Source organism: Marinobacterium profundum (assembly GCF_001528745.1).
Lineage (GTDB): Bacteria > Pseudomonadota > Gammaproteobacteria > Pseudomonadales > Balneatricaceae > Marinobacterium_A > Marinobacterium_A profundum.
The window spans coordinates 1-56831 of sequence record NZ_BCNS01000090.1 but is presented as its reverse complement, the minus strand read 5'-3'; the positions used below and the strand labels follow the sequence as shown (position 1 = coordinate 56831).

Annotated in this window: 43 protein-coding genes; 19 read left to right on the top strand and 24 right to left on the bottom strand. The window is 58.6% G+C overall.

The window, feature by feature from the left end; translation table 11 throughout:
• Window positions 1-101: 101 nt before the first annotated feature.
• The 5 genes from hrpA to ppnN all read right to left on the bottom strand — a co-directional run bounded on the left by hrpA (window position 102) and on the right by ppnN (window position 7994).
• Entirely contained in the window at window positions 102-4019 is a 3918-nt protein-coding gene (gene hrpA / locus MPRO_RS05985; protein WP_067288777.1) for an ATP-dependent RNA helicase HrpA, read from the bottom strand.
• Window positions 4020-4128: 109 nt separating this feature from the next.
• Window positions 4129-4944 carry a class II glutamine amidotransferase gene (locus MPRO_RS05980; RefSeq protein ID WP_067288776.1) on the bottom strand — a complete coding sequence of 272 codons (816 nt, stop codon included), beginning with the start codon at window positions 4942-4944 and terminating at the stop codon, window positions 4129-4131.
• 87 nt (window positions 4945-5031) lie between these two features.
• Window positions 5032-5418, bottom strand: a complete 387-nt coding sequence (locus MPRO_RS05975; protein WP_067288774.1) for a bactofilin family protein — start codon at window positions 5416-5418, stop codon at window positions 5032-5034.
• Window positions 5415-6374: a M23 family metallopeptidase gene (locus tag MPRO_RS05970; protein ID WP_067288771.1), complete on the bottom strand. Its 960-nt coding sequence runs from the start codon at window positions 6372-6374 to the stop codon at window positions 5415-5417. Before MPRO_RS05970 ends, MPRO_RS05975 begins: the two co-directional genes overlap by 4 nt.
• Window positions 6375-6605: 231 nt before the next feature.
• On the bottom strand, window positions 6606-7994 hold the full coding sequence (gene ppnN / locus MPRO_RS05965) for a nucleotide 5'-monophosphate nucleosidase PpnN (protein WP_067288767.1): 1389 nt from the start codon (window positions 7992-7994) through the stop codon (window positions 6606-6608).
• Between the two features lie 421 nt (window positions 7995-8415).
• On the opposite strand from ppnN, the gene MPRO_RS05960 reads away from it, so the two are divergent.
• The 4 genes from MPRO_RS05960 (at window position 8416) to MPRO_RS05945 (ending at window position 14616) form a co-directional block, all read left to right on the top strand.
• Window positions 8416-9804: a PhoH family protein gene (locus MPRO_RS05960; protein ID WP_067288764.1), complete on the top strand. Its 1389-nt coding sequence runs from the start codon at window positions 8416-8418 to the stop codon at window positions 9802-9804.
• A 470-nt stretch (window positions 9805-10274) separates the two neighbouring features.
• The gene (gene mqo, locus MPRO_RS05955) at window positions 10275-11825 is read left to right on the top strand and encodes a malate dehydrogenase (quinone) (protein WP_067288761.1); all 1551 of its coding nucleotides are present in this window, start codon (window positions 10275-10277) and stop codon (window positions 11823-11825) included.
• A gap of 153 nt (window positions 11826-11978) precedes the next feature.
• Window positions 11979-12257, top strand: a complete 279-nt coding sequence (gene yidD / locus MPRO_RS05950) for a membrane protein insertion efficiency factor YidD (protein ID WP_067288758.1) — start codon at window positions 11979-11981, stop codon at window positions 12255-12257.
• Between the two features lie 151 nt (window positions 12258-12408).
• Entirely contained in the window at window positions 12409-14616 is a 2208-nt protein-coding gene (locus tag MPRO_RS05945) for a solute carrier 5/6 family protein (protein WP_067288753.1), read from the top strand.
• 113 nt (window positions 14617-14729) lie between these two features.
• On the opposite strand, the gene MPRO_RS05940 is transcribed toward MPRO_RS05945, so the two are convergent.
• Window positions 14730-15545 carry a mechanosensitive ion channel family protein gene (locus MPRO_RS05940; protein ID WP_067288750.1) on the bottom strand — a complete coding sequence of 272 codons (816 nt, stop codon included), beginning with the start codon at window positions 15543-15545 and terminating at the stop codon, window positions 14730-14732.
• 335 nt (window positions 15546-15880) lie between these two features.
• On the opposite strand from MPRO_RS05940, the gene MPRO_RS05935 reads away from it, so the two are divergent.
• The 4 genes from MPRO_RS05935 (at window position 15881) to MPRO_RS26470 (ending at window position 17685) form a co-directional block, all read left to right on the top strand.
• On the top strand, window positions 15881-16486 hold the full coding sequence (locus tag MPRO_RS05935; protein ID WP_245635039.1) for a TIGR04211 family SH3 domain-containing protein: 606 nt from the start codon (window positions 15881-15883) through the stop codon (window positions 16484-16486).
• A gap of 159 nt (window positions 16487-16645) precedes the next feature.
• Entirely contained in the window at window positions 16646-17092 is a 447-nt protein-coding gene (locus MPRO_RS05930; protein ID WP_067288745.1) for an RrF2 family transcriptional regulator, read from the top strand.
• An 82-nt stretch (window positions 17093-17174) separates the two neighbouring features.
• Window positions 17175-17417 carry a GrxA family glutaredoxin gene (locus MPRO_RS05925; RefSeq protein ID WP_067288741.1) on the top strand — a complete coding sequence of 81 codons (243 nt, stop codon included), beginning with the start codon at window positions 17175-17177 and terminating at the stop codon, window positions 17415-17417.
• A 145-nt stretch (window positions 17418-17562) separates the two neighbouring features.
• Window positions 17563-17685 (top strand): hypothetical protein, encoded by a 123-nt coding sequence (locus tag MPRO_RS26470; protein WP_281177148.1) that lies wholly within the window; start codon window positions 17563-17565, stop codon window positions 17683-17685.
• Between the two features lie 13 nt (window positions 17686-17698).
• Here MPRO_RS26470 and recD read toward each other — a convergent pair whose 3' ends face one another.
• The 3 genes from recD to recC are packed head-to-tail and all read right to left on the bottom strand — an operon-like array spanning window position 17699 to window position 26379.
• A complete protein-coding gene (recD, locus tag MPRO_RS05920) occupies window positions 17699-19528 on the bottom strand; it encodes an exodeoxyribonuclease V subunit alpha (RefSeq protein WP_216821251.1) in 1830 nt (609 codons plus the stop codon).
• A 3-nt stretch (window positions 19529-19531) separates the two neighbouring features.
• Complete coding sequence (gene recB / locus MPRO_RS05915; protein ID WP_067288737.1) at window positions 19532-23059, bottom strand: exodeoxyribonuclease V subunit beta; 3528 nt, start codon at window positions 23057-23059, stop codon at window positions 19532-19534.
• 2 nt (window positions 23060-23061) lie between these two features.
• Entirely contained in the window at window positions 23062-26379 is a 3318-nt protein-coding gene (gene recC, locus MPRO_RS05910) for an exodeoxyribonuclease V subunit gamma (RefSeq protein WP_067288735.1), read from the bottom strand.
• Between the two features lie 156 nt (window positions 26380-26535).
• Here recC and MPRO_RS05905 point away from each other — a divergent pair, with 156 nt between their 5' ends.
• Entirely contained in the window at window positions 26536-26718 is a 183-nt protein-coding gene (locus MPRO_RS05905; protein WP_067288732.1) for a hypothetical protein, read from the top strand.
• A 33-nt stretch (window positions 26719-26751) separates the two neighbouring features.
• Here MPRO_RS05905 and MPRO_RS05900 read toward each other — a convergent pair whose 3' ends face one another.
• Window positions 26752-26979 (bottom strand): hypothetical protein, encoded by a 228-nt coding sequence (locus MPRO_RS05900; protein ID WP_067288727.1) that lies wholly within the window; start codon window positions 26977-26979, stop codon window positions 26752-26754.
• A 286-nt stretch (window positions 26980-27265) separates the two neighbouring features.
• On the opposite strand from MPRO_RS05900, the gene MPRO_RS05895 reads away from it, so the two are divergent.
• The 3 genes from MPRO_RS05895 to MPRO_RS05885 all read left to right on the top strand — a co-directional run bounded on the left by MPRO_RS05895 (window position 27266) and on the right by MPRO_RS05885 (window position 33205).
• Complete coding sequence (locus MPRO_RS05895; RefSeq protein WP_067288724.1) at window positions 27266-28552, top strand: NAD(P)/FAD-dependent oxidoreductase; 1287 nt, start codon at window positions 27266-27268, stop codon at window positions 28550-28552.
• A 261-nt stretch (window positions 28553-28813) separates the two neighbouring features.
• On the top strand, window positions 28814-31099 hold the full coding sequence (gene ptsP / locus MPRO_RS05890; RefSeq protein WP_067288721.1) for a phosphoenolpyruvate--protein phosphotransferase: 2286 nt from the start codon (window positions 28814-28816) through the stop codon (window positions 31097-31099).
• A 117-nt stretch (window positions 31100-31216) separates the two neighbouring features.
• The gene (locus MPRO_RS05885; RefSeq protein ID WP_067288718.1) at window positions 31217-33205 is read left to right on the top strand and encodes a flavohemoglobin expression-modulating QEGLA motif protein; all 1989 of its coding nucleotides are present in this window, start codon (window positions 31217-31219) and stop codon (window positions 33203-33205) included.
• Window positions 33206-33612: 407 nt separating this feature from the next.
• Here the strand turns inward: MPRO_RS05885 and MPRO_RS25735 are convergent, their stop codons facing one another.
• From MPRO_RS25735 to MPRO_RS05875, 3 genes are all read right to left on the bottom strand, one after another.
• The gene (locus tag MPRO_RS25735) at window positions 33613-33783 is read right to left on the bottom strand and encodes a hypothetical protein (protein WP_158651765.1); all 171 of its coding nucleotides are present in this window, start codon (window positions 33781-33783) and stop codon (window positions 33613-33615) included.
• Between the two features lie 21 nt (window positions 33784-33804).
• Window positions 33805-34503 carry a class II glutamine amidotransferase gene (locus MPRO_RS05880; protein WP_158651764.1) on the bottom strand — a complete coding sequence of 233 codons (699 nt, stop codon included), beginning with the start codon at window positions 34501-34503 and terminating at the stop codon, window positions 33805-33807.
• Window positions 34504-34637: 134 nt separating this feature from the next.
• Entirely contained in the window at window positions 34638-36002 is a 1365-nt protein-coding gene (locus MPRO_RS05875; RefSeq protein ID WP_067288713.1) for an aldehyde dehydrogenase family protein, read from the bottom strand.
• Between the two features lie 177 nt (window positions 36003-36179).
• Here MPRO_RS05875 and MPRO_RS05870 point away from each other — a divergent pair, with 177 nt between their 5' ends.
• Genes MPRO_RS05870 through MPRO_RS05855 form a run of 4 tightly spaced genes read left to right on the top strand, consistent with a single transcriptional unit; the run spans window position 36180 to window position 39557 of the window.
• Window positions 36180-36782, top strand: a complete 603-nt coding sequence (locus tag MPRO_RS05870; RefSeq protein ID WP_067288710.1) for an undecaprenyl-diphosphatase — start codon at window positions 36180-36182, stop codon at window positions 36780-36782.
• Complete coding sequence (locus MPRO_RS05865; protein WP_082708475.1) at window positions 36779-37636, top strand: phosphatase PAP2 family protein; 858 nt, start codon at window positions 36779-36781, stop codon at window positions 37634-37636. Before MPRO_RS05870 ends, MPRO_RS05865 begins: the two co-directional genes overlap by 4 nt.
• 33 nt (window positions 37637-37669) lie before the next feature.
• Window positions 37670-38368, top strand: coding sequence for a response regulator transcription factor (locus MPRO_RS05860; RefSeq protein ID WP_067288708.1), 699 nt, complete (start codon window positions 37670-37672; stop codon window positions 38366-38368).
• Entirely contained in the window at window positions 38352-39557 is a 1206-nt protein-coding gene (locus MPRO_RS05855) for a histidine kinase dimerization/phospho-acceptor domain-containing protein (RefSeq protein ID WP_067288704.1), read from the top strand. Before MPRO_RS05860 ends, MPRO_RS05855 begins: the two co-directional genes overlap by 17 nt.
• 183 nt (window positions 39558-39740) lie before the next feature.
• Here MPRO_RS05855 and MPRO_RS05850 read toward each other — a convergent pair whose 3' ends face one another.
• Both MPRO_RS05850 and MPRO_RS05845 read right to left on the bottom strand, forming a co-directional pair.
• A complete protein-coding gene (locus MPRO_RS05850) occupies window positions 39741-41474 on the bottom strand; it encodes a phosphoethanolamine transferase (RefSeq protein ID WP_067288701.1) in 1734 nt (577 codons plus the stop codon).
• Between the two features lie 226 nt (window positions 41475-41700).
• A complete protein-coding gene (locus MPRO_RS05845; protein ID WP_067288698.1) occupies window positions 41701-42912 on the bottom strand; it encodes an MFS transporter in 1212 nt (403 codons plus the stop codon).
• A 201-nt stretch (window positions 42913-43113) separates the two neighbouring features.
• Here MPRO_RS05845 and MPRO_RS05840 point away from each other — a divergent pair, with 201 nt between their 5' ends.
• The gene (locus MPRO_RS05840) at window positions 43114-43917 is read left to right on the top strand and encodes an endonuclease/exonuclease/phosphatase family protein (protein ID WP_067288694.1); all 804 of its coding nucleotides are present in this window, start codon (window positions 43114-43116) and stop codon (window positions 43915-43917) included.
• A gap of 109 nt (window positions 43918-44026) precedes the next feature.
• Here the strand turns inward: MPRO_RS05840 and MPRO_RS05835 are convergent, their stop codons facing one another.
• The 8 genes from MPRO_RS05835 to MPRO_RS05805 all read right to left on the bottom strand — a co-directional run bounded on the left by MPRO_RS05835 (window position 44027) and on the right by MPRO_RS05805 (window position 51720).
• On the bottom strand, window positions 44027-45250 hold the full coding sequence (locus MPRO_RS05835; RefSeq protein ID WP_082708473.1) for an iron-containing alcohol dehydrogenase: 1224 nt from the start codon (window positions 45248-45250) through the stop codon (window positions 44027-44029).
• 124 nt (window positions 45251-45374) lie between these two features.
• Window positions 45375-47123 (bottom strand): ABC transporter substrate-binding protein, encoded by a 1749-nt coding sequence (locus MPRO_RS05830; RefSeq protein WP_067288691.1) that lies wholly within the window; start codon window positions 47121-47123, stop codon window positions 45375-45377.
• 155 nt (window positions 47124-47278) lie between these two features.
• Window positions 47279-47551 (bottom strand): DUF2160 domain-containing protein, encoded by a 273-nt coding sequence (locus MPRO_RS05825; protein WP_067288779.1) that lies wholly within the window; start codon window positions 47549-47551, stop codon window positions 47279-47281.
• Between the two features lie 14 nt (window positions 47552-47565).
• The gene (locus tag MPRO_RS05820) at window positions 47566-48372 is read right to left on the bottom strand and encodes a carbohydrate ABC transporter permease (protein ID WP_067288688.1); all 807 of its coding nucleotides are present in this window, start codon (window positions 48370-48372) and stop codon (window positions 47566-47568) included.
• 10 nt (window positions 48373-48382) lie between these two features.
• Complete coding sequence (locus tag MPRO_RS05815) at window positions 48383-49249, bottom strand: carbohydrate ABC transporter permease (RefSeq protein ID WP_216821250.1); 867 nt, start codon at window positions 49247-49249, stop codon at window positions 48383-48385.
• Window positions 49249-50349 carry an ABC transporter ATP-binding protein gene (locus MPRO_RS05810; RefSeq protein ID WP_067288681.1) on the bottom strand — a complete coding sequence of 367 codons (1101 nt, stop codon included), beginning with the start codon at window positions 50347-50349 and terminating at the stop codon, window positions 49249-49251. The genes MPRO_RS05815 and MPRO_RS05810 overlap by 1 nt, the downstream gene beginning before the upstream one ends.
• Window positions 50342-50512, bottom strand: a complete 171-nt coding sequence (locus MPRO_RS25730; RefSeq protein WP_158651763.1) for a hypothetical protein — start codon at window positions 50510-50512, stop codon at window positions 50342-50344. The genes MPRO_RS05810 and MPRO_RS25730 overlap by 8 nt, the downstream gene beginning before the upstream one ends.
• A gap of 104 nt (window positions 50513-50616) precedes the next feature.
• Window positions 50617-51720 (bottom strand): ABC transporter ATP-binding protein, encoded by a 1104-nt coding sequence (locus tag MPRO_RS05805; RefSeq protein WP_067288678.1) that lies wholly within the window; start codon window positions 51718-51720, stop codon window positions 50617-50619.
• 383 nt (window positions 51721-52103) lie between these two features.
• Here MPRO_RS05805 and MPRO_RS05800 point away from each other — a divergent pair, with 383 nt between their 5' ends.
• Entirely contained in the window at window positions 52104-54128 is a 2025-nt protein-coding gene (locus MPRO_RS05800; protein WP_067288675.1) for a sigma-54-dependent Fis family transcriptional regulator, read from the top strand.
• Between the two features lie 88 nt (window positions 54129-54216).
• On the opposite strand, the gene glpK is transcribed toward MPRO_RS05800, so the two are convergent.
• Window positions 54217-55698, bottom strand: coding sequence for a glycerol kinase GlpK (gene glpK, locus MPRO_RS05795; RefSeq protein WP_067288672.1), 1482 nt, complete (start codon window positions 55696-55698; stop codon window positions 54217-54219).
• Window positions 55699-55961: 263 nt separating this feature from the next.
• On the opposite strand from glpK, the gene MPRO_RS05790 reads away from it, so the two are divergent.
• Window positions 55962-56720, top strand: a complete 759-nt coding sequence (locus tag MPRO_RS05790) for a DeoR/GlpR family transcriptional regulator (RefSeq protein WP_067288669.1) — start codon at window positions 55962-55964, stop codon at window positions 56718-56720.
• Window positions 56721-56831 lie beyond the last annotated feature (111 nt).

Below are 56831 nucleotides of genomic sequence, written 5' to 3'. Positions count from 1 at the left end.
ATCCTGCCGATTTATCGCCTCAAAAGAGCTCAAAACGGACTTCCCCTCGCTACGATCGGTCAAGTCCGACAGGCTGCTAGCGTCTCACCAGCAAGACAGCATCATGCCTGCAGCTGGCGCCATTGCTGCTGTATCCGTTTGTCCGATACTGCGATCTGGGTGCCCAGCGTCTGGGCAAACAGCGAGACGCGGTACTCCTCCAGCATCCAGCGAAACTCTTCCAGTGCCGGATCAAACAACCCCTGAGTCTTGTTTTTGTCGCGTAAACCTTTATAACGCTGCCAATATTGTTGCAGTTGGTCAGATAATAATCGTTCCCGATTAAGGTCCCGCTGATATTTTTCCAGCCGTTTCACTATCGCCTGCAGGTAACGCGGATAATGCTGCAACTGCGGCCAGGGGGTTGTCAGCAGATATTCTGCCTGGATCAGTTCGGCCAGCTGACTTTTAATATCATTTAGTACCGTTACAGCCTGCAGCGGTATGTTTCCGCCCAACTGTTTGCGCACCTGGTGATATTCCCGGTGGCAATCACGCACAAAGCCCGCCAACTGAACAACCTTTTCCCACAGGGCTGCCCGAGCCTGCTCTAGCCTGGCCCGGTAATCCGCCTCCGAACGCGGTAGCGACTCATCCAGTTGCATTAACTGCATCAGCGCCTGCATCAGGATGGCATCCGCCAGCCGTGCCTTGTCGAACTGGGCACCACCGTATAACAGGGCTTCATTCAGATGCGGCATCTCGCGGCGCGCATAGCGTACCGGCGCAGCCAGCTCCAGCATGGCCAGCCTGGCAACACCCAGGCGTGACTCCGCCTGCGCCTGGCCTGCTGAAGCGCAGACATGCAGCTCGACACTGGCGCCACAGTCCCGCAGCCCAGGATAGGCCGCCACGCGGATGCCGCCGGCCTGGCGCAATTCCACTGACTCCGGCAGCTCGCCGAAGTCCCAGCGTGTCAAGCCAGTACGACCCCAGCCATCCCCCGGCCCTTCACGCAGCGCAGCTTCGGCCTGCTTGCCGAACTGGCTTGAGAGTGCCTCCAGATCCCGCCCGGCACCCAACTGCTGACCCGCCGCATCCAGCAAACGGATGTTCATGCGGTAATGCTTGTCCAGCTCAACCGCACGCAGCTCGGCCGGGTCCACCCGCGCACCGGTTTTGCGGCGCAAAAACAGGCTGAGCGCCTCGTACAGGTCGCCGTCGGCGAACACCACCTGATCGGTAAAGGCCCGCACATGATCGGGAATCGGCACGAAATGCTTGCGCAGCGGCTTGGGCAACCCTTTAAGGATGGCGATACACTTGTCTTGCAGCATACCCGGCACCAGCCAGTCGGGGCGCCGCGGTGTCACGTTATTCAAAAGCGCCAGCGGCAGATCGAGCGTAACGCCGTCGCTGACGGTGCCCGGCTCAAACTGATAGTTCAGTGGCAGTTCAACGCCATCCAGGCGCATGCGCTGTGGATAGTCCCGCGCGGTAACATGGGCCGCCGAGCGCTGCAGCACATCTTCCTCGGTAAAAAACAACAGCTGAGGGTTCTGCTGCTCGGCGCTCTTGCGCCAGTGCTCGAAGCCGGCACCGTTAACGATATCCGCGCCACCGTGTTCCGCCAGGCGCCCGGCATAAAAGTCATACAGACTGTCTTCATCCACCAGCAGGTCACGGCGCCGGCTTTTGGCTTCCAGCGCCTCGACCCCGTCCAGCAGCTTGCGGTTATGGCTGAAATACTTCGCCTGGGTCTGATACTCCCCTTCCACCAGCGCACTGCGAATAAAGATCTCGTGGCAGACGACAGGATCTATGCTGCCGTAATGGAGCTTGCGGCGCGGCACTATAATCAACCCAAAGAGCGTAACTTGTTCACTGGCCACGACCTGGGCGCGTTTCTTCTCCCAGTGAGGTTCAAGGTAGCTACGCTTGACCAGATGCCCGGCCAGCGGCTCGACCCACTCAGGCTTGATCGCGGCGTTCATGCGGGCAAACAGACGTGAGGTCTCGACCATTTCCGCCGACATCACCCATTTGGGTGCTTTCTTGAATATTGTTGAAGCCGGAAACAAATGAAAACGGCGATTGCGCGCACCCAGATATTCCCGATTCTCCTGTCGCATGCCAATCTGGCTCAACAGCCCGGCCAGCAGCGACTTGTGAAACGGCTCGTATTCCGCCGCTATCGAGTTTTCCTGCAGCTTCAATTGTCGGCAAATCAAGTGCAACTGGCGATGCACATCACGCCACTCGCGCATGCGCAAAAATGACAGAAAGTGCTTCTGGCAGTATTTGCGCAGCTGATTCTGGCTCAGGGCCTGGCGCTGCTCTTCATAGAGGTTCCACAGTTTGAGCAGGGTGACAAAATCCGATTCATCATCAGCATATTCCCGGTGCTTTTCGTCCGCCGCCTGTTGCTTGTCGAGCGGGCGCTCACGCGGATCCTGGCTGCTCAGCGCACTGGCGACCACCAGCACTTCGCGCAGCGCATTCTGCTTGGCCCCTTCCAGCACCATGCGCCCGATGCGCGGATCCACCGGCAACTGCGCCAGCTGGCGCCCAAGGGCAGTCATGCCGCGGGCCGTATCGACGGCACCAAGTTCTTCAAGCAGTTTGAAGCCGTCATTAATAAAGCGGCTGTCCGGCGGATCTATAAAGGGGAAATCAGCAATATCACCCAGGCGCAGGCTGAGCATCTGCAGGATGACCGCCGCCAGATTGGTCCGCCGGATCTCGGCATCGGTAAAGCGCGGTCGCGCCTCGAAGTCTTCTTGCGAATAAAGCCGAATGCAGACACCTGCGGATATACGACCGCAGCGCCCCATGCGCTGATTGGCGCTGGCCTGGGATACTGCCTCAATCGGCAGACGCTGTACCTTGGCTCTGTAGCTGTAGCGTGAAATGCGGGCCTCACCAGGGTCGATTACATAGCCGATACCCGGCACCGTAACCGAGGTCTCCGCCACATTGGTTGCCAGCACTATGCGCCGACCCGCACCACGATCCGCCTGAAACACCCGGTTCTGTTCCGCCACACTCAGGCGCGCATAGAGCGGCATGACTTCGGTATCACGCAGCTGTGCCCGGCGCAGCACCTCAGCCGTTTCGCGGATTTCCCGCTCGCCACTGAGAAATATCAGAATATCCCGCGCGCTGTTGCTGCGCTGACTGCGACCCAGATCGGTGATTTCCTCCACCGCCTCCAGAATCGCCTGCTGCTGGTCTACATCAGGCTGGTCTTCACCGCGATCATTCAGCGGGCGATAGAGCACCTCAACCGGGTAGGTACGCCCCGAAACCTCAATGATGGGTGCGTCATCAAAGTGGCGCGAGAAGCGCTCCAGATCAATAGTCGCAGAGGTAATGATGACCTTAAGGTCCGGGCGCTGCGGCAGAATCCGTTTCAGGTAACCCAGCAGAAAGTCGATATTGAGGCTGCGCTCATGGGCTTCATCAATAATGATGACATCGTAGCGCTCCAGCAGCCGGTCGTGCTGGGTTTCCGCCAGCAGGATACCGTCGGTCATCAGCTTGATCAGGGTATGATCAGACACCTGCTCGGTGAAGCGCACCTGATAGCCCACCTGGTCACCCAGAGTGCAATTCATTTCTTGCGCTATGCGCGTCGCCACGGTTCGCGCAGCCAGACGCCGCGGCTGGGTGTGACCAATAAGGCCCCGCACCCCCAGACCAAGCTCCAGGCAGATTTTGGGTATCTGAGTGGTCTTGCCGGAGCCGGTTTCACCGGCGATTACGACCACCTGATGAGCGGCGATGACCTTGGCGATTTCCTCACGCCGTGCTGACACCGGCAAATCAGGGTAATTAATGTTCTGAACTCGCGCGGCGCGAGCCTTTACCTGAGCACTAGATTGCTCCAGTGCTTGCTCCAGCTGGATCGCGATGCGATCCGCTGGCAAGCCCTTTTCCAAACGCTGTTCGAGCTGCTGAAGCTTCCTGAGAAGACCAAGGCGGTCCTTGCACTGGCAGAACGCAAGCTGCTGACGGAGATGTTCAATATCGATAGTCACAAATGGGCTACAGTCATTCAGGCTGAAAGAGGAAGCACATTATAAAGGAGACACTCGGCGGATACACGGGCACTGCAATACAGAGGCGCGCGCCTCTGTAAATGTACTTTTAGATGGCGCCGGCGGGCGCTTCAGACACGGGTTCGGCGGTGCGTTGCGCGACCACCAGACCGCTTTCAAACACGCACAGCTCGCCGGTTTGCAATGCCTGCCAGCGCTCGTTATCGGTTAGCGGATCCGTCGCTATCACTGTGACCACATCCAGCGGCGTGGTTTCCTCGCAGAAATCGACCGTCAGTTCGTAGTCCTTGAGCCTGGCTTCACCAAAGGGTGCACGGCGCGTAATCCAGGACAGCTTGGTGGTGCAATAGCAGAACAGGTAGCGGGATTCCGTCAGCAGCATATTGAAGACGCCAAAACCGCGCAGGCGGTCGCAGAGCCCGGCAATAAAATCACTCAGCTCTGCAATATTATCGGGCTGTTCGGGATAACGGCTGCGTATCTGCCCCAGCAGCCAGCAAAAGGCATACTCGCTGTCGGTGGTGCCTATGGGACGATAAAACTCCAGCGGCAGCTCGTACAGCTGGGCATCCAGCTGCCCATTATGGGCGTAGGTCCAGCTGCGCCCCCAGAGCTCACGGGAAAACGGGTGGGTATTTTCCAGACATATCTGACCGACGTTCGCCTGACGGATATGACTGATAACGATATGACTCTTGATTGGATGACTGCGCACCAGACGTGCAATGGCCGATTCCACACTGGGGGCCGGATCATGGAAAAAGCGCACGCCCCGCCCCTCGTAAAAGGCAATGCCCCAGCCGTCGCGATGCGGCCCGGTTGCCCCGCCTCGCTGCATCAGCCCAGAGAAGCTGAAACAGATATCGGTAGGTACATTGGCACTCATGCCCAAGAGTTCACACATCGGTACGGCTCCGTCTCTGATCGGTTAGCGTGCAGCGCCCCCTGGCTCTGCTACGCACTAAAAATGCTCCAGCTTGCTCCCTTGATCTTACTTGTTTGCGAACTTGCCTCGGCCGCTGCCCAGAACTATACGATCAGGCAGGCTGTCGATGGCCTCGACGCCAAACTCGAACGGTTTTTCCGCCGCATCCTGCAATGCCAGTACCTGCTGAATCTGCTCGCGCCGCTCACCCTGAAAGCAGCCCTTGGGATCAACCGACATTTGCCGGCTCAACACCCGGGCCCGCACCTTACCCCCGGCTTCGACATAGAGAATATCGCAGATCACCTCACCTTCGAGGCGCCCGCTGACATGCACATGCTTGGCTTTTACCAGCCCTTTTACCTCGCCGGTCTTGCCAATGGAAATATCATCATTGGCGTCGATCTTGCCTTCGATAACACCGTCAACGTGCACCTTGCCCTGCACCGTCATGTCTCCGGTGAATCGGTTTCCTTCTGCGATGATGGTAACTGCACCGCGGCCTGATTTAACGGATACATTTCTTTTAAGGATGCCCATTTTACGCTCGTTACGTCTGTAAAGATGGTGTCAAAATTCGCAATATTCCACTTCAGAAAAGGTGCCGGATCAATCGCCGTAAACAGGCGCCTTACCTCATAGTGCAAATGCGGCCCGGTCGAACGACCACTGTTCCCGCTGAGTGCAATCAACTGACCCTTGGCCACCAGATCACCTGCTTCGACATTCAGTTTATCCAGATGTGCGAAGTAAGTCTTGAAACCAAAACTGTGCTGCATGATCACCAGCTTGCCAAAACCACTTTGGCGGCCGCTGAATTCCACTACGCCATCCGCGGTAGCATAGACTTCAGTGCCACGGGACGCTTTGAAATCGACGCCATTGTGCATACTGCGCTTGCGTGTCACCGGGTGTGTCCGCATGCCGAAACGATCCGTCATGCGGGTACTCTGCAGTGGCACACCATTGGGAATATTATGCAGCAGAAACAGCCGCTGCGCGGCCGTCGACTTTAAAACCTCTGCCTGCTCCGGCGTATAGGAGTCACTGGCCGGCAGACCCAGCATCGATTCCAGCCCGCCAAGACTTTCGTCCAGTGAAGCATTCAATTCACCGATACGGTAATTTTCCTGCTGCAGCACTTCAAGTGTACCGCTGAGCTCATTCAGCTCAGACACATAGAGCTGCTGAGTCCCGAGCACTGTTTCGTACTGATCAGACAGCAACTGATGATCTTCCGCCAGAATGGCCAGATCATCGCTGGTCTTCACCAGCAAGGCATTGGACACGAAGAAACTGAGTACCGCCATTAGCAAAAAGGCCGGCACCAGCACACGGGCCACCTGGTTCAGCGTGTACTGCCGCGAGCCCTTCACCGTCGTGAGGGTAACGATCAGTTTGTTTTTCAAGACAGATCCCCGCATGGATCGACAAGGAGGTTGAAGACAACAGTCCGCTTACAAAAGTTCAGCAGACACGCGCAGTGCAACAGCGACATCCAGGCGCCGCTACAGCAAACGCTGGACGCTGTGATCGCAAAAGCCCCGCAGGCCTGGCGAGCGCGGGACATCATACAGCAGGACGCAAAAAGCGCGACAACCCTAACGGATTATCGCGCTCTGTTTTCAGACAGAAGAAGCTCAGGCGACGGTGCTCGCCACCCCGGTAAGGCGATAGCAGGGCGTGTATTCCTGATAGTTCAGTTTCATGCGCCGCTGCTGCACAAAGGAATTGAGCAGCTGGTCCAGCGGATCCATAAGATCAGGCTCGCCGCAGAGCTCGAAAGGCCCAAACTCCTCGATCGCCCGCACTCCCGGCTCCTTGACGTTGCCGGCCACAATGCCCGAGAGCGCACGCCGCAGATTGGACGCCAGATCGCAGGGCGACTGATCCTGGAACAGATTCAGCGTCGCCATATTTTCATGGGTTGGCTCAAACGGCTGCTGGAAGGTCAGAGGAATACTGATCTGCCAGTTGAAGTGGAAGGACTCGCTGGTCGCCTTGCGATAGGCCGTGACCTCACGCAGCCCCGCCTCCATGCGCAGCGCAACCTTGACCGGGTCGCCAACAATGATTTCATAGCGCTTCGCCGCCGCATCACCCAAAGTCTTGCGCAGGAAGCGATCGATGGTTTCAAAGTAGGCCTCACTGCCCTCGGGCCCGGTAAAGATCAGCGGGAACGGCAGTTCATTGTTCTTTTCGTGCAGCAGCACGCCCAGGATGTAGAGAATCTCCTCCGCCGTGCCGGCGCCGCCCGGAAAGACCACAATACCGTGCCCCAGGCGTATAAAGGCCTCAAGCCGCTTTTCGATATCCGGCATGATCAGCAGCTCATTGACGATAGGGTTCGGGGACTCGGCAGCAATAATGCCGGGTTCCGAAATACCCACATAGCGCGCATCGCGGATTCGCTGCTTGGCATGGGCGATGGCCGCACCTTTCATGGGGCCCTTCATCGCACCCGGGCCGCAGCCAGTGCAGATATTCATCCGCCGCAGGCCCAGCTCGTAACCCACCTTCTTGGTGTATTCGTACTCTTCATGGCCAATGGAGTGGCCGCCCCAGCACACCACCAGATTGGGCTTCACGTGCGGACGGAAGACATCGGCGTGGCGCAGAATCTGAAAGACGCTATGCGTGATAGTGCCGCCCTCATCCAGCCCATGGCAGTAATCATCCAGTTCCTCACCGATATAGAGCAGATCACGCAGCACCGAAAACAGGTGTTCGCGTATCCCCTGAATGATTTCGCCATCCACAAAGGCACTGGCCGGCGCATTGATCAGATCCAGCTGCAGGCCACGGTGTTTTTGGCTGATTTTGATATCAAATTGCTTGTAACGCTCGAGCACCATCTTGGTGCTATCCAGCTCACTGCCGCAGTTCAGTACCGCCAGGCAGCACTGCCGGAACAGCCGGTACAAACCACCCTGACTTGCATCCTGCAGCCTGGCAACTTCAACGGGAGAAAGTGTCGCCAGGCTATCGCTGGGCGTCACACTGGTGGTCACAAAGTCTTCGGTGATCATGAATATCACCTCCCTTGAGCTTCGAATTCCTGAAATGCCGAGCCCGATCGCACTTTATGCGTCACAGGCCCAACCAGTAAAACCCTGCACCGACGTTAACTGGCAGCTGCCGGTACTCTTACGCTGGCTTTCGTGAAACCGGGCCAGCACGCCAGAGGTTCACTCTCTTCAATATAGGGAATTTCCGTGGATCCCACCATAACCCTTTTAAAAACAATGTGATCCAGGTCGTTTTTTGATCACCAGTTGCATCAGGACCCAAGCTGCGCACTTTTTTATGACCATTTAAACGCAGTTGTCACCTGAACGATTACACGTAACATAGGGGCTGCTATGGTGTAAGTGCGGCAGCTGTATTGTGCTTATGGATCCGCAGAGTACAGTTGCATGTGTATCAAGCAAGCAGCTGAAGGAAAAGCCGATGACCGCATCGAAACTTTATATTCTCGATACCAACGTGTTGCTGCATGATCCCAAGTGTCTGTTCGAATTCAAGGAACAGGACATCACCATTCCCATGACCGTGCTTGAGGAACTTGATGACATCAAGGACCGCAAGAAAACAGTGGCCCAGGAAGCCCGCTATGCCATCCGGGCAATCGACAACATTCTCAGCTCCGCCAACAGCCCCACCCAGATCACCAAGGGTGTGCGCATCATGCTGCCGGGGATCGACCGGGAAACGCCACTGGGCAAACTGAGCATCTTTCCCGACCACGAACTGGGTGCACGTCAGGGATTTTTGCCCGCCGACAAGAACAAGGACAACCAGATTATCAACTGCGCCCTGCACCTGCAGGCAACCAACCCTCACCGCGACATCATCCTGGTCACCAAAGACATCAACATGCGGCTCAAGGCCCTTGGGGCCGGGTTGCTCAAAGTTGAAGACTACCGCACCGATCAGCTGATCTCCGATCTCGACCTGCTGCCCGCCGGGCACCAGAAGATAGAAGGCAATTTCTGGGACCGCGTCGAGCAGGTCGACAGCTACCGCGATGGCGATCGTACCTACCACCGCGTCAACCGGGAAATGCTGCCCAACACCTACCCCAACGAATATATTTACGACGAAAGCAAAGACTTTGCCGCCCGCACCATTTCCATCGAAGACGACAAAACAGTACTACTGGACCTGGGATATGACCGCCTGATGCAGCAAAACTGCTGGGGCATCACCCCCATCACGCTGTACCAGGCTTTTGCGATGCAGTCCCTGCTCGATCCGACCATCGACATGTGCCTGCTCAATGGCGCTGCCGGCTCAGGTAAAACCCTGATTGCGCTGGCCTGCGCGCTGGAAATGGTGATCGAACAGAAGCGCTTCAACAAAATCATCGTCACTCGCTCGACGCCACCAGTAGCCGAGGACATAGGCTTTCTACCCGGCACCGAAGAAGAGAAAATGACACCCTGGCTCAGCTCCATCCACGATAACCTCGAAGCCATGCACGAGCATGACGAACGTCCCCACAGCAGCGTCAAGTACGCCATTGAAAAAGCCAATATCCAGTTCAAGTCACTGAACTTTATTCGCGGACGCAGCATCCAGGATGCGGTGGTCATCGTTGATGAAGCCCAGAACCTGACGCCGCAACAGCTCAAGACCATCATCACCCGCTGTGGCAAGGGCACCAAGATGATTTGCCTGGGCAACCTGGCACAGATCGACTCCAACTACCTGACCGCCCTGACCTCGGGCCTGACCTATATCGTTGAACGCTTCAAGGGATACGAAGGTTCCGCCAACATCCACTTCGAAGGCATCTTCCGTTCCCGCCTGGCACGCTACGCCGAAGAGCATCTGTGATACTACACCGCTGCTACCCAGTAATGTCCCGGCCCCCGCGCCGGGGCATTACCCCTCCAACGGCCTCATTTAGACCCGCCATACCAAAGTATAAATAGCGCCTGCAGGCCTTACCGCAGCTGCGTTACAACCTCATGAAACCGCTGCGTTATAGACACTATAAAAGATGGCCGCGTTCCCTTCCGTCGCTCCCGGCTTATAATGCGTCGCAACTGCGAAAGATAATAATAAAGCCTTCAGCCAGATCAATCCGTGTTTTGAACCAACCGAACAGACCCGGATCTGACGGGCGCAAGCACCTTTTTGAAGCTGCCCGGCGCTGTACAGCCCAAACGCAGACAGGAAACTTCCGGTTGATGCCACGGCGATCTGTTAAGCGCCGAACACAAGCATCGGCCGCTCCATAGCGAACGGGACCGAGACCGCGGCGTCTCAACTCCATGACCAACTATCCAAGAGGCGGAGTTATCATGACTGCAAAATCCGTAGACGTACTGCTCGTCGGAGCCGGTGCAATGAGCGCAACCCTGGCCACACTGCTCAAGCAGCTGGATCCCAATCTTCGCATCAGCATGGTTGAACGGCTGGATCAGGTTGCCCAGGAAAGCACCGACGGCTGGAATAACGCCGGCACGGGTCACGCAGCCTACTGTGAACTGAACTACGCGCCCCTCACGGCTGAGGGCACTATCGACACCCGCAAGGCCTTCACCATAAACAACGCCTTTGAAGTCAGCCTCCAGTTCTGGTCCTACCTGGTGGAGCAGCAGCTCTTGCCGGCGCCAAAAAACTTCATCAATGCCACGCCGCATCAGAGCTTTGTCTGGGGCGAGGAAAACGTCAATTTTCTGCGTAAGCGCCATGCAACCCTCAGCGCCCACCCCGCCTTCGCGGCCATGGAATACAGTGAAGACCCGGAGGTTCTGCGCCAGTGGATGCCCCTGATCATGCAGAATCGCAGCCCTGACGAAAAAGTCGCCGGTACCCGCGTACGCTACGGCTCGGACGTCGACTTTGGCTCGCTGACTCGCGGCATGACACAGAATCTGCAAAACCAGGCCGGGTTCGAGTTGCTGCTCGCACGTACAGTAACCGACCTTAGCCAGCAGGCCGATGGCCAGTGGGACCTAAAGCTGAAGAACAGCCAGAGCGGCGGCACCGAACACATTCGTGCCCGCTTCGTCTTCCTGGGCGCAGGCGGCGGCGCTCTGCCCCTGCTGCAAAAATCCGGCATCCCCGAAGGGGACGGCTACGGCGGCTTCCCGGTCAGCGGCCAGTGGCTGGTATGCAAAAAGCCGGAGATCGTCAGCCAGCACCTGGCCAAGGTCTACGGCAAGGCCCCCATTGGCGCGCCGCCCATGTCGGTACCCCACCTGGATACCCGCATTATCGACGGCGAAAAAGCACTGCTGTTTGGCCCCTTTGCAGGCTTCACCACCAAGTTTCTCAAGCGTGGTTCAAACCTCGACCTGCTCAAAAGTGTGCGCCTGAACAACATCAAGCCCATGCTGTCCGTGGGTATGAACAACATGGACCTGACCCGCTACCTGATCAGCGAAGTTCTGCAGTCCCACGACGCCAGGATCGAAGCACTGCGCAAGTTCTACCCCGAGGCGCGCACTGAGGACTGGACCCTGTCCCACGCCGGACAGCGGGTGCAGATCATCAAGAAAGATGCAGAAAAAGGCGGCAAGCTGGAATTCGGTACCGAAGTGATCACGTCGGCGGACGGCAGCCTGTCGGCCCTGCTGGGTGCATCCCCGGGTGCATCCACGGCCGCCAGCGCCATGATTGGCATTATCGAACGCTGCTTTGCCGATCAACTGGCGACCCCGGCCTGGCAGGAAAAGATCCGCGCCATGGTGCCGTCATACCAGCAGGATTTGATGCAGAATACGCAACTGCTGGAGCAGGTTCGCAAGCGCACCCTGTCTGTGCTGCAACTGGACGAGGGCCAGCCGGCCCCAAAGTCACAGCCAGCGCCTGATGCGTTTGACGACATCCAGGCTCTGGCCAGCTAACTGACAGGCAATACCAAAAAGCGCGTAGGCCACGCCTGCGCGCTTTCCCGCACCGTTGTTTTTCCCTATGCTAGGCAGTCGGACTTAACACTGATCTGCTGCGGCCAAGCCCGACAGGCTGCTGGAGCTATCACAACCCGGGAGTCATAGACTATGCGCTGGCTGCTGATCGGTCCTATCCGCGCCTATCAACTGGTGATCAGCCCTATTATCGGGCCCCGATGCCGTTTCTACCCCAGCTGTTCCAGCTATGGCATTGAAGCCATTCAGCTTCACGGCCCCGCCAAGGGCGGCTGGCTGACACTCAAACGCATCGCCAAGTGCCACCCGCTGCACCCCGGCGGCGTTGACCTGGTGCCCGAGTGCTGTGCTACAAACTCGGCTATCCCCGAGGCTGCTCAGCCGGCTGCAAGACCCCGCGAACGCACCTGACTCTCCGCAAAAACCACTCGCAATACACTCAAATTCAGCGACTTAAGCTCGACCTATAATTAAATAGAAACGCCACATTGATTGACCCCCTCGCCCGTAGCAGCTATTTAATAAACACTCCCATCGCGCTGACAACAGAGCACCTGCATCCATGTTTTCTCCGACAACTGTCACTATCGTGGTGCTGCTCTATATGGGCATTTTGTTCAGCATTGCGCAACTGGTGGAAAAACGCGTAGAGCGCGACGGCCAGGCCAAGCGCGGCCCCTGGATCTATGCACTGTCGCTGGCGGTGTACGCCACTTCCTGGACCTTCTACGGCAGCGTGGGCCTTGCAAGCCATTCCGGCCTGCTGTTTCTGGGTATTTATGCCGGCGCCCTGATCGCCATTGCGCTCTGGTGGATCATCCTGCGCCCCATGGTGGCCGCTAAGGAAACCTTCCATATCACCAGCATTGCCGACTTTATTTCCACCCGCTACAACCGCTCCCAGACCATCGCCGCCGCCGTTACCCTGATCGCACTGATTGGCGCCCTGCCCTATATAGCCCTGCAGCTCGAAGCCATCATCAGCTCCTTCAACTTGATCACATCGGGCAATAATCCGGGTGTCGGCGGCTTTACCGGCCTCATGGTCACCCTAGTGATGATTATCTTTACCATCGTGTTCGGCGCCCGCAGGCTGGACCCCACCGAGCGCCACCCGGGCATGATCACGGTGTTGGCCGTGGAGTGCGTGGTCAAGCTGGTCGCCTTCATGGCCATCGGTATCTTCGTCACCATGACGGTATTTGGCGGCCTGACGCCCCTGCTGGAGCGCCTGAGCGAGGGTGACCTGCGCCACCTGACCCGCATCAGCAGCTACAAGGGCGATGGCCTCACCTGGCTGACCTTTATCATCCTGAGCTTTGCAGGCATTCAGCTGCTGCCGCGCCAGTTTCATGTGGCGGTGGTGGAAAACTCGGATCAGCAGCATATCAAGACCGCCATGTGGCTGTTCCCGCTGTACCTGATTCTGATCAACCTGTTTGTGTTGCCCATTGCCGGTGCAGGCCTGATCAGCGACCTGCCCCTCAGCATGGCGGATTTCTATGTATTACTGATCCCGCAACAAGCCGGTGAGCAAGCCCTTACATTGCTGGTGTTTATCGGCGGTTTCTCCGCCGCCACCGCCATGGTGCTGGTCACCACCATGACTCTGGCCACCATGGCCTCGAACCACCTGCTGCTGCCTCTATTCGAGCGCACTCCAGGTCTCAGGCGTGCGCGAGGCTCGCTGCTGCAGGTACGCTGGGTGCTTATCGCGCTGATCCTGGTGTCCGCCTACGGCTTCGCTGTCGAATTCGCCGACTCCTATCTGCTGGTCACCATTGGCCTGCTGTCTTTCGCGGCGGTACTGCAGTTTGCGCCGGCACTCTTTGGTGGCCTGTTCTGGAAGCGTGGCAACAGTGCCGGTGCGCTGGCGGGCCTGTGTAGCGGCTTCCTGATCTGGTGCTATACCCTGGCTCTGCCCACCTTTATCCGACAGGGCTGGTATGAACCTGGCCTGCTTAACGATGGACCCTGGGGCATCACTCTGCTGCGCCCCGAAGCGCTGCTCGGAGTTGACAGTCTGCCCCCCCTGACCCACAGCGTATTCTGGTCACTCGGGATCAATATAAGCGCCTATATACTGGGTTCGCTGCTCTACAGTCCCGGCAAGGGCGAGCGCACCCTGACCAGCGACTTCCTCTCATCCATGCTGCCGCAACAGCACCGCAGCCGGGCCCGCCATACCGGACTGCATGCCTACATCGACCTGGAGCCCAAGATCGCAGAAGCCCGCAGCCTGCTGGCGAAATACCTCAACAGCGACAAAGCCGAGGCTGCAGTACAGAGTCTGTTGCAGGATCTGCAGGTAGCCGATAAGCCCCATATCACCATTATCGAACTGGTGGAGTTTCATCGTTCGCTGGAACATATCCTGGCCGGAGCCATCGGCGCTGCCAGCGCCCACAGCGCCATAGAAGCCTCGATACACTATAGTGACCGCGAAGCCACCGACCTGAAAGCGCTCTACAGCCATATAGTGAGCGAACTCAATGGTCCGCATCTGACTGCATCTGCGCTAAACAGCCCCAGCGCCGCAGCCCAGGGTTCGGCGGACCATTACGGTATGGTGAGCGAACTGCAACGCAGCATCGAAAAACTGGAACAGAGCATCAAGCAACAGAAACATCAGATCGGGCAGCTCGAAACCAAACTGGAAGAGCGTTATACGGATATTTTCCGCTTCCGCATCGATGCCCAGAAATTGCAGCAGGAAAATGAGCTGCTGCGGCGGGAACTGGGTGCTCTGCGCACCGAGGACCAACTCTAAGCGCAGCAGGGCAAAACCTGCCACGCCATCAAAACCACCAAGCCCAACACGCAAAAAGACCGCCAACAGGCGGTCTTTTGCATTGCAACAATCAGTCAGTCAATACGGGCCTATCAGGCATCCTGCTTGTGCAGATGCACATCCATCTGCGGAAACGGAATACTGATGCCTTCGGCATCCAGGCGCAGCTTCACTTTTTCCGTGGTATCCCAAAGCACAGCCCAGTAATCGGCACTTTTGACCCAGGGGCGCACATTGAAATTCACACTACTGTCTGCCAGTGCCGCCACGGCAATCACCGGGGCAGGCTCAGCCAGTACACGCTCATCTTCGGCCAGAATTTCACCGAAGATGCGTTTGGCCTTGAGCAGATCGGCGTCATAGCCAATACCGAACACCATATCCACGCGGCGTGTGGCACGCTTGGAGTAGTTAATGATCACACCGCCATAAATACCACCATTGGGCACCACAACCTCACGGTTATCGCCGGTACGCATAATGGTGCTGAAAATGGAGATATGCTCAACGATACCCGAAACACCACCCGCCTCGATGAAGTCCCCTTCCTTAAACGGACGGAACACGATCAGCAGCACGCCAGCGGCAAAGTTCTTCAGCGAGTCCTGCAGTGCCAGACCGACGGCCAGGCCCGCGGCACCCACCACCGCAATCAGCGATGTTGTATCCACACCCAGCTGATCCACCGCGGCAACTATCACAAACAGCAACAACAGCACATTGCTGATTGCACAGATAAAGTTGACCAGCATCTGATCAACTCTGGCCTTGCGCAGAATCTTGTCGAGCAGATTCACGACCAGCTTGATCAGCCCGCGCCCGACCAGAAAGATAGCCAGCGCAAAGAAAATATTGATCGCCCAGGGCACCGCGTAGGCATCAACATAGTCCGCATAGAAAGTATCCATACACTCACTCCGTAAATTAGAAAAAATACCGCATTTCGATCCGGCCCGCCTGTGGCACTCAAACAAAAACCAGACTGTCGGGTTCGCGCGACAACCTGGCGCCAGCGCACGGCCAAATGACGCTCGATGGCGACATAGGATAATAAAATCCGCCACGATCGCAACCGTTGTGACGTTACAGGGTTTCAGGATTTTTTTTCGGAACTATAATCAGGAACCTTGAACAACGGTTTACATCAGATACCGAGACTCTGTGCCGCGCAAACAGCATCGCATTCAAGCCCGCTCGATTGGCAGGCAACCCGGCAACCAAGGACAACGACTTTCAAAACTCAATGATTATACTCCCGGACTCACGCACCCAGACACGATTCGCCACCGGCCTACTTCTGCTCGCTTCCCTTTCCCTGCAGCCGGCATTCGCTCAACCAGGCCATGTCGCCGACGACGTTTACACCTTCTACCACAGCGGCCCCAGCAATCAGTACCGCATTGCAGGCCGAATTCGCAGCGGCGATGCCGTGGAAATTCTTAAACGCGACGCCAGCACCGACTACGTCCAGGTCAGGCTGGAAAATGGCCGCACAGGCTGGCTGCCAGCTGATCAGATCACCGAAGGTCAAAGCACCCTGGCCCAGCTACCAGCGCTGCGATCGGCCCTGAATGAAAAAAGCACCACTACCGTACAGCAGGCCGATGAAATCGAACGGCTGCGCACTGAGCTTAGCGATATCAAGACCCGCAACCAGTCCTACGATGACGAGCGCGACCAGCTTAATCGCCAGATCAAGGACCTGAACAATCAGATCGAAAACATGGATGACAGCAACCTGATGCGCTGGCTCACCCACGGCGGCCTGGTGGCTCTGGGTGGTGTCCTGCTCGGGCTGCTGATCCCGTATTTTCCGAAACGCCGCAAACGCAACGCCGACTGGTTCTAACCCCGCCAGACCCGTACTCAGATAGCGACAGTTACGGATTGACTGTCTCTATTTCGCGTCAAATATTTTCCTGTTTGGCGCGTTTTTGATTGAATATTCATTAAAGGGCATAGATAATGCGACGCCTGTGCAATACGTGATCAACAGACAGCCGCACCTATGCAACTCACCAAGCAGACCGACTACGCCGTACGCGTACTCATCTACCTTGCCACAGCCCCTCGGAGCAAAATTTGCACCGTCGCGCAGATGGCGTCTGCGCTGGATATTTCGTCCAATAACCTCGCCAAAATCGTCAACCGCTTTGCCGCCCAGGGCCTGATTACCACGGTTCGCGGGCGCCACGGCGGCATGAAGATCAATGCCGACACGCTGGACTGCCGCATGGGTGATCTGGTGGCCTCGTTCGAAACCGACAAGGAACTGGCCCGCTGCGAGCAACCCACCTGCGTACTGTCGAAACAGTGCCGCTGGCGTCAGATTCTGGCAGCCTCACTGCAACACATGATCGAATACATGAACCAGTACCGCCTGCGTGACCTGCTACATGACACCGACTGGCTCGAGCAGGTACTGCAGCTCCCCCCAAGCGATAGCCTGCAATAATCACCCCCATTGCGAAGCCCAATTGGTCGCGCCAAAAGCCTCTGTGTTCTACTGGCCAGCATTAACTGACAGGAGCAACACTATGGAGCGCATTACCATTTTCGGCCGCGAAGGCTGCGGCTACTGCCGCCGTGCCAAAGAACTGTGCGACATCAAATCTCTCAACTACCGCTATATCGACATTCAGCGCGAAGGCATCAGCAAGGCCGACCTGGAAAAGACCGTTGGCAAGCCTGTGCTCACGGTGCCGCAAATATTTCACGGCCAGCAGCACATAGGCGGCTACACTGAATTTGCCCGCCTGCTGGAACAAACTCCGGCCTGATTTTCCGGGCAAACAGGGCGAGTCAGCGTCCGCCGAGCTGTCATAGTGGGCCCAGAACTGGTACAAAGGGAGCATGTTGTTCGAGCACAGGGCTCGGGCGCATGCGCTGACTCACAGCACACTATGTCTGAAACGGAGGCATGCCATGCTTACTCTGACAATACTCGCGTTACTTGCAGGTGGCCTGATGATACTGGCGACATCCGCCAAGCCTGAACCCCGCCTTGTGCCCATACGCGTCCGCGAAGACCGCAGGCCCCGGCGCTAGCCGCGCTCCGGGTTCAGCCCCACAGCCGGCCAGCCAGACCGCTGGCCCGCTGAGTACGTCGCGCAATAACCCTTTTCAGCAAGTAATCCGGTGCATAGAGCTCAAACTGTTTGCGCGCCCGCGTAATCCCCGTATAGAGCAATTCCCGCGTCAGCACAGGCGAATCCTCAGGTGGCAGCAACAGCAACGTCTGATCGAACTCAGACCCCTGTGACTTGTGTACCGTCATGGCATAAACAGTGTCATGTTCCGGCATGCGACTGGGCAACAGCGCCCGCACCTCCCCCCCCTGATCAAACCAGACCCGCAACTCGCCCTCAGCATTCGCCATGGTAATACCTATATCACCGTTGTACAGATCCAGTGCCCGGTCGTTGCGCGTGACGATCACCGGCCGGCCGGCATACCAACTGGTGCCGGGCGCAATCAGCCGGGCGCCAGCCAGCGCCTGCTCGATACGCTCATTCAAACCCGCTACCCCATAGGGCCCGTTGCGCAACGCACAGAGCAGCTGAAAACTGTTGAATGCCCCCAGCACCTGCTCTGCCGGCTGTTGCTGCGCTATCGCCTGCAGATAGTCCCGATAACCCTCAACACAGTGATCGATCAATGCCTGGTAGCCGGCGGTATCCAGCCCGTGCCAGGCGATATCGGCAAAGCCTTGCTGCCACAGCGCCTCAAACTGTACTGCATCTCCCTGATTGACCGCCCTGGCCAGGCGCCCGATACCGCTATTCGCCCCAAAGCGGTAGCTGGTACGCAGCTGCGCCAGGGAGTCCGCAATGGGCCTGGCGTCCTGTGCCACCAGCAAGGCGCTATCCAGCCCACAGGCCCGGGCCAGGTAATCGGCCTGCGCCTGGCCGTAACGCAACTCGCCCGTCCAGCTGCAGATATCCCCCAGCACGCTGCCCGCCTCCACCGAGGCCAGCTGATCGCGGTCACCGATCAGGATAAGGCGCGCACTGTCTGGCAATGCCGCCAGCAAGCGCGCCATCATCGGCAAATCGACCATCGAGGCTTCATCCACGATCAGCAGATCCAGATGCAAGGGGTTGTCGGCGTTATGGCGAAAGCCGCGACTGCCCGGGCGCACGCCCAGCAGCCGGTGCAGGGTCGAGGCATCCTGCGGGATCAGGCGGGCAACCGCGTCGGCCAGATTGAGTCCTGCCCGCGCCGCCGAAATGGACTCCGCCATGCGGGCGGCGGCCTTGCCGGTCGGCGCCGCCAGGCGAATACGCGGCTTGGCCCCCGCCGCCAGTTGCTGCTCGATATAGAGCGCCAGCAGCTTGATCACAGTCGTGGTCTTGCCGGTGCCGGGCCCACCGCTGATGACTGAGAAGCGCCGATTTACCGCCGCCGCCGCCGCTACCATCTGCCAGTCAGGTTCCGTTTTACCGGCCCCAAACAACTGTTCCAGCGAACCTCTGAGGGCACAGGGGTCAACATCCAGTGGCTCACTCCGCTGCAACAGAAAGCCTGCGACATCGCACTCGAAACGCCAGTAACGCTGCAGATAGAGCCGATCCAGATCCAGTACCAGAGGTGTCAGGCGCTCACCGCCAGACAGTACAGCACCGCCCGTTTTCAGGTCCGGCGTGCCGCTAAACCAGGGCCTCAGCTGCTCACCCAGACCTGGCGCGAGACTGTGCAGCAGGTCAGGAACCGTCGCCAGCGGCAGGCAGACATTACCGCGCCCCAGCTCAAAACTGGTCAGCGCCGCCAGCAGCAACAGATTGGGGTCCTGGCAATGGCCCGTCTGGTGCACAAAGCGCGCGAACTGCACATCCAGCGGGCGCAGACCACCGGGCACCACCGCATTCTGTAACAGGCTCAGTATCTGCATCACTCAGGACTCCGCCACAGTTAGACTCTGGCCGGCAAAAAGCCGGTCCAGGGATTCGATCAGCGCCTTATCAGGCCGGCGTTCAAATACGCCACAGCGATCCTGCGCATCGGCACGCATACCGCGTACAAACAGGTAAAAGACGCCGCCCATATGGGTGTCGTAATCGTAATCCGGCAGACGCTGGCGCAACAGCCGGTGCAGCGCCAGGGTATAGAGCTGATACTGCAGGTCATAGCGGTGCTCGAGCATCGCGGCCTCCAGTGCTTCCTGTGCATAGGCATGAGTGTCATGCCCCAGATGATTGGACTTGTAATCGGCGATGTAATAGCGCTCATCGACGCGGAACACCAGGTCGACAAAGCCCTTGAGCATGCCCTGCACGCGGTCAAACTGCAGCAGACCGGCCTTTGCCGAGAGCGTATCGCCCTCGGCCAGCAAAAGGTTCAGGGCGCGGCAGTCGAGCCCCGCCACCGGCAACAGGAACTCCAGCTCCACCAGCCGATCAGCCGCTGCCACCTGGCGCAGGCAAAGACCACCCGCATCCAGGGGCGCATCCAGCACATCGGCCACCAACTGCTCCAGCACCGGCTGCCACAAAGGATCATAGCCCTCCAGCTGCAGACGCTGCTCGACCACCTGCGCCAATACAGTACCGCTGGCACCGGGGAAATCCAGCTGCTCAAACAGGCCGTGCAGGAAGGTACCGGCGCGGGCACCCTTGGGGAAACTGAAGATATCCGCCTGTTCAATCAGGGGGGCTGGGCTATCAGCCTCGGCGACGACCTCCAGATCCAGCCCCGGCAACTCGGTAAGGGTCTGACTGCGGCCATGGGAACTCAGCCCCGAATAGCTGGCGATACGCCAGTTGCGCAAAATGGCGGCACGAAAAGCCCGCGCCTGCAGTGTCACCTCACCTTGCGACGGGGTCTGCAGGCTACGCTCGTGCAGCGGTGGTTCGCATAACGCAATACCTTCTGCGCTGGCGAAGTCCTCCAGACAGGCGCTCAGCTCGGCGGGCTTGGCACCCCGCAATAACAGGTACCCCAGCGCGCTTGCTGGCAACACACTGTTCTTGCCACGGCCTAGCCTGATATCACCGATGCCCAGGTAGCAGGCGTGCACCGAGCGGGTCAGGGCCACATAGAGCAGGCGCAGATCCTCGGCCAGACGCTCGCCGTCGGCCTGCTCCATGGACTCCCTGGCACCGCTGAGATCCAGCACAGTGCCCTGATCCTCATCGTGATACAGGGCGGTGGATGCGACCCGAAAACTATTGGGAAAGGGCAGCATCACCACCGGATACTCCAGCCCCTTGGACTTGTGAATGGTCACCAGGGTCACGCGGTTGCGGTCGCTTTCAAGCCGCAGCTGCTGCGCGGTACTGGCGCTATTGGGATTTTGCAGGTGCTCGCCATACCAGCGCATCAGCCCCGGCATCCCTTCCAGCTGCTGACTGGCCTCCTGCAGCAACTCCGCCAGGTGCAGCAGGTCCGTCAGGCGGCGCTCACCGTCCGGCAGCGCCAGCAAGGCCGGCGCGAGCTCGCGCTGCTCCAGCAGATGATGCACCATCGCCAGCACGCCCAGATTCAGCCAGTGCAGGTGCAAGTCCATAAACTGCGACACCAGCGCTTCCCAGCAGCGTTCGTCCTCATTCAGGGCGTTCAGCGCCGCCGCATCCTGCAGCAAAAGCGCACTGGCCAGGGCCGTGCGCAGATAACGTTCCTGCTGCGGCTCCTGCACGGCCTGCAAAATACGATAAAGATCAACGGCCTCCTGGGTGCTGAAAACACTGTCGCGGCCCGACTGATACACCGAGGCCACATTGCGCCGCTGCAGTTCGCGCTGCACCGCCGCCGCCTCGTAGCGATCACGCACCAGCACCGCCAGATCCGCCGCCTCCAGCGCCCGATCACCAATAGTCGCACCGCCCTCCAGCAGCGTCACCACCTGACTGGCGCAGCTGGCAGCAAAATATGCCAGGTAATCGGCCTTGGCGATTGGCTCGCCGGGCAGGTGCCAGAGCGTCATCGAAGGTACCAGCTTGCCCTGCAGCTTCAGGGGTTTCTTGTCGGCATGGGCAGCAGCACGCACCGACACAAAGGGAATGTCCTCGTCATAGATAAAGGGCGCGTCATGGCGGGCAAAGAGCCGGTTGACCGCATCCACCATCTTCTGGCCCGAGCGCCAGTTAGTCTCAAGTGTGTAGTGATCCGCCACCGCCCGGCGCGCCTGAATATAGGTAAAGATATCAGCGCCGCGAAAGGCATAGATCGCCTGCTTGGGGTCGCCGATCATAAAGAGGCCACAGTCTGAGGCTCCCGCATACAGGGTACTGAAAATGCGGTACTGCTGCGGATCTGTGTCCTGGAACTCATCGATCAGAGCGACGGGGTATTGTTCTCGAATGGCTGTCGCCAGGCGCTCACCTGCGACCGAGGCCAGTGCCCGGTCGAGGCCGCTGAGCAGATCGTCAAACCCCTGCACCCGACGCTGCTGCTTGTTGCGCGCCAGACGCAGGCGCACCTCGTGTAGCGCTTCGGTAAGAATCAGCTCGCGCAGTGGTGCCCAGCTGCTGCAGAGTTCGTCCAGCCGTTCAAACAGCGAATGTTCGGGGGTGACACCGTTCTTTTTGGTTTTTTCCTGCAGGCGACTCTGACAAAAACGCTCCAGCACTTCGGTCAGTTTGCTGTCCGGCAGCACCTGGGCCGATTCGCAGTAGTCATCGATTGCCTGCAGCCAGACGGGCATCGAGGCTTTGCGGTAACTGTTACCGTTCAAATCAGCCGCCTGCAGCAAGGCCAGCAGATCATCCGTATTGCGGCTCCAGGCCTGTTTGAAGTCGGTTACGCGCATATCCTGTGCGTGCCACTGCTCAAGCAAATCAACCCCCGCCAGGTCCGGCTCCAGCCGCAGGCCATCGGTGGCCAGATGGGGCCGAATGTCCTTGAGCAGCCGGCTGGGCTCGGCCCAGAGCGCCAGCACCTCGTCGGCCAGGGCATCGGGCAGGGTATAAACCCGTTGGCGCCAGTAGTCGAGCATGGCCTCATGCAACAAGGGCGCGTCATCCTGCTCCAGCTCGGTATCGAACAGGCTGCCGCTCTCAAACGCATGCTGCTTGAGCATGCGCTGACAAAAGCCGTGGATGGTGAATATGGCCGCCTGATCCATGTTGCGCGCCGCATCGCCCAGCAGCCTTGCGGCACCGGCATGGTCAGGCGTATCCGCCATCAGCCCCTGAATAAAGCCATCATCGCTGGCGCCGCGCATAAAGGCACGGCGCGCTTCCTGGATGCGCGCCCGCACACGGTCGCGCAACTCTTCAGTGGCCGCCTCGGTAAAAGTCACCACGAGGATTTCATCGACATCCAGCGGCCTTGCGTGGGCGCTGCCTTGCGCACCGTGGCCCAGCAACAGACGCAGATAGAGCGCGGCTATGGTGTATGTCTTGCCGGTGCCGGCGCTGGCCTCGATCAGGCGCATGGCGTGCAGCGGAAAACTCAGGGAATCCAGTATCTGATGGGCGGCCATGCTCAGGATTCCTCCTCAATATAAGCAACAACATCACCGAACAACTGCTCACTCAGGGACGGCAGCTGCACACTGATGGACTCAAAATCGGGCCAGGCCCGGGCAATGTAGGGGTCGTCCCCCTCCCCCGGCACCAGATAGCCGGAATTGAAAGCATCCCGCGCCCGGTGCAGCGCCAGATCCTTGTCTTCCTCGGCAAGCCAGGCCCAGGCGGTTTTTGGCGCCAGCGCCAGGGGTTCACACAGGCCGCGACGATAACCCGCCAGCAGACGGTTCAACCCCTCGATCGCCGCCTCCCGATCGATAGGCTTGAAGCGCAGCGTCATAACGCCGGCCTTGCGGTCCACACCCAAATACTGACAGCCCCTCAAGCCGGCGCCGGCCGAAGCCACCAGATGCAGAATCCAGCCGTGCAAATAATCGTTTCCTTTCAGGCTCGCCGGGCGATAGCGGATCAGGCAATCATCATGCACACCATCGAGCCAGCCACTGAGCAGGCAGTCGTCCAGCTCAAGGCTGACCTCGTGCCGGACAGCAGGGCTTGCCAGCAGGGGCTGCAGCGCCTGCGCCAGGGGAGCGACATCGGTACGATGCCGATCGAGCAGCCGGGTACCCGCCTTGCCCACCGGCAAACCGCCCTGGGCCATCAGTCGACGCGCCAGCAGATCAAGCGGCTCGTCACGCAGCTGTGCCTGCAGTATTTGCTGCTTGAGGCCGTAACCTTCAAGCCCATCGAGGGCGAAGGGTTCTTCATCCAGGGTATCGACGCCCTGCTCGTGGAAACTTACACGCAGCCTGCGCTGGAAAAAATAGCGACTGGGATTGCGATAGAACGCCAGCAACTCATCGAGCTCCAGCTCAACCACAGGTTCTGCCGCCAGGGGAGTAACGCAGAAAGGATCCACCACGCCACTTTGGCTGCAGGCGGCGGGCAACCATTGAGCGGCATAGCTGAATAGCTGTGGCGATTCATTATTGAAATAGCGCTCGCTATAGGCGGTCAGCGGATGCTCAGTGACCAATGCCTGGCGCAACGCGCGCGCGCTGTCTTCGGGACTCTGATCCCGATGTTGTGGCAGCACGAAGCCCTGGGCACTGTATTCGAGCAGTTCGCTCACCAGCACCGAGGGTACGCGTTCGCGATTGTCCTGAATGGAGCGGCCGATGTAGCTGATATACAGCAGATCCCGGGCCGACAGCATGGCTTCCAGAAACAGGTAGCGGTCATCGTCGCGGCGCGAGCGATCGCCGCGGCGCGGATGGCGGGCGATAAGGTCAAAGCCCATGGGGGCCAGGGTGCGCGGATACACGCCTTCATTCATGCCCAGCAAACAAACAACCCGAAACGGGATGGAGCGCATGGGCATCAGGGTACAGAAGTTGACCGGCCCCACCAGGAAACGCTGGCTGCTGCGCTGTTCACCCAGACTCTGGGCCAGATAGTCCACCAGTATTTCGGCGCCCAGCGGCTCCTCGGAGGCCGCATCGGCCAGTTCCTGATGCAGGCCTTCCAGTAACCGGCGTACCTGGGACAGTGCCAGTTCGTCCTCTTCATCGGGGACATAGCAGGCCTGCAACAGGCGGTTGATTTCACTCACCCAGTCGGCCACCGGACGGGCACCGCGAAACAGTGCGCAGGTTTCTTCCAGCAGATCGATAAAGTCCGCCAGCGGGCCCAGCAATGCTGCGCCCAGCCCCTCAATCTCGCCATAGGGAGCCTGCCCCTGCCAGAGGCCTGTGTCGTCCATCAGGGCATAGCCCGCCAGCATTCGGCGCAGGCCAAAACGCCAGCTGTTCTGCTCAAACGCAGGCAGTGCCAGGGACTCACGCTGGCTGGCATCCAGCCCCCAACGCACACCAGCCTGCTCAATCCAGGCCCGCAGTTGATCAAAGCCCTCATTGTCCAGGCCAAAACGGCGCAGTGTGGCCGGAACTTCCAGCAGATCCAGCACCTCGGACACCCGCAGCCGGCTCTGCGGCAGCTGCAGCAGCGCCAGAAAGCTCTGCAACAGCGGGCTTTCCTGCTGCAGGGATCGATCCGAGATCGCAAAGGGAATACGCCGCTCGTAGCCTGCGCTGCCAAACACCGCTTCTATATGGGGCGCGTAGGCGGCTACATCCGGCATCATGACGATAATGTCCCGCGGCGCCAGAGTCGGATCGGCTTCGAACAGCGCCAGAAGCTGATCCTGCAGCACTTCAAGCTCGCGCAGCGGGCTATGACAACTGTGCAGTTGCAGGGAGCGTTCCTGCGGCGACAGCACTGTCTTGTAGCGGGAGTCCTGCGTATCCGGCGGCTCGAGGCTGCGATCTTCCAGTTCCAGAATATCCCGCTGCACATGCCCCAATAGCGTTTCGGGTGCCTGCAACTCCTCGCCCGGTAGCTCGAAGAAGTCGAAGCCTGTCAGCTCCATATCCTGCAGCTGATGCAGGTAGTCGCGCCCCAGCTTGCCCATGGAGGCCAGCAGCGGATTGCCGCTTTCAAGGTATCCGGTGTGATCGGTACTTCCCTGCCCCGCGCTGCCTGATTTGAAGAGCCGGCGACTGAGCTTGGCCAGATAAGCCGGGTCAATAATGTCGCCCCAGTAATGCCGACAGGGGTTGAGGATCATCAGGTGCACATCAATGCGCTGGCCCAGCGCCTGCAACGCCTGCAGGAAAGTCTGGGGTAATGCGGAAATGCCGAACACGAAAAGTCGGGACGACAGCCCCTCGGGCGTGCGCGCGCCAAGGGCCTTTACAAAAGTCTGCTGCATATTGGCGCGGTGCCAGTGCGGCTGGCCCAGAGCTTGGGTTTTTGCCACCAGTGCCCGCCACAGCAGCGGCTGCCAGGCCTGATCCCCGAGCGGCGCTGGCACCGCTTCAGAGCGATCCCAGGCCTCAATCCAGTCGGGCCTGTACACCAGATACTGATCGAAGATATCGGCGATCTTGCCACAAAGCTGATAACGCTTGAAACCGGCCTCATCCTCGTCCAGGTACTGACGCAACGGCAGGAACTCATCCAGCGGTAACAGCGGCGGCAATAGCTCCATCAGCTTCCAGGTCATGGCCTCCTTGCGATAGGCCGAGCGCTCCGGCACTTCTGGCAGGAGCGCAGCAAAGCTCTCCCACAGGAAGGTGGCGGGCAACGGAAACTGCACTGCGGCGGCTATACCAAGGCCCGCGGCCATTTCCAGCTTGAGCCACTGGGCCATGCCAGGGCTCTGCACCAGGATGGTTTCATCCTGAAAGGGATCGGGCAACGGGTCGCGTTCGATCAGCAGCACCAGCAGATCTTTCAGATTAGCCAACGAATGGGAGTGGTAGATCTGCAGCATGTCCTGTCCCTGGGAAACTGTGCGTACGTGAGGCCGCAGCACCTTTAAGTATGCACGATGATGATGACGGCCTGGCTGTCACAAGATTGTCGCAACCTGCAGGTCTAATAATGACCATTCAAGCGATCGTAACGAACCCATTACTGGAGCCCAACCATGAACCTTCAGCCCCAGCGTCCCGCCAGGCAACTGCAACCTCAGCCCACGCCTTCGCAGCAGAGCCGCAGCCAGTCGCGCCAGCACCTGCTCAGCCATGCCCGGGCTATCCGCCAGCAAGCGCGCGGTACTACCGATCTGTGGCTGGCAGCACAGTATGAGGCCGCAGCCCAGTTGCTCTAAGTGCCGCCCGGCTTTCTTCACGAGCCATTTCTGCTAGCCAGGCGGCGGTTCCCTGGAGGCTTTGACCGGCAGATTCGGCACTATAGCTGGCTCAAATTGACCAAAACCTTCTTCCAGAGTCCAGAGTGTTAATCCCTGCTCGACCCGCACGACACCATCAAAGCGCTGGCGCAGATAAACCACCGCATCATCGAAGGCGTCTATGTCACACAGAATGACGCCGCCACGGCCATTCTCGGTACTGAACAAATAACTTTTCATTGCACTCTCCTCGGGTGCCGAATCATCGCACAAAGCCGCACCCAGTTTAAGCCATAGCGTGTCAGCAAGGCCCTTCGCCCTGCTGCATTTTGGCAGCCTCGCTCATGATGTAAAAAAATCACGAAAATAATTTACATCCAGACTTAAGACTTTGCCCGCTTGCTGCTATTCTGATCACCACTAAGCCACACTCGGTTGCACTGCGAGCCCCCTGACAAAGAGCGTGAAGGCTGCCCCGCGACCGGCACAGGCCAGAATTTATAAAACTGTACGTCTGAGGTATGTCATGAAAAAGCAAGTCGTCATCATTGGCGGCGGGGCGGGCGGGCTCGAACTCGCCACCCGTCTGGGTCGCCGCTATGGCCGCAAGGGGATGTCGGTCACTCTGGTTGATTGCAACCAGACCCACCTGTGGAAACCACTACTGCATGAAGTGGCCACGGGCTCGCTGGATGCCGGTATCGATGAATTGAGCTACCGCGCTCAAGCTACCAACAATCATTTTCGTTTTCGTATCGGCCGCCTGGATGGCCTCGATCGCAGCAATCGCAGGGTGCACCTGGCCGCAGTGACCGACGAAGATGGGCTGGAAATTCTGCCCCAGCGTTCGCTCAACTACGACCTGCTGGTGCTGGCCATCGGCAGCGTCACCAACGATTTCGGCACCCCCGGCGCCGCCGAGCACTGCGTTTTCCTCGACAGCCGCGAACAGGCCGAACTCTTCAGGCACAACCTGCTCAACGCCTATCTGCGTACCAGCGCCGACCCCCACCCGCTGAAGATTGCCATCGTCGGTGCCGGTGCGACCGGTGTCGAACTTTCCGCCGAGCTGTTCAACACCGCCAAGGAGCTGACCAGTTACGGCTTTGAACAGGGTGACGCTCAACAGCTGGAAGTCAGCCTGGTAGAAGCCGGGCCCCGCATTCTGCCGGCATTGCCAGAGCGTATCTCCGGTGCCGCACACCAGGAGCTCGAAAAGCTCGGCGTGCGCGTTCGAGCATCGACACCGGTACGCGAAGTAACGGCAGAAGGCCTGCTGACCGCCACTGACGAATTGATCGAGGCTCACCTCATGGTGTGGGCGGCCGGCATCAAGGCGCCGCCTGTCACCCGGGACCTGGACGGACTTGAGGTCAATGGGCGCAACCAGCTACTGGTCAACGCCAACCTGCAAACCACCCAGGATCCAAGCATCTTTGCACTGGGCGACTGCGCTGCCTGTCCTATGGCTGATGGCAAGGGCCAGGTGCCGCCACGGGCCCAGTCGGCTCACCAGATGGCCTCCCACCTGTACAGCCATATCCGCAAAATCCTGGATAGCCAGCCCATACCGCCCTACGTTTACCGCGACCATGGCTCGCTGGTCTCACTGAGCCGCTTCAGCACCGTCGGCAGCTTGATGGGCAACCTGGGCGGCAAGAGTCTTATGATTGAAGGACGCCTTGCCAGACTGGTGTACATCTCGCTGTATCGCATGCACCAGGTTGCGCTCTACGGCGTGACCAAAACCATCCTGGTAACCCTGGTTGATCGCATTAACCGAGTGCTGCGCCCACGCGTCAAACTGCATTAATCGATCTGTAGCAAGCACACTGCGGCTGACAAACCACAGCTGACAAAACAGGGCCACCCGGCCCTGTTTTTAGTTGTTCATGCCGCCGCCGCCCAAGGCTGGCCGGCAGGCAGATTCCGTTAGCGACAGATTCGCCACAGAGGCCGCCGTACGGGCCTTAGGCTGCATGCCTGCAATTGCGCCAGTGCGGCGCTTGTGCGAGTATCAAAGGCAAACTCACCCGTTTGCTCCCACACGGACAAGGATTTCGGAGTTCAACCTATGCTCCACTCCCTCTCGACGCTGACGTCGCTGGTACAGGACATATCCCGCGCCGAAAATGCAGTCGCGGCCATGCGTCAGATCGTCGTCAAGCTCACTGAGCTATTTTCAGTACCCGTTTGCAGCCTTTATTTAAAGTCATCATCCGAACAGCGCCTGGTTTTGGCCGCCACCGCAGGTCTGGCCGATGTGGCCGTCGGCAAGGTCAGCCTGGCACTGAATGAAGGCCTGGTTGGCAAGATTGGTCGCACGCTGCACCCGCTGAACCTGGCCGATGCACCGACCCACGACAAGTTCGTTTACATTCCCGAAACCCACGAAGCGCCCTACCACCAGTTCATGGGCGTGCCGCTGATTCACCTGCGCGAACTGATCGGGGTACTGGTTATTCAGGGCACGGAGCAGCAGCGCTTCAGCCAGGATGCCGAGGCCTTTATGGTCACCATCGCCAGCCAGCTGGCCGGCACATTGCAGTCGATACAGCGCTCCGGTGCCTGGTTGCCGCAACAGCCCGTTATCCACGACATCGACCGCTACAGCGGCGTCAAAAGTGCGCCCGGCATCGGCTGCGGACGCCTGGAAGTGCTGCACCTGAACCTCAGCCTGCAGGACATTACCCAGCAGCGCAGTACCAATATAGACGCCGAACTGGCCCGTTTTGAGGCCGCCGTCGTACGGCTGAAAGACGAACTGACCCTGGGGGCATCACGTCTGGGCGACAGTCTGCCCTCCGATATCGCCAACCTTTTTTCTGTCTATCTGATGATGCTGCAGAGCCCAGAGCTGCACGAACGTACGGTGCAGCACATCCAGCAAGGCTTCAAGGCCAGCTGGGCGCTGCGCGAAACCATCGAGGAACTGGCCGGCGCCTTCGATCTGGCACAGGACCCCTACCTGCGCGCCCGCGGCGAAGACATTCGCAATATCGGCAACCGCCTGCTGCGCCACATGCTCAGCAAGACACCGCTGGATACCGCCAGTGAACAGCGCGAACTGGTACTGGCCAGCGACCTGATCAGCATTGCCGACCTGTCCATTTACCGCCCCGAACAGATAAAGGGCATCATCTGCACCGCGGGATCTGCACTGTCCCACACCGGCATTGTTGCCAATGCCCTGGGCATTCCGGCGGTCATGGGGGTTACCAGCCTCGATCTTAAAAAGTTTGACGGCGAAGAAGTCATTGTCGATGGCTATCGCGGCGAATGTATCCTGCATCCGCAGCCCGCGCTGCTGAAGGAATACCGCCGCCTGCAACACGCCGATGCTCAGTTTATCGACCAGCTGGCCTGCCTGCGCGACCTGCCGGCCGAAACCCGCGACGGCGTTCGCGTACAGTTATTGACCAATACAGGCCTGCTGGCCGACGTAACCCCTGGCCGCAAGCACGGCGCCGAGGGCGTGGGGCTCTATCGCTCCGAAATTCCCTTTATGCTGCACGACAGCTTCCCGACCGAAGACGAACAGTATGAGATTTACCGCCAGGTACTGAGCGCCTACTCGCCGTTGCCGGTTTCCATGCGCACCCTGGATATAGGCGGCGACAAGCAGCTGCCCTACTTCGAGATTCGCGAAGACAATCCCTTCCTCGGCTGGCGCGGCATTCGCTTCACCCTGGACAATACCTCACTGCTGGTAACCCAGTTGCGCGCCATGCTGCGGGCCAATGTCGACAACGACAACCTGCGCCTGCTGATCCCCATGGTGAGCCGCATTGACGAGCTGGAAAGTTTCGTGCGCATCGTCGATGACACCCTCGAAGAGCTGCAATCCGAAGGCCTCGCCGTGGTGCGCCCGCCCATCGGCATGATGGTGGAAGTGCCCTCTGCAGTGCTGCTGTTGCCACGCATGCTGAAGTACGTGGATTATGTCTCCATCGGCTCCAATGACCTGACCCAGTACCTGCTGGCGGTGGATCGAAATAACCCCAAAGTATCGGCACTGTTCGACAACCTCAATCCAGTCATGCTGGTAGCGCTGGAGCAGATCGTGGCCCACACCCAGGCCGCCAATATCCCGCTGTCACTGTGCGGCGAAATGGCCTCGGACCCCGCCGCGGTATTACTGTTGTTGGGCATGGGGCTGCGCACACTGAGTCTTAACGCCCACAGTATTCCCAAAATAAAATGGCTGATCCGCTCGGTTAACTTTACTGATGCCCAGGCACTGTTTCACAAGGCACAGGACCTTGCCAGCGAGGTGGAAATTCGCGCTCTGATGAGCGAGGAACTCAAGCGACTGGGGCTCAAGAACCTCAGCGGCCCGGAGCCCGCACTCATCGTCTGACGCCCCCGACACCCAGCTATAACAATAAGTATCGGGCCCGGCAGCATTTTTGCTGTACATGGGCCCGAATACTGCACAGAATCTCAGCGACTCAATACCCGTTCAGGTTAGGGATCGATGCAGACACTCACCGAAAATCAGATTCTCGAGCGCATTCAAAACCGCACGCCGTTCAACGCCCGCCTGCGTGACGGTTCGCTGCACATTCGCGTGGACGAATACCTGCCCGTCGTATGCACCGCCTTGCACGGCGGCAGCCGCCTTCACAGCGACAGCCTTCAGCGCCTGGCGGTGGATGACAAGGCACGCCTGCAACTGGAGGATCGCGGCAGCGACTGGCTGATCGAACTGATGCCCATCGCCCTCTGTGTGCAGGATTCGCGTATTGATTATGATCTGAGCCTGCCGGCTAACCGCTGCGTGCGCACTGAGATCAACGATACCCCGCTCTGGAACAAGCCGGTGACCAAAACCATGCGTCACCGTGGCCAGGAGCGCCACCAGCGCATTTACCGCATCCTCGACGCCCTGCTCTGGGTTATTGAGGAAGACCACAGCCACGCGGTGCTATTCGATGTACACAGCTGCCCGTTCGAAGAAATGAAGGACGGCCACAGCAAGATTCACATCGCCACCGAAGATGTCGACAGCGAGCAGTGGAGCCCGCTGATCAAGCGTCTGCAGAGCCGCCTGGGTGAAATCGAACTGCCTAACCTGGACAACCGCGTCAGCCTGGGTGAGCGCAACCACGGTGGCGGCTACACTTCAAGCCACATTGCGGAACATCACAGCAACACCCTCACCATCCCGTTTGAGATCCAGAAGGTATTTCTGGATCTGGACAGCGGTGCACCCTTTCCGCTGGTAGTAGATGCGTTGCGCCACGGCCTGCACGACGCCCTGCTGGAAACCACGGCGGATGCCAGCCGCACGCTGCCGGGCCCATCCCTGCACCGTAACGACCTGATGCCCACGGAGCTTCCGCCCGAAGTGCTACTGGTTGACCGCGAACTGAAGAAACTCGCCCGCGGGCTGGAAACGCTGCTCTACATCAACCCCATCAACATGCCGGTTGAGCAGCGCCGTTTCTTCAAACATCAGGGGCGCAAGGCGCCGAACTTCCGCTACCGCCAGCTGAAGATCGACCCCTATGCCCACCGTGAAAAGCTCTACCGCCTGCCGGTAGACTCCATTCGCGAGCCTGCGCTGCGCCAGCTGTATCGCCAGGTTATTGATGCCCTGGCCGAACGTATCGACATGCTGGTGAGCATCGGCACCGACAGTTTTCTATACAACTCGCTGCGCTATTACGGCGAGCCCACGGCAGGCGAACTGGCTAACGCGCGCTTTTTGCTGCACGCCGCCGATCGTGCCGAAGAGCTCAATGGCCAGCAACTGAGTTCCAAAGAGATGATTCCGCAGTTCCAGCAACTGGCCAAGGAGTGGGGGCTCAAGTGCAAAGTGGAACTGTCGGACCGCCTGATCGCTGCCGCCATGGTGAACAACGGCCGCAAGGCGCTGCTGGTGCGCCGTTCGGCCAAAGTCAGCCCAGTGGAACTGCAGGCGCTGGCGCACCACGAGCTGGGGGTGCACATGACCACCTCGCTCAACGCCAAACAGCAGCCGCTGGAGGTCTTTTCCCTGGGGCTACCCAACAACACCCATACCCAGGAAGGCCTGGCGATTTTCAGCGAATATCGCTCCGGCAACCTGACACTCAAGCGCCTGAAAAGCCTGGCGCTGCGGGTTATCGCAGTGGACCTGATGATTCGCTACGGCGACTTCTGCCGCACCTGGCGCACCATCGTCGAAGACTACGGCACTGAACCGGAAGAAGCCTTCCGCGTCTGCACTCGGGTACACCGTGGTGGCGGCTTTACCAAGGATCATCTGTACCTGAGCGGCTTTCGCGATGCTTACCAGCTGCACAAGACGCGGGACATCACCGGGCTTTTTATCGGCAAGACCAGCTTCGAATTCCTCGACCTGATCGACGACCTGCTGGCTCGCGGCCTGCTGACACCGCCGACCTATCTGCCGGTGTGCCTTAACAACCCCGGCACTTCAGCACCGGAAATCGATTATCTGGTGTCCTGTATTCGCTAAACGAGGTGCGAGAATAAAGGGGCTAGGGGCTAGGGGCTAGGGGCTAGGGGCTAGCAGCCTGTCGGACTTGGCCGATCGTAGCGAGGGAAAGTCCGTTTTGAGGCAGTTTTTGAACTCTTTTGAGGCAAATAGTGGTTCTATTTAACAAAAAAGAGGACGAAAAATGACCAAAATCGGCTTTGCCGCAATAGATCAGTGGTAAGTCCGACAGGCTGCTAGGGGCTAGATAGAGAAAAACAGCAAGAAGCTCAATGGGCACTAAGGTGCCGCGCAGGAAAAGCGCGGCACCTTATCAGAAAGGAGTGGCAAGCAGGAGCACCACAATGCGCTGACTTATAAGTACCTAAGCTGCGCCCCCTCTGTACAGGGGCGGATCGCCGTTTAGGCGTTTCACCTCAGGTCATTGACTAAATGTTGCGAGCAATAAGATAGAGCACAATCCCGACGACGATCACACAAAAGATAACCTGCGATTGCAGCGAGCTCATTTTGCGCTTGCGGGACGACGTCGCGGTGGAACCGTCAGCATGCGCCACTTTTCTTTTAATGTTTTTCTTGTGCTTCTTCACAGAGCTCATGGCCTGTCCTTTGGATAGTTTTCAGTCACTCAGCTGACTCCAGAGCTTGAACGGCGCACAGCGCTCCAGCACCTCAGCACCCTTGATCATCAGTACTTCGCCGGGCTCCAGCCCCTGCCAGTCGGCCGTATCCAGCGGCTGGCTCGCCACCCGAACGCCACCATCACTGTGAGCCAGAAAAAGACCCGGCCTCTCCGGATCATCGGCCTGCTGATGGCCGTGTACAAACAGCAGTTCACTGTCGGCATAGATGAAGTTGGCTAACCCGAGCGGGCGCAGGCGCGCAGCAAAGTCCGACACTACCGCCAGGCGTACCTCGGGCAACGGCGTGTCCTCCTGCCAGAGTACTCGCAGGCGAGACATCAGCACGCAAAACGCCCGCTCGGCCGAAGTGTCACCTATGGGGGTATAGACCCCTGTAGGGAAAGCCCGGCTATCTCCAAGCCCCTGCAGCTCGCCCTGCATGGCGAACAGATGCACAACCCCCATCAGCTCACGGGTGAAGGGTTGGCAATTCGCCAGTCCGCCGGCATGCGCCACAGCGCCAGGCTGATCCGCAGCCTTCCCTTGGCAGGCCAGCAGCAGGCCACAGGCTTGCGTGGAGCCATCTATAAAGCCGGGCACCAGTCCAGCGCCTGCAGGATCACGTATCAACTGGGCATCGGCACCCTCATAACAGCCCAGCCCCAGATTCGCCGCAGGCACCTCTGATCGCGCCATGAACGCAACGAGAGACTGATTTAAACGAATTTTAACGCCTGAATAAGCAAACAAAAGCGACACGACCACAACCTCCCGTTGAATGATTAAGCCTCTGCCCAGACATAACAATCGCCAGCATTGTCGATACGTATTTAGCCAGACAACGGCTTGCTGATCACCCGCAACTGACAGAACTGGTGAAAGCCCTCGGCCGAACCATGAAAGCCATAACCGCTCTGACGCGCCCCCACCCAGGGGCATTCCACGGTGCCAAAACAGCTTTTATTGACGCCGATCATACCGGCTTCCAGATGCCTTGCCACCTGCCAGGCGCGGTCTTCGTCTTCACCGAACACCACAGCCCCAAGGCCATACTCGGTGCTGTTGGCCAGAAGCAGTGCCTCATCAAGAGTGTCATAGCCCTGGATACAGAGTACGGGGCCAAAAGTTTCCTGCTGCATGATCCACATATCGGCGCGGCAATCCGTCAGCACTGTGGGGGTAATATAGCGCGGCGGATGATCCTTGCCGCCATGCAGCAGACGCGCTCCCGAGGCCAGCGCCTGGTCGATTTGATCCAGTACATGCTGGCGCTGACGGTCGTGAATCATGGGCCCCAGTCTGGACTTGGCATCATGCCAGGGGCCGGTTACATACTGCGCCGCCCGCTCCGTTACCCGCTGCTCGAAGCAGTCAAGCACCTGGCGGTCAACATAGACCCGCTCGGTCGCAACACAGACCTGACCTGCGTTTTCGAAGCTGTTGGCACAGGCAAACTCGGCCGCAGCATCAATATCGGCATCATCCAGCACCAGCAGCGGATCCTTGCCCCCCAGCTCCAGCATCAGACGTTTGAGCCCAACGGCGGCGCGGGTCATGATGTCCTTGCCCGCCTCGCGCGAACCGGTAAAGGCCACCATATTGATATCGGCCTCCACCAGCGCACGCCCCTGCTGATCAGGCCCCTGCACCACCTGCAATACACCCGGTGGCAGATGGCGGTTGAGTACATCGGCATAGGCCTGGGCGATGAGCGGCGTTTCCTCCGACGGCTTGAACAGCACCGTATTGCCGCACAGCAAGGCCGGCAGCAGCATCCATTGCGGCATGGACATGGGATAGTTCCAGGGGCTGATCACGGCACAGACACCCAGTGGATCATAGTAGAGGGTGGACTCAGTATCGGCATCACTGCTGCGCCTTGACTGCAGCGCCGCCACCGCCTGCTTGACCCGCGGTGCGATACTCTGGGCACAGAAACGCACCTCGCTGATCCCCTTGCGCAACGGCTTGCCCATTTCCTGGCTCAGCAGCTCACCCAGGCGTTCAGACTCCTGCAGCAAATCCTCGGCGGCCCGTAGCAGACACTCACCCCGGGCCTCGATATTCAGATGACTCCAGTCAGACAGCGCATCCCTCGCCGCGCACACCAGCGCAGGAATAGCATCCAGCGACGTGGCCTGGATTTCACCCACTGGTTCTCCCGTGGCGGGATTCAGCGAGATCAGATAAGTCATGGCAACACCTCCTTTAGCCTGACCTTAGGATAGTTGCTGCCAGTCCCAGTCGCGAGCCCAGTACCCCCGAAGGGCCATTACAGGGCTAATGTGCCACGGATTTCACACTGGACTCACAGGGGCGCTGCTAGTGTGCCTGCCATAAGTGCGGACTCAAGACAGGAAACCAAAGCAACGATGAACTCACTGGAAACCCTCAACCAGACTCTGTTCCTGTGGATCAATGCCGTCGACCCACAGCCCTGGCAACTGCTGCTCAGCCGTATCGCCGCGCGCGATCTGATCTGGCTGCTGCCAGCGGGCCTTGGCCTGGGTTGGCTCTACGGCGGCCAGCGCACACGACTGGCGCTGCTCGGTGCAGCCCTGGCGGCAGGTCTTGGCCTGGGGCTGAATCAGGTCATAGCCCTGTTCTGGTACCACCCCAGGCCATTTGAAATTCCGCTGGGCCAGACGCTGCTGCCCCACGCCATCGAAAGCTCCTTCCCCAGTGATCATTTCACTCTGTTTATGGCGATCGCCTGCAGCCTGATGCTGAGCCCACAGTTACGCGCTTGGGGCCTGTGGTTGCTACTACCAGCCTCTCTGGTCGCCTGGGCGCGGGTCTATCTGGGCGTTCACTTTCCGCTGGATATGCTGGGTGCCTTATTAATGGGTGCCTTCAGTGCCGCCGTTATGCATGCCTGGCCGCAGCCACTCGAGCAGCACCTGCTCCTGCCACTGCAAAGAGTCTATCGCCTGCTGGCTGCACCGCTGATTCGTCGCGGCTGGGTGCTGGCATGAGCCGCCATGAGCCACTGAGTCCACCACTACAGCGCCATTCATTGCAGCACGCGCTACTGAAAACCGGCGACACCATTGCTGCGGCCAGCGTCTTGCAGCGCAGTGCCGCGCCACTGCGCTGGCGCCAGCTCGGGCTCATCCCGCTAGTGCTGTTCCTACTTGGCGTGGCACTGCTGGAAATCTGGGAGCTGGATCTAAAGTTGGGAGACCTGCTGTACCGGCTGGAAGGTCAGCAGTGGGCGCTGCGCGAACACTGGATCACAGCCGGGATTATCCATAACGGTGGCCGACTGCTGAGTTTTGGGCTCTTGTTTATCACCCTGCTGGGCTGGGGCCTGAGCTGGATACGCCCAAGCCTGCGCCACTGGCGACCTGGCTTGAGCTATCTGATCAGCGCCGTGCTGTGCAGCGTGCTTCTCGTCAATATCGCCAAGCGCCTCACCGGGCTCGACTGCCCCTGGAGCCTGCAACGCTACGGCGCCGATCGCATCTACCACTCCCTTTTCAGCCTGGATCCTGCAACAGCCAGCGGTGGCAGTTGCTTCCCCGCAGGACACGCCAGCGCAGGCTATGCCTGGGTCGCACTCTACTTCCTTGCCCTGCACCATTTCAGTGACAGCTCGGCGCCATCCCGGTGCTATAGACACCTGGCGCTACTGCCGGGGCTGGGACTGGGGCTTATATTTGGCATTTCGCAGCAGCTGCGCGGTGCCCACTTTATCTCCCACGACCTCTGGACCCTGGCCATCTGCTGGTTCAGCGCGCTGATTCTGTACCGCTGGCGCTTGTGGCCCAAGCCCACTGGGCCACAATTCTGCTACAGTCGCATTTGCGCCGGGACTTCCGGCTCCTAATCATGCTGTGACAAAGCAGGAACCCTTGATGCTATGAATGTGCTGGTTGCCGACGACGATGCCAACATACTCGCGGGCATTGCGGACTTCCTTCAGTGGCGCGGCATCGAAACCGACTGCGCCAGCCACGGTGCTCAGGTGCTTGAGCTGTGTCGTCAGCATCAGTACGACGTACTGATACTCGATATCATGATGCCCAGGGTTAGCGGGCTCTCGGCCTGCGAACAGCTGCGCGCACTGGGTGTCACCACGCCCATACTCTTTCTCACTGCGCTGGATACGCTGGACGACAAGGTGCGCGGATTTAAGTCCGGCGCAGACGATTACCTGGTCAAGCCCTTCGCCATGGCGGAGCTGGTGTGCCGGGTTGAAGCCCTGAGCAAACGCGAATCGCGCCAGATGCTGCGTCGCCTGTCCTTTGGCCCCCTGATGCTGGATGTAGAACAGGCCACCGCCAGTCGCGAGGGCCGCCCCCTAAGCCTCACTGCCCAGTCTTTCAAGTTGCTCAAGCATCTGGTCGCCAAGGCGCCCCGTGCCGTGCCCCGCGAAGAGCTGGAACAACTGCTGTGGGGCGACGACCTCCCAAACAGCGACGCCCTGCGCTCACTGCTGTATCAGCTGCGCATGCAGCTGGACAAACCCTTCAGTCAGCCCATGCTCACCACGGTGCGCGGCATCGGCTTTCGACTGATACTCCCAGGGGATACAGATTCGAATGAAACAGAGCTTTAGCCGCAGAATACTGCTCACCATCGGGCTTTCGACCTGCCTGCTCATGAGCCTGTACTGGCTGGTGGGCTGGCATATCATCGAGCGCATCGAATCCGAAAGCATGCAGCGCTTCAGCAACTATATAGGCGCCCAGGTCGATCGCGTACTGGTCAGCGAAGCGCCGTCCGAGACTCTCAAGTTTTTCGATATTCTGCACTTCTATGCCAGTCAGGACCTGCTGCCCCAAGAGCTGCAGGCGTTCACGACAGAGGGCACTCACGAGCTGCCCAACGACGATCTGCTGGTCATTCGCCCGCACCCGGCTACCGGTGAGTTCTATTACATGGTGCTGGAGTCACTGGAAGAAGTGATCGAAAGCGAGGCCCAGGAAGCTGCCGAGGTCGGCCTGATCATGGGCGGTATTATCCTGATCACCTTTGGCGCCATGGGGCTGACATTGCTGATTGCCTGGCATCTGACAGTCCCCATCCGCCAACTCAGCCGCCAGCTGGCCGACATAGACCCCACCAACCCACGGCTTGAGCCACTGCAGCGCAACGACGAGATCGGCTTTATGAGCCGCCAGTTCGCCTCCCTGCTCGAACGGGTGTCGGACTTTATCCAGCGCGAGCGGGACTTCACCCGTTTTTCCAGCCATGAGCTGCGCTCGCCGGTGATGGTCATTCGCAGCTCGGCCGACCTGCTGCGTGAAACCCTGCCCGCCGATAAGCTCAGCCAGCGCGCTCTGAAGCGCATCGACGATGCCACAACCCGCATGAGTCAACTGATCGAGGCCTTTCTCTGGCTCGGCCGTGAGGGCAAGACCAGCAGCACCACGCCGGTCAATCAGGCAGGGCTGCAGGCCCTGATCGAGGAACGCCTGGGTACCCACCCGGATTTGCGGGCCCGCGTTTCTTCACTGACACTGGCGCCCTGCAACTGGCCTGTGCCGCCTTTTATTCTGTCGGTGATAATCGACAACCTGCTGCGCAATGCCCTGGTCCACGGTAGCGGCGATATCGCCATTAGCAACGACAGCGACAGCCTGCTGATTCAGAACCGCATTGGCGATATCCCCCCAGACGAGCGGGACAGCCATGGCTATGGCCTCATGATAGTGGAACAGCTCTGCGTCCAGGCCAACTGCCGTTTCGAGCTGGAGCAAACGCCGCAGCAGTTCAGCGCCAGGCTGGTATTCGTACCAGCCTGAAAGTTTCACGACTGTTCCTGCTCCCTGAGGCCGCCAAAGCCTCAGTGCATCCAACCCTGTCCGGTAGTGCCGCCCCAAACGCAGAAGCCCCGACCAGTCTCCCGGCCGAGGCTTCTGCGCTGTTCTTCATACCCTGGCACTCATGCCATAGAATTCATGCGATTTTGACTTAGGCGATACCCCTCAGGCGGGTCCCTGACTCGGATGCGCGCTCTCAAACTGATCGATCGCAGGCGGTGTCTGCTGCTGCACAGTACCGGTGGGCAGTGGCTGACGGCAGTCGCCAAAGATATCCAGCTCAGGCTGGTACACAGAGGTTGCAACCCCCATTAACCCCAGCACCGAGTGGGCCAGATTGTCATGACTCAAAGCCTGTGCACTCTTTGCGCCCAGGCAATTGGCATCCAGCCCGGTGCGCAGCTGCATGCTATCGGACAGCCAGGCCATAAAGGGCACATGGGTCTGCTCCTGCGGTGCAAACATATAGGGCATGCCGTGCAGGTAAATATTACCCTCGCCCAGGGATTCGCCGTGATCCGACATATAGAGCATGGCGGTATCAAAGCCCTGTTGTTCGCTTTTGAGGAACCCGATTACACGGCTCAAAAAGTAGTCCGTATAGAGGATGCTATTGTCGTAGGCATTGCGAATTTCGGCCTCGCTGCACGACTGCAGCTGGGTGCTGCGACACACAGGGGTAAACTTCTCAAACTGCTGCGGGTAACGCAGATAATAGGCCGGGCCATGACTGCCCTTCTGATGCAGCACTATGACCGCATCCCCTGCCGTGCTTTTCAGATAATCATCCAGGGCGCTGAGCATGCCTTCGTCGTAGCACTCATCTGCCACACAGAATTCCGGCAACTCAAACACTGCGGTTTCCTGACTTTCCACCCGATCACAGACGCCCTTGCAACCGGAGTTGTTATCCCGCCACAGCACCTTGACACCCGCATGCTGTAATACATCCAGCAGGTTTTCGCGGTGACTTTCCGCCGCCTTGTCGTACGCCTCCCGACCGTTGAGGGAAAACATGCACGGCAGGGACTCCGCCGTACTGGTGCCACAGGATGCGGCCTCCTGGAAACTCACCACCGGCAGGGTATCGAGTTGCGGATTGGTATCCCGCGCGTAACCATTGAGGCCAAAGTTCATCGCCCGGGCAGTTTCGCCCACCACCAGTACCAGCAGTTTGCGCTTGGCACCCGCAATAGGCTCCGCCACCTGGCGAGCATCTTCCCCCAGGCGCTGCAAGGGCACACTTGCCGGGTCATAGGCGCCCATCAGGTAACGGGTACCGTAGTAGAGATAATTGGAGGGTACCGCCATATTGCGGATCTGGCGGTTATTGCGAAACAGCGATGAATAGTCCTTGTAGAACAGCACACCGTTGGCACCAATCACCATCAGGCACAAAAACAGTGCCGCTGCCCTGCCCCTGAGCTCGGCAAATAGCGGTCGGTAACGAATGCGAATACTCATGACTAGCAGTGCCGGCAGCACACCGGACAGCAACAGGTGCAGTACCAGGCCGGCATTGAGCAGCTCGGAGGCTTCGGCGGTATCGGTTTCAAACAGGTTTTGCACCATGCTGCGGTCCACCAGAATGCCGTAGCTGTGCATGAAATAAGTCACCCCACTGGCACTGAGCAGCAAAAAGACAGCCAGGGGTTTGAGAACCTGACGAAATCCGACCAGAGTCAGGCAAAACTGCAACACGGCGACCATAAAGCTGAAAAAGGCCGCGATAAACAGCCAGCCTGCAATCTGACTTGATGCCGGCTGCGCCGATATCAGCTGCCACAGAGGGGCATTATAAAAAAGCGCCAATACGGCACAGAGCAAGAGCCGAAACTGGCCACTGGACAGCGTCAGCTTCAGGCCTTTCAGCCGGGATACTAGCAAAGGGGTATTCATGGCAATACTTACTCATGGCAGCAGGACTATGCGACCAGAGCATAAGCACCTGTGTGTGAGTGCCATGTGAAATCCAAACACCCGTTACTTCTCTTGCCTTGGCTCCTTGCCCATTTTTCTCGCCCCTCGCCCCTCGCCTCTCGCACCTCGCCCCTGCTCTTACCTCTAGCCTCTCGCACCTCGCCCCTGCTCTTACCCCTCACACTTCGCACCTTTCACCCTGCTCTCAAACTGCTACCTGCCGATATTGGGTCAGACAGGCGATCATCAACATGGCCGCCAGCACTACCGGCAGCATCAGCCAGTTCATCAGCTCCCAGCCAAGGGATGCTTCAAGCCAGCCAGCACCCAGAGCCGACAGCGCTACGCTGCTGAACACCAGAAACTCGTTGGCCGCCTGAGTACGGGCCTTTTCGGCGGGCCTGTAGGCGCGGGTCAGAAAGGAGGTCGCGCTGATAAACATGAAACACCAGCCAACCCCCAGCAGCACCAGCGCCAGCCAGAAATGCCAGTGACTCTGGCCCAACAGATTCACCAGCATACAAAGCAGCATCAGAGCGCCGCCAGCCAGCATCATCGCCGGAGCGCCAAAGCGCTCCACCAGGTGCCCGGTAAAAAATGCCGGTACAAACATCCCCAGCACATGCCACTGAATAACCTGGGCTGCATCGCTGAAGCTGAAACCCTGGCGAATCATGGCCAGGGGGGTGGCACTCATCAGCAGGTTCATCACCGCGTAGCTAACCATGCCTGCGACCACCGCCATCACGAACACCGGTTGGCGCACGATAGTACCCAGCGGCCGCGGCTGTTCATCCGACAGGTTCGCCGACACCACCGCCAGGCGCACCGAACGCAGCAGCACCAGCGCCAGACAATAGAGCCCGAAGAGTCCGATAAAGGCACCCAGAAAAGGGGTATCCGTAAACCAGGCACGACTGTGAATGGCGAGATTCGGGCCCAGCACAGCCGCCAGCACACCGCCTGCCATGACCAGAGATATCGCCCGACTCTGCTGCCCTGCAGGTGCCGCTTCTATGGCGGCAAAGCGGTACAGCATGCCAAAACCGATACCTATACCCAGCAGAAAGGTGCCGAGATTAAAGCCCCAGAAACTCGCCTCGACCAGCGCAATACCACTGCAGGCCGCCCCCAGCAGGCCGATCAGGTTGCCCAGATAAAAGCCGTTCTTGCGACCAATGCGCTGCATGATCAGTGAGGCCGGTATCGTCGCCACCATCAGGCCGACAAACTGCATCGCCATGGGCAGGGTAATCAGCGCCACCGATGGCGCCAACTCCTTGCCAATCAGCGCATTGACCGAAATTAACAGAATATTGCCGGTACCGAGCAGCGCCTGACACAGCGACAGCAGAACCACATTGGCATTGAAGGCAGATGCCGGGGGCACAATGGGAGACGAACCTGACTCTGACATAAACCATCCTGGTTTTGATGCGCGACTGAAGTTCCGTCACCGGGCGCTACGGCAGCTGCCAGTATCAGACTCTGCCTTCCCCTTGGCAATCACCTTTCATCGCAGCGCTCACGCCACTGCACCTTTAGCACATCGCTCACCAGAGCCCAGAGCGGAATCAGCCTTGCGCTTTGGCGGGGGCAACGCATACTTGAGCGTGACATGCCTAACTCCCCAGTTTTTCCATTTCAGCGCCGCGAAGGCCAGATGCGCGTGCTAACGCTGAATATCCAGGTCGGCCTGCAGACCTCAAGCTATATGCACTATGTAACCAGGTCCTGGAAGCATCTGCTACCGACTCGGGGTGCACGCAATAATCTGGAGCGCATTGCGGAGCTGGCCAGTCACTTTGACGTGGTCGCACTGCAAGAGTGCGATGCCGGCAGCCTGCGCACGGCCCAGCTGAATCAGGTGGCTCATCTGGCAGAACGCGCCGGCTTCCCGTACTGGCACGCCGCCATTACCCGGGACCTGGCGCCCTTTGCCCGCCATTGCCTGGGCTGCCTGTCGCGCTGGCCATTGCGGGAAATACAGTTCCACCCCCTGCCTGGCCGTCTGCCGGGCCGTGGCGCCCTGGAAGTGGAGGTGAGGCCACCAGGTTACGCGCCCCTGCGCCTGATCATTGCGCACCTGGCCCTGGGCCGCCAGACCCGGGCCCGACAGCTGTATTTTCTGGCAGAGTTGATCGGCAACGATAACGACACCCTGCTGCTGGGTGACCTCAATTGTGATCTGCCTGAGCTTCATGCCCACCCCGGTATCCGCAATGCGGCACTTCGCACGCTGCACAATGGCGAAACCTTTCCGAGCTGGCGCCCCAAGCGTTCGCTTGATCATGTGCTGGCAACGCCCAGGATCGATGTCATTGATGCCCGCGTGCTGGATGAGCGTCTGTCGGACCACCTGCCCATTGCCACCCATATCCGCCTGCGACTCGACCCCAAGCCCGGGGCTGGTTCGCTTTAACCCTAGCCCCTCGCCCCTCGCCCCTTTTTCTCTCGCCCCTCGCACCTCGCACCTCGCACCTCGCCCCTTTTTCCTTGCCCCTAGCCCCTTGTTCCTCGCACCTCGCCCTTTACAAGCGCGCCAGCAGCACCTGGTGGATTTCATTGTCGCTCAGCACCAGAGGATTGGTTTTCATGCTATTGCCCCCGCTGCCGGCGATCACCCGGGGCAGGTCGGCTTCGGTCATGCCGAAGGCCGACAACCTGGGCAACTCAGACTCCTCAATCCAGCTGTCGAGCAAACCGACCAGCGCATCACAGCCCGCCTCTATGCTGTTTTCTTCTGCGCCCAGCCAGCCAGCCACCTGGGCGTATTTTGCCAGCGCAGGGCTTTGCGGCTCGCGCTCACGCAGCGCCGCTATATTCATCGCCGTGGCCATCGCCAGCAAAGTACCGCAGGCCACGCCGTGGGGAATGGGAAAGTAAGCCCCCAACGGCGAAGCCATGCCGTGTACCGACCCCAACCCTGCCTGGGCCAGACAGATACCGGACAGCATGGCAGCATAGGCCAGCTGGCTGTAGTCCTTCACCGGCGTTGCAGCGCCAGGCTCAAAACTCGCCGCAAAGGCCTGGATACCGCTTTGAGTCAGCGCATCGGTAAAGGCGCTGGCACGGGTCGATACATAGGATTCCAGTAGCTGGGTGAAGGCATCCATGGCATTAGCCATCAATACCTGGGGCGGACAGCTGTGCAGCAGATCCGGATCCACCAGCGCCATACGCGGCAACAGCTTTTCATCGCGAAAAGACTTCTTGAAACCACCGATGCCATGGCGCGTCAGTACCGCATTCTTGGTCATTTCACTGCCAGTGCCGGCGGTTGTCGGCACCGCTACCAGTGGCAGCGCTGGCCCCTGGTAGGGAAGCTCTGGCCCGACCCCCTCCAAATATTCCATCACCGAGTGCTGCACAGGTAAAAGGCCGGCGATGGCCTTGGCCGCATCCAGCGCGCTGCCACCGCCAATCCCCAGCACCACATCGATGCCATAGTCACCGTAATGGCTGACCACCTCATCCACCTGTTCGGGACTGGGTTCGCCAGCCACGGATACCTGCACCCAGGCCACCCCCGCCGTCTTCAATTGGCCCTGTAACTGCGCCCAGCGCTCAGTGCCGGTAAAGGACTGGCCACCGGTGACAATCAATACCCGCGTACCCAGCTTCGCCAGTTCAGCCGCCAGCTGATCAAAGCTGCCGGCGCCAAAAATGATCCGCGGCAGTGCCGCCACGCCAAAGGACGCAATGCCCGCAAGGCCTGCGCCCATTTTGCTTGATTCCGACTCTGTACTGCTCATATCCCACCCCCTTGTCTATGCCGACCACCGCGGCGGATTAGTTATGCACCATAGCACCAAAGCAAAAAAAGCCGGCTGCCCCAAGGGACAGCCGGCCGGATGCGCCAGTTATAAGAGCAATAAATTAGCCCTTGCGGCCTGCTTCCCAGCTTTTCAGCAGTTCTTCGTAGGGTACGGTTTCACCCTGGGGTTTCTCGTTAGCCAGTTTCGCCTTGGGCGCGCCCGGCTGATCCAGCCAGTAGCTGGCTTCGCGTGGCTCGTTCAGCTTGGGACCACACTCACCCTGGACACCGGCGCGTTCGAGACGCTGCAGCACCTTGTCCTGAGCGGCGGCCAGGCCATCGAGAGACTGCTGCGGAGTTTTCTCGCCGCTGGCGGCTTCAGCAATATACTGCCACCACAGCTGTGCCAGTTTCGGGTAATCCGGCACGTTGGTACCGGTGGGCGTCCACTGGGTACGGGCCGGGCTGCGGTAGAACTCGACCAGGCCGCCGAGCATCGGTGCCGCTGCGGTCATGGCATCGGAATTGATGTCAGACTCGCGGATCGGCGTCAGACCCACCAGGGTCTTTTTCAGCGATACGGTTTTGGACACGGTGAACTGGGCATAGAGCCAGGCTGCCAGACGCTGTTTTTCCGGGGTGGATTTGAGGAAGGTCCAGGAACCTGTGTCCTGATAACCCAGCTTCATGCCCTCTTCCCAGTAAGGTCCCTTGGGAGACGGCGCCATGCGCCACTTGGGCGTGCCATCTTCGTTCACCACTGGCAGACCCTTCTCGGTCATGCTGGACGTAAAGGCGGTGTACCAGAAGATCTGCTGTGCCACGCCACCCTGAGCAGGCACGGGACCGGCTTCAGAGAAGGTCATGCCCTGGGCTTCAGGCGGGGCATACTTGCGCAACCACTCGACGTACTTGGTGGTGGCATAAACCGCCGCCGGGCCATTGGTGGCACCGCCGCGCTCAACGCTGGAACCTACAGGGCTGCAGCCATCGACACGAATGCCCCACTCGTCCACGGGCAGACCGTTAGGCAGACCCTTGTCGCCAGCACCGGCCATGGAGAACCAGGCATCGGTGAAGCGCCAGCCCAGGGATGGATCTTTCTTGCCGTAATCCATGTGACCGTAGACAGTCTCGCCGTCGATTTCCTTAACCTTCTCGCTGAAGAACTCGGCGATATCTTCATAGGCGGACCAGTTCTTCGGCACACCCAGCTCGTAACCGTAGATTTCCTTGAACTTGGCTTTCAGGTCATCACGGGCGAACCAGTCGGCACGGAACCAGTAAAGGTTGGCGAACTGCTGATCAGGCAGCTGATACAGCTTGCCATCGGGGCCTGTGGTGAAGTCCAGGCCGATAAAGTCCGGCAGATCCAGGGTCGGCAGGGTGAAATCCTTGCCATCGCCTTCGATCATGTCGGAGATGGGAACCACCTTGCCGTAGCGAAAGTGGGTGCCTATCAGGTCGGAATCGTTGATGTAGGCATCATAGATATTACGGTCGGACTGCATCTGGGTTTGCAGTTTTTCAACCACATCACCTTCCTGAATAAGGTCGTGATTGACCTTGATGCCGGTAATTTCCTCAAACGCCTTGGCCAGAACCTTGGCTTCGTATTCATGGGTGGCAATAGTCTCAGATGCCACATTGATGGTCATGCCGCGGAACGGCTTGGCCGCTTCGGTAAACCACTGCATTTCGGTGATCTGCTGCTCAGGGGTCAGGGTCGAGGTCTCGAATTCCTCGGCGGCCCATTTGTTGGCAGCATCCAGATACTGATCCGCATAGGTTTGCACACTGACACCCAGGGTCGCGGCGGCAATGGCAACACGCAGCAGCAGAGCCTGTGGCAATTTATTATTCTTGATCATCGTCAACCTCATTGGAGTTGATTGCATTTCAGGTGGTCGCAGCAACGCAGTGTCACCTTGAGCCAGCCTGTCTTTCTTATTACCGGTACGACTCTGCAGCCGTACCGGGGCTTGGGTTAAGCAGTCTTGCGTAAAACACCCTTGCAGCTTGGGTTTCAGCCCCAGCGCAGCACTATCGCCAGCCAGATGACCGAGATGCCCAGGGGCAGCCACAGCGACATGTCAGTCAGGCCGACATACATCAGGTGGAAGTAGGCGCTCACCAGCAGACCGATAAAGAGCCGGTCACCGCGGGTCGTGGAGATCGGCAGAAAGCCCTTGCGCTCGACACAGGGCGAGTGCAGCTCATAGGCCGTCATGCAAACCAGAATGATGCCAATGGTGGAGAAAAATATTGCGACCGGTAAGGTCCATGCCATCCAGCTAATCATGTGTCGTCTCCTTATACCCGGCCCAGGGCAAAGCCCTTGGCTACATGGTTACGTACAAACCAGATCACCAGCAGACCCGGCAGTATGGTCAGCACACCGGCTGCGGCCAGTACACCCCAGTCGACCCCGGTGGCCCCCACTGTACGCGTCATGATGGCGGCAATCGGCTTGGCTTCCACCGATGTCAGGGTGCGTGCCAGCAGCAGCTCGACCCAGGAGAACATAAAGGCAAAGAAGGCCGTTACACCGATACCCGAACGAATCATTGGCAGGAATATACGGCCGAAGAAGCGCGGAAAACTGTAGCCGTCAATATAGGCTGTTTCATCAATTTCCCGCGGCACGCCGGACATAAAGCCTTCCAGAATCCATACCGCCAGGGGTACGTTGAACAGGCAGTGCGCCAGCGCCACCGCTATATGGGTATCGAACAGCCCCACGGACGAGTACAGCTGAAAGAACGGCAGCAGGAAGACCGCAGGCGGTGCCATGCGGTTGGTCAGCAGCCAGAAGAACAGGTGCTTGTCGCCAACAAAGCGGTAGCGGCTGAAAGCGTAGGCTGCAGGCAAGGCCACCAGCAGGGTAATGACCACATTCATCGATACGTAGATGATGGAGTTGATGTAACCCGAGTACCAGGTGGAGTCGGTAAAGATCACCATATAGTTGTCGAAGGTAAAGTTGCTCGGCCACAGGCTCAAAGACCCCAGAATTTCTTCATTGGTCTTGAATGACATGTTGACGAGCCAGTAGATGGGCACCAGCAGGAACAGGATATAGAGCGTGATGCCGAAGGTTTTGCGTTTAGTCATATTCATGATTCGAGCCTCACTTCGCCTTGTCCATATAGGTGATGGTCGTGAAGAACAGCCAGGACACCAGCAGCACGATCAGGAAGTAAATCAGCGAGAATGCCGCCGCCGGCCCAAGGTCAAACTGGCCGATGGCCATCTTGGTCAGGGTCTGGCTGAGGAAGGTGGTCGAGTTGCCTGGGCCACCGCCTGTGAGTACAAAGGGCTCAGTGTAGATCATGAAGCTGTCCATGAAGCGCAGCAGAATACCGATCACCAGCACGCTTTTGAGCCGCGGCAGCTGGATATAGCGGAACACTGCCCACTTGGACGCCCGGTCAATCTCGGCCGCCTGGTAGAAAGCTTCAGGAATGGCCCGCAGACCCGAATAGCACAGCAGCGCTACCAGCGAGGTCCAGTGCCAGACATCCATCAGCAGCACAGTGGCCCAGGCATCAGCCGTATTGGAGGCGTAGTTGTAATCGATTCCCATGGCATTCAGTGCCCAGCCGAACAGGCCAATGTCAGCACGACCAAAGATCTGCCAGATGGTACCCACCACGTTCCAGGGAATAAGCAGCGGTATGGCCAGCAGAATCAGGCACAGCGAGCCCATGCGCCCCTGGGTGGGCATCATCAGCGCCACGCCTATACCAAGCGGAATCTCGATGGCCAGCACCGAGAACGAATAGATAAACTGGCGCAATAATGAGTCGTGCAGGCGCGGGTCGCGCAGCACTTCGCGGTACCACTCGACACCCACAAAGTAGGCGTTGTTCTGATCAAAGATGTCCTGCACCGAATAGTTCACTACGGTCATCAGCGGAATAACCGCCGAAAAGGCCACCAGCAGGAATACCGGCAGTACCAGCCACCAGGCTTTGTTATTTTCAGTCTTGATGATCATCGGGCTTGCTCCTCAACCAGGAACTCATCGACATAGAGCTTCAGCCACTGCTGCGGAAAGCTCACATAGGCGCGTCCGTTGGGCACTTCGCGATCTTCATCCATGCGGGCCTTGAGCGTCTGTCCGCCCAGCTCGAAGGTGACGATCTTGTAGGTACCCAGGTCTTCGGTATGTTTCACCCGGGCTTCGAAGGCATCATCGGTGGGGCCGTCCCAGATATGAACAAATTCAGGGCGGATACCAATTTTGAGATTGTCGCTGGGAATCAGCGCCAGATGCTCGTTCAGCTCATCGCTCAACGCTACCTTGTAACCATCAAAAGTAACCCCGCCTTCACAGCGACTCACTTCCATCAGGTTCATACCGGGGCTGCCGATAAAAAAACCAACAAAGGTATGGTTGGGCGACTCGAACAGCTCCCTCGGCGTGCCAAATTGCACGATCTGACCACCGTACATCACCGCAATCTTGTCGGCGAAGGTCGAAGCCTCCAGCTGATCGTGGGTCACGTACACCATGGTGATATTGAACTGCTCGTGTATCTGCTTGAGCTTGCGCCGCAGCTTCCACTTCAGGTGCGGATCTATAACGGTGAGAGGTTCATCGAACAGGATGGCCGAGACATCGTCGCGCACCAGACCGCGCCCCATGGACACTTTCTGCTTTTCGTCGGCTGTCAGGTTCTTGGCCTTGTTGTGCAGCACCGGGTGCAGCTCCAGAATTTCTGCAACTTCATTCACCTTGGCCCGAACCTTGGGCTCCGGTACCTTGGCGTTGCGCAACGGGAAGGCCAGGTTGTCGAACACCGTCATGGAGTCGTAAATCACCGGGAACTGGAACACCTGGGCGATGTTGCGATCCTTGGGCGACAACTCGTTGACGCGCACATTATCAAACAGCACCTCGCCTTCGGAGGGCGCCAGCAGACCGGAAATGATATTCAACAGAGTGCTCTTGCCGCAGCCAGACGGGCCCAGCAGCGCATAGGCGCCGCCCTGATGCCAGACATGGTCCATCTCGCGGATAGCGTAGTCCTCAGGACCGGTAGGCTTGGCACTGTAGCTGTGCGCAAGTGATTTCAGATGTATCTCAGCCATGGTTAGCTACCTCCTGTACCGGACGGCTATTCAAGGCGATTACTTGCAACAGCGCGACGCCCTGGTGCCCCACATGACGCTCTCGATCAATGCCAGTACCGGCAGGCGCAGCAGGCTTGGCACTGTAGCTGTGCGCAAGTGATTTCAGATGTATCTCAGCCATGATGTACAACCCCCTGCAGCGCACGAATCTCGGGTGCAGCTGCTTGCCGCGCAGCGATGAGCGCGCTGATGGCAGCGTCCGCAAAAGATGATTTCAGATGTAACTCAAACATGGTTTGCAGCCCCCGGCACCAGACGCGTCGGCGCTTGCAGCATCGCGCCCTGCTTGTCGAATACAAACAGCTTGTGGGTCGGCAGATACACCTTGATCGGCGCATCGGTGCGGTATTCATGCACCCCCGACAGCTGCAACACCAGGCTGAAATGGCGATTTTTGACGTGCATGAAAGTTTCGGAGCCACTGATTTCAGCCAGTTCAACCTGCATCGACAATTCCAGGTCATCATCATTGCGCGGTACCAAACCGATATGGCTTGGGCGCACACCAAAGCTGTAATCACCGGGCGTCAGATCACGCAGATCCTGATTAAGCGGGAAGTGAGCATACTCATCGAAGGTGACTTCTGTCTCGGATACCCGCCCACCCAGCAAATTGATCGGTGGCTCACTGAACAGCGCCGCCGAGGTCACGTTCACTGGCTGACGGTAAACAGCATTCACCGGGCCCGACTGAATAATACGCCCCTCATGCAACAGGGTGGTGGTGCCCCCCAGTGCCAGCGCTTCGTTGGGCTCGGTGGTGGCATAGATGGCGATGGAGCGACGCTCCTTGAACAGCTCACGCAGTTCCATGCGCAACTCTTCACGCAGCTTGTAATCCAGGTTAACCAGAGGCTCGTCGAACAGAATCAGGCTGGCGTCCTTCACCAGCGCCCGCGCCATGGCGGTGCGCTGTTGCTGCCCACCGGAAAGCTCCAGTGGCAGGCGATCCATAAAGGGGTCGATGCGCAACATGGCCGCCGTTTCGTCAACACGCTTTTTGATCTGCGCTTCCGGCATTTTCGACAAACGCAGCGGCGAGGCTATATTTTCCCGTACCGTCAGGTTGGGGTAGTTGATGAACTGCTGGTAGACCATGGATACATTGCGTTGCTGCACGGGCATGCCGGTGACATCGGCGCCGTCCATCAGCACTCGGCCCTGGGTCGGTTTATCGAGCCCGGCCATCAGTCGCATCAGAGAGGTTTTGCCGGCCAGAGTGTGACCCAGCAATACATTGAAAGATCCGGGTTCGAAGCTGATATTCGCATCACTGATGAATGGCACGCCATCCACCACCCGAGTGATGTTTTCCAGTGTTAGCGACATATTGTCGTCCCTTATTCTTATTGTCATGGCTGCCGGTTCAGGCGGCCGGTGCACTGTAAACTCTGCGGTTCACAGCTTTTTTCGAATACGAACAAAGGAAAGCGAACATCATGCCAGAAATTAAATAGGCACCAAAAATAAAACTAACTCATTGTTTTTAAATACATAAAACACAATAAAACGGAAATTTACGAGCAGAACAAATGTTCGAGTTCGAACATTTGTGTTCAATCTATTGTTGACTGCACAGTCAATTGAACAGATGATTGAACACCCCATGCACTGTTCAACCCGGTAACAGACTGAACACTGCACAGGGAAACACAGAGCAAGGACGCACCTGAACAGCACTCCACACTATAAAAAAAATAAAGAGCCAGCCCATGCGCATGCCGAACAGCGACACCGAACATGACAGCCTGATCCTCGATTCCTGGGACCGCTGCCGCTCGTTCGGACTGGAACACAACAGCCAACCAGGGCTGCAGCAGCTGGGCAGCTCCGAGTGCAAGGTACTGCGCGAGGAACACAACTCGCTGGTGCACACCACAGGGCAGGAAGTTTTGCCCTTTTATGAAAATATTCTCTCCAACAGCAAGTGCATGATTCTGCTTACCGACTGCCGCGGCCAGGTACTCAATGGCTGGGGCGATCAGCGCTTTGTCGGCCAGCGCCAGAAGGCGTTTTTCCAGCAGGGCACCAGCTGGCTCGAAAAGACCCACGGCACCAACGCCATAGGCACCGCCATCGCCTCCGGTCAGGCCGTACAGGTACAGCGCGATGAACACTTTCTCAAAGCCAACCGATTCATGATTGGCTCTGCGGCGCCCATATTCGATGTCAATCGCGACCTGCTTGGCGTGCTGGATGTCTCCAGCGATGCCTACCTGCCCCAGGCCCACACCCTGGGTATGGTCAAACTGATGTCACAATCGGTGGAAAATCGCCTCATCATTAACACTTTCGGCGCTGAACACTTTTTGCTCACCTTCAATACCAACCTGGACAATCTGGACAGCCAGTGGTCCGGCCTGCTGGTATTCAACGAGGAAGGCACCATTATTTCGGCCAACAGGCGCGCCGAGCTGCTGCTGGGATACGACCTGGCACTGGCCAGCATCAGCCAGCTGTTCGACTGTCCACTGCGGGATCTGAAAAATCAGCCTGAATTGCAGCCGCTGCAGCTCAAAACCCCCGGCCAGCACCATATGTACGGCGTGATCAAAAGACCTATCGAGCGAGTAATTCAGGCTGTGGATTTTCGCCAGCCCAAAGCCGGCGGTAGCAGCGTTACAGCAGGCAGCGCCACCCCGGCCGGCAGCCCTGCTAGCGACAGAAGTACAGCGCCTGCTGCCCGCGATGGGGTTATCGGCCTGAACCGTATTGGTTACGGTGATGCCCGCGTCGATCGCTGCGTACGCCAGGCCGAGCGCATTATCGAGAAAGAAATTCCGATTCTGATCCACGGCGAAACCGGGGTCGGCAAGGAAGTTTTCGTCAAGGCGCTGCACCAGCACAGCACCCGCAGCCGCTATTCGCTAGTAGCGGTCAACTGCGCCGCCATCCCCGGCGAGCTGGTGGAATCTGAGCTCTTTGGCTATGAAAAAGGCGCCTTTACCGGCGCAAGCAACAAAGGTGCCATTGGTCTGATCCGCAAGGCGCACAAGGGCACGCTCTTTCTTGATGAAATTGGTGAAATGCCGCTGCAGGCCCAGGCCCGGCTGCTGCGCGTACTGCAGGAACGCAAGGTTACCCCGCTGGGCTCAACTGAATCCTACCCGGTGGATATCAAGCTTGTTTCCGCCACCAACCGTTGCCTGCGAAGCCAGGTGCAGGAGGGCCTCTTTCGCCCGGATCTGTACTATCGCGTGACTGGTCTGAACATAGAACTGCCGCCGCTGCGTGAACGTAGCGACAGGCGTGAACTCTTCCAGCAGGTGCACCTGCTGCACCGCGAAGCCAACCAGCCGGCCCCTCTATCCAATGAGATTCTCAACCTGTTCGATCAGCATCCCTGGCCCGGTAACATTCGCCAGTTGATCAGCGTATTGCAGATCGCCCTGGCCATGGCAGACGATGAGGCTATCGAGCCCTGGCATTTACCCGATGACTTCTTTCAGGATATAGAACTGCAGCGCAATGCCCTGCCCGAGCGCACGGACAGTACGCCCGGCAGCCTGGAAGCAACAGACGCAGCCCCCGTGCGCGAAGCCACTTTAGAAACCACAGGCGCCGACACAGGCCTGCGCAAAACCGCAGCGCCAGCACAGGACACAACCTCGACAGACGAGACTCTGGCAGCCTACAGCCTGCATGAGGGCAATATCTCCCGCACCGCCAAGGCACTGGGTATCAGCCGCAACACCCTTTACAAGCGCCTGCGCGATCTTGGCCTGCGCCAAAGTTGAGCGACCTGAAGCAACCGCTCACATAACAAAAAGCCGCCGCTCCTTGATGAGAGCGGCGGCTTTTTTATATCCAGTAAGGCGTAACCGCTTAGTTGGTCTGCACCTTGGACACGGCTTTTTTCCAGCCATCATAAAGCCCATCACGACGGGCCTTGTCCATTTTGGGTTCAAAGCGACGATCGCACTGCCAGAGCTTTTCCAACGACTCGAGCGAATCGAACACACCCACTTTCAAGCCCGCCAGATAAGCCACGCCCAGCGCCGTGGTTTCGATGATTTTGGGCCTGTCCACCGTGGCACCCAGTATATCGGCCAGATAGTTCAACACCCAGTTATTGGCGACCATGCCGCCATCCACCCGCAGCGCCACCGGGCGTACGCCGTCGCTCTCCATGGCTTTTTGCAGATCCTTGGTCTGGTAGCAGACGGACTGCAGACCTGCGGTCACAATTTCCTTGATACCCGTATCCCGGGTCAGACCAAAGATGGCGCCGCGGGCATTGGGATCCCAGTGCGGCGCACCCAGGCCCGTGAAGGCCGGCACCAGATAAACCCCATGATCGAGGGACGTCTGCTCAGCCAGGGGCTCTGCATCACTGGCACCACGAATCAGCTGCAAGCCATCACGCAGCCACTGGATGGTCGCGCCGGCCACAAAGATACTGCCTTCCAGCGCATAGGTAGGCACACCATTCAGACGATAGGCCACGGTGGTCAACAACCGATGTTCGGACTTGAGCGCCTTGAGGCCGGTATTGAGCATCAGAAAACAGCCAGTGCCATAGGTGCTTTTGGCCATGCCCTCGCGAAAGCAGGTTTGCCCAAAGAGCGCCGCCTGCTGGTCTCCGGCAACGCCACACACCGGTATCGCAGCCCCCAGCAGCGCGGCATCCACCAGCCCGAAGTCGTCGGAGGAGTCCATCACTTCTGGCAGCATGCTGGCCGGGATATCAAACAGATCCAGCAGTTCCTGGTCCCACTGCTGAGTATGAATATTGAACAGCAGGGTGCGCGAGGCATTGGTCGCATCGGTGCGATGTTCACGCCCGCCGGTCAAATGCCACAGCAGATAGGTATCCACGGTGCCGAATACCAGCTCACCGCGTTCGGCACGTTCGCGCGCCCCCGGCACCGTTTCCAGTATCCAGCGAACTTTGGTAGCGGAAAAATAGGGATCTATCAGCAGCCCGGTCTTGGCGTTGATGAAGCCTTCCAGATCCTGCTGCTTAAGCGACTCGCAGTATTTCGCCGTGCGCCTGTCCTGCCAGACGATGGCATTGTAAAGCGGCTCACCGGTGGCTCGATCCCACACCAGAGTAGTTTCACGCTGATTGGTGATACCGATGGCGGCAATCTGCTGCGCCTCGATACCGCACTTGGCGATAACATCGCGACAAGTCTGCAGCACTGTGTTCCAGATCTCGGCCGGCTCATGCTCTACCCAGCCATCCTCGGGGAAGTGCTGCCTAAACTCCTGCTGACTGGTGGCCAGAATTTGAGCCTCACCAGAAAAAACAATGGCCCTTGTGCTGGTAGTGCCCTGGTCAATGGCCAGTAGATACTTAGTCATGATTCGCCCCGCAATTCACTAATGTTCTTTTTTGTTCGTATTCTTACCATTAGAGCACTAAAAACCAAGCAGTATTTTCTTTTTCCATCGAGATACCCTCCGAGTAGTCAAGCCACAGCTGCCATTTTCGCGCTATAAGTCCTTAAAACTATGAGACAATCGACTCAATTACAGACATCTTGGCAGAATCGATGCTATCCGCTACGGCGAACCGCCCTGATCAGCGCAAGCGCCGACATTGCCCCTGAAGGAAGAGTACAGCCATGACACAGCGGCGCAGACAGGACCTGATACTCGAGAAGGTCCAGGCCACCGGATTTGTCACCATCGACGAGCTGGTCGAGCACTTTCAGGTGACCCCTCAGACCATCAGGCGCGATCTGAACCAGCTGGCACAGGACAACAAGCTGCGCCGCCACCATGGCGGTGCCGGCGTTGAATCCAGCACTGAAAATACCGCCTATCAGGCGCGCAAGATCATGGATCTGGATGCAAAGGAAAAGATTGCCCAGCAACTGGTCAAGATCATCCCCGATGGCGCCTCGCTGTTTATCAATATAGGCACCACCACCGAAACTATCGCCCGTGCCCTGCTCAACCACAACAATCTGCGCGTGGTGACCAACAACCTGCACGTGGCTTCGATCCTCTGCGCCAAGGAAGACTTTACCGTGATAGTCGCAGGCGGCGAGGTACGCAACCGTGACGGCGGCATCGTTGGCGAAGCCACGCGAGATTTCATCAACCAGTTTCAGATGGATTTTGGCATCATCGGTATCAGCGGCATCCACAGTGACGGCACCCTGCTGGATTTCGACTACCGCGAGGTCCGGGTCGCCCAGACCATTATGGCCAACTCCCGTCAGGTACTGCTGGCGGCGGATCACTCCAAGTTTGGCCGCAACGCCATGGTGCGTCTGGGCAACATAGCGCAGGCCGATCATTTCTTCACCGACCAGGCACCACCGGCGGAAATTCGCCAGCAGCTGATTGATCACCAGGTAGAACTGCACGTCGTCTGAGGGCTGCGCCCTCAGTCCTGACGAACCACTCAGCTACAAGCTCCTCCTTGAGCCCCCGCCATTATTGCTGCCCGTTCCTTGCTATTAACCCGGTGGACAAATAGGTTCCCT

Bases quoted from the DNA above. Each gene is read 5' to 3' on its own strand.
- MPRO_RS05980 (WP_067288776.1), bottom strand. From the start codon at position 4,944: ATGTGTGAACTCTTGGGCATGAGTGCCAATGTACCTACCGATATCTGT.
- MPRO_RS05975 (WP_067288774.1), bottom strand. From the start codon at position 5,418: ATGACGGTGCAGGGCAAGGTGCACGTTGACGGTGTTATCGAAGGCAAG.
- ppnN (WP_067288767.1), bottom strand. From the start codon at position 7,994: ATGATCACCGAAGACTTTGTGACCACCAGTGTGACGCCCAGCGATAGC.
- MPRO_RS05960 (WP_067288764.1), top strand. From the start codon at position 8,416: ATGACCGCATCGAAACTTTATATTCTCGATACCAACGTGTTGCTGCAT.
- mqo (WP_067288761.1), top strand. From the start codon at position 10,275: ATGACTGCAAAATCCGTAGACGTACTGCTCGTCGGAGCCGGTGCAATG.
- yidD (WP_067288758.1), top strand. From the start codon at position 11,979: ATGCGCTGGCTGCTGATCGGTCCTATCCGCGCCTATCAACTGGTGATC.
- MPRO_RS05945 (WP_067288753.1), top strand. From the start codon at position 12,409: ATGTTTTCTCCGACAACTGTCACTATCGTGGTGCTGCTCTATATGGGC.
- MPRO_RS05940 (WP_067288750.1), bottom strand. From the start codon at position 15,545: ATGGATACTTTCTATGCGGACTATGTTGATGCCTACGCGGTGCCCTGG.
- MPRO_RS05935 (WP_245635039.1), top strand. From the start codon at position 15,881: ATGATTATACTCCCGGACTCACGCACCCAGACACGATTCGCCACCGGC.
- MPRO_RS05930 (WP_067288745.1), top strand. From the start codon at position 16,646: ATGCAACTCACCAAGCAGACCGACTACGCCGTACGCGTACTCATCTAC.
- MPRO_RS05925 (WP_067288741.1), top strand. From the start codon at position 17,175: ATGGAGCGCATTACCATTTTCGGCCGCGAAGGCTGCGGCTACTGCCGC.
- MPRO_RS26470 (WP_281177148.1), top strand. From the start codon at position 17,563: ATGCTTACTCTGACAATACTCGCGTTACTTGCAGGTGGCCTGATGATA.
- recD (WP_216821251.1), bottom strand. From the start codon at position 19,528: ATGCAGATACTGAGCCTGTTACAGAATGCGGTGGTGCCCGGTGGTCTG.
- recB (WP_067288737.1), bottom strand. From the start codon at position 23,059: ATGGCCGCCCATCAGATACTGGATTCCCTGAGTTTTCCGCTGCACGCC.
- recC (WP_067288735.1), bottom strand. From the start codon at position 26,379: ATGCTGCAGATCTACCACTCCCATTCGTTGGCTAATCTGAAAGATCTG.
- MPRO_RS05905 (WP_067288732.1), top strand. From the start codon at position 26,536: ATGAACCTTCAGCCCCAGCGTCCCGCCAGGCAACTGCAACCTCAGCCC.
- MPRO_RS05900 (WP_067288727.1), bottom strand. From the start codon at position 26,979: ATGAAAAGTTATTTGTTCAGTACCGAGAATGGCCGTGGCGGCGTCATT.
- MPRO_RS05895 (WP_067288724.1), top strand. From the start codon at position 27,266: ATGAAAAAGCAAGTCGTCATCATTGGCGGCGGGGCGGGCGGGCTCGAA.
- ptsP (WP_067288721.1), top strand. From the start codon at position 28,814: ATGCTCCACTCCCTCTCGACGCTGACGTCGCTGGTACAGGACATATCC.
- MPRO_RS05885 (WP_067288718.1), top strand. From the start codon at position 31,217: ATGCAGACACTCACCGAAAATCAGATTCTCGAGCGCATTCAAAACCGC.
- MPRO_RS25735 (WP_158651765.1), bottom strand. From the start codon at position 33,783: ATGAGCTCTGTGAAGAAGCACAAGAAAAACATTAAAAGAAAAGTGGCG.
- MPRO_RS05880 (WP_158651764.1), bottom strand. From the start codon at position 34,503: ATGGCGCGATCAGAGGTGCCTGCGGCGAATCTGGGGCTGGGCTGTTAT.
- MPRO_RS05875 (WP_067288713.1), bottom strand. From the start codon at position 36,002: ATGACTTATCTGATCTCGCTGAATCCCGCCACGGGAGAACCAGTGGGT.
- MPRO_RS05870 (WP_067288710.1), top strand. From the start codon at position 36,180: ATGAACTCACTGGAAACCCTCAACCAGACTCTGTTCCTGTGGATCAAT.
- MPRO_RS05865 (WP_082708475.1), top strand. From the start codon at position 36,779: ATGAGCCGCCATGAGCCACTGAGTCCACCACTACAGCGCCATTCATTG.
- MPRO_RS05860 (WP_067288708.1), top strand. From the start codon at position 37,670: ATGAATGTGCTGGTTGCCGACGACGATGCCAACATACTCGCGGGCATT.
- MPRO_RS05855 (WP_067288704.1), top strand. From the start codon at position 38,352: ATGAAACAGAGCTTTAGCCGCAGAATACTGCTCACCATCGGGCTTTCG.
- MPRO_RS05850 (WP_067288701.1), bottom strand. From the start codon at position 41,474: ATGAATACCCCTTTGCTAGTATCCCGGCTGAAAGGCCTGAAGCTGACG.
- MPRO_RS05845 (WP_067288698.1), bottom strand. From the start codon at position 42,912: ATGTCAGAGTCAGGTTCGTCTCCCATTGTGCCCCCGGCATCTGCCTTC.
- MPRO_RS05840 (WP_067288694.1), top strand. From the start codon at position 43,114: ATGCCTAACTCCCCAGTTTTTCCATTTCAGCGCCGCGAAGGCCAGATG.
- MPRO_RS05835 (WP_082708473.1), bottom strand. From the start codon at position 45,250: ATGAGCAGTACAGAGTCGGAATCAAGCAAAATGGGCGCAGGCCTTGCG.
- MPRO_RS05830 (WP_067288691.1), bottom strand. From the start codon at position 47,123: ATGATCAAGAATAATAAATTGCCACAGGCTCTGCTGCTGCGTGTTGCC.
- MPRO_RS05820 (WP_067288688.1), bottom strand. From the start codon at position 48,372: ATGAATATGACTAAACGCAAAACCTTCGGCATCACGCTCTATATCCTG.
- MPRO_RS05810 (WP_067288681.1), bottom strand. From the start codon at position 50,349: ATGGCTGAGATACATCTGAAATCACTTGCGCACAGCTACAGTGCCAAG.
- MPRO_RS25730 (WP_158651763.1), bottom strand. From the start codon at position 50,512: ATGGCTGAGATACATCTGAAATCACTTGCGCACAGCTACAGTGCCAAG.
- MPRO_RS05805 (WP_067288678.1), bottom strand. From the start codon at position 51,720: ATGTCGCTAACACTGGAAAACATCACTCGGGTGGTGGATGGCGTGCCA.
- MPRO_RS05800 (WP_067288675.1), top strand. From the start codon at position 52,104: ATGCGCATGCCGAACAGCGACACCGAACATGACAGCCTGATCCTCGAT.
- glpK (WP_067288672.1), bottom strand. From the start codon at position 55,698: ATGACTAAGTATCTACTGGCCATTGACCAGGGCACTACCAGCACAAGG.
- MPRO_RS05790 (WP_067288669.1), top strand. From the start codon at position 55,962: ATGACACAGCGGCGCAGACAGGACCTGATACTCGAGAAGGTCCAGGCC.